General features: G+C 37.0%; 57 protein-coding genes, 2 pseudogenes and 2 riboswitches (1 of these 61 cut by a window edge). Of the genes and pseudogenes, 47 read left to right on the forward strand and 12 right to left on the reverse strand.

What is annotated here, in order from left to right; translation table 11 throughout:
- Positions 1–477 precede the first annotated feature (477 nt).
- Positions 478–813: a hypothetical protein gene (locus tag ACFQ3N_RS02225; protein WP_390359133.1), complete on the reverse strand. Its 336-nt coding sequence runs from the start codon at positions 811–813 to the stop codon at positions 478–480.
- 402 nt (positions 814–1,215) lie between these two features.
- Here ACFQ3N_RS02225 and ACFQ3N_RS02230 point away from each other — a divergent pair, with 402 nt between their 5' ends.
- The gene (locus ACFQ3N_RS02230) at positions 1,216–1,668 is read left to right on the forward strand and encodes a tyrosine-protein phosphatase (protein ID WP_390359135.1); all 453 of its coding nucleotides are present in this window, start codon (positions 1,216–1,218) and stop codon (positions 1,666–1,668) included.
- 25 nt (positions 1,669–1,693) lie between these two features.
- Positions 1,694–1,945 carry a hypothetical protein gene (locus tag ACFQ3N_RS02235; protein WP_390359137.1) on the forward strand — a complete coding sequence of 84 codons (252 nt, stop codon included), beginning with the start codon at positions 1,694–1,696 and terminating at the stop codon, positions 1,943–1,945.
- A gap of 40 nt (positions 1,946–1,985) precedes the next feature.
- Here ACFQ3N_RS02235 and ACFQ3N_RS02240 read toward each other — a convergent pair whose 3' ends face one another.
- On the reverse strand, positions 1,986–2,174 hold the full coding sequence (locus ACFQ3N_RS02240) for a hypothetical protein (RefSeq protein WP_390359139.1): 189 nt from the start codon (positions 2,172–2,174) through the stop codon (positions 1,986–1,988).
- A 129-nt stretch (positions 2,175–2,303) separates the two neighbouring features.
- A complete protein-coding gene (locus ACFQ3N_RS02245) occupies positions 2,304–3,353 on the reverse strand; it encodes a C40 family peptidase (protein ID WP_390359140.1) in 1,050 nt (349 codons plus the stop codon).
- A 786-nt stretch (positions 3,354–4,139) separates the two neighbouring features.
- Here ACFQ3N_RS02245 and ACFQ3N_RS02250 point away from each other — a divergent pair.
- Entirely contained in the window at positions 4,140–4,796 is a 657-nt protein-coding gene (locus tag ACFQ3N_RS02250; RefSeq protein ID WP_390359142.1) for a response regulator, read from the forward strand.
- Between the two features lie 166 nt (positions 4,797–4,962).
- Positions 4,963–5,601, forward strand: coding sequence for a response regulator transcription factor (locus ACFQ3N_RS02255; RefSeq protein ID WP_390359144.1), 639 nt, complete (start codon positions 4,963–4,965; stop codon positions 5,599–5,601).
- Between the two features lie 91 nt (positions 5,602–5,692).
- Here the strand turns inward: ACFQ3N_RS02255 and ACFQ3N_RS02260 are convergent, their stop codons facing one another.
- Positions 5,693–5,965 (reverse strand): hypothetical protein, encoded by a 273-nt coding sequence (locus ACFQ3N_RS02260; protein ID WP_390359145.1) that lies wholly within the window; start codon positions 5,963–5,965, stop codon positions 5,693–5,695.
- A 76-nt stretch (positions 5,966–6,041) separates the two neighbouring features.
- Here ACFQ3N_RS02260 and ACFQ3N_RS02265 point away from each other — a divergent pair, with 76 nt between their 5' ends.
- Complete coding sequence (locus tag ACFQ3N_RS02265) at positions 6,042–6,281, forward strand: hypothetical protein (protein ID WP_390359147.1); 240 nt, start codon at positions 6,042–6,044, stop codon at positions 6,279–6,281.
- Between the two features lie 337 nt (positions 6,282–6,618).
- On the opposite strand, the gene purF is transcribed toward ACFQ3N_RS02265, so the two are convergent.
- Both purF and ACFQ3N_RS02275 read right to left on the reverse strand, forming a co-directional pair.
- A complete protein-coding gene (gene purF, locus ACFQ3N_RS02270; RefSeq protein WP_390359149.1) occupies positions 6,619–8,073 on the reverse strand; it encodes an amidophosphoribosyltransferase in 1,455 nt (484 codons plus the stop codon).
- Positions 8,074–8,547: 474 nt separating this feature from the next.
- Entirely contained in the window at positions 8,548–8,748 is a 201-nt protein-coding gene (locus ACFQ3N_RS02275; RefSeq protein WP_390359151.1) for a cold-shock protein, read from the reverse strand.
- Between the two features lie 605 nt (positions 8,749–9,353).
- Here ACFQ3N_RS02275 and ACFQ3N_RS02280 point away from each other — a divergent pair.
- The 4 genes and pseudogenes from ACFQ3N_RS02280 to ACFQ3N_RS02295 all read left to right on the forward strand — a co-directional run bounded on the left by ACFQ3N_RS02280 (position 9,354) and on the right by ACFQ3N_RS02295 (position 11,260).
- On the forward strand, positions 9,354–9,494 hold the full coding sequence (locus ACFQ3N_RS02280; RefSeq protein ID WP_390359153.1) for a hypothetical protein: 141 nt from the start codon (positions 9,354–9,356) through the stop codon (positions 9,492–9,494).
- Positions 9,495–9,816: 322 nt separating this feature from the next.
- Entirely contained in the window at positions 9,817–10,083 is a 267-nt protein-coding gene (locus tag ACFQ3N_RS02285) for a hypothetical protein (protein WP_390359155.1), read from the forward strand.
- Positions 10,067–10,408 carry a hypothetical protein gene (locus ACFQ3N_RS02290; protein WP_390359157.1) on the forward strand — a complete coding sequence of 114 codons (342 nt, stop codon included), beginning with the start codon at positions 10,067–10,069 and terminating at the stop codon, positions 10,406–10,408. Before ACFQ3N_RS02285 ends, ACFQ3N_RS02290 begins: the two co-directional genes overlap by 17 nt.
- Positions 10,409–10,521: 113 nt before the next feature.
- Positions 10,522–11,260: pseudogene (locus ACFQ3N_RS02295) on the forward strand (PTS transporter subunit IIC).
- 187 nt (positions 11,261–11,447) lie between these two features.
- On the opposite strand, the gene tenA reads toward ACFQ3N_RS02295, so the two are convergent.
- Positions 11,448–12,143 (reverse strand): thiaminase II, encoded by a 696-nt coding sequence (gene tenA, locus ACFQ3N_RS02300; protein WP_390359159.1) that lies wholly within the window; start codon positions 12,141–12,143, stop codon positions 11,448–11,450.
- A gap of 144 nt (positions 12,144–12,287) precedes the next feature.
- Positions 12,288–12,383: riboswitch (TPP riboswitch) on the reverse strand.
- 135 nt (positions 12,384–12,518) lie between these two features.
- Positions 12,519–12,628: riboswitch (TPP riboswitch) on the forward strand.
- 108 nt (positions 12,629–12,736) lie between these two features.
- Between tenA and ACFQ3N_RS02305 the strand changes: the two genes are divergently transcribed.
- The 4 genes from ACFQ3N_RS02305 to ACFQ3N_RS02320 all read left to right on the forward strand — a co-directional run bounded on the left by ACFQ3N_RS02305 (position 12,737) and on the right by ACFQ3N_RS02320 (position 15,630).
- Positions 12,737–13,744 carry an ABC transporter substrate-binding protein gene (locus ACFQ3N_RS02305; RefSeq protein WP_390359160.1) on the forward strand — a complete coding sequence of 336 codons (1,008 nt, stop codon included), beginning with the start codon at positions 12,737–12,739 and terminating at the stop codon, positions 13,742–13,744.
- Positions 13,745–13,758: 14 nt separating this feature from the next.
- Complete coding sequence (locus tag ACFQ3N_RS02310) at positions 13,759–14,049, forward strand: thiamine-binding protein (RefSeq protein ID WP_390359162.1); 291 nt, start codon at positions 13,759–13,761, stop codon at positions 14,047–14,049.
- A gap of 82 nt (positions 14,050–14,131) precedes the next feature.
- Complete coding sequence (locus tag ACFQ3N_RS02315; RefSeq protein ID WP_390359763.1) at positions 14,132–14,896, forward strand: ABC transporter permease; 765 nt, start codon at positions 14,132–14,134, stop codon at positions 14,894–14,896.
- A complete protein-coding gene (locus tag ACFQ3N_RS02320) occupies positions 14,896–15,630 on the forward strand; it encodes an ABC transporter ATP-binding protein (RefSeq protein ID WP_390359164.1) in 735 nt (244 codons plus the stop codon). The genes ACFQ3N_RS02315 and ACFQ3N_RS02320 overlap by 1 nt, the downstream gene beginning before the upstream one ends.
- A 266-nt stretch (positions 15,631–15,896) precedes the next feature.
- On the opposite strand, the gene ACFQ3N_RS02325 is transcribed toward ACFQ3N_RS02320, so the two are convergent.
- Entirely contained in the window at positions 15,897–16,379 is a 483-nt protein-coding gene (locus tag ACFQ3N_RS02325) for a competence protein ComK (protein ID WP_390359764.1), read from the reverse strand.
- Between the two features lie 786 nt (positions 16,380–17,165).
- Between ACFQ3N_RS02325 and ACFQ3N_RS02330 the strand changes: the two genes are divergently transcribed.
- The 7 genes from ACFQ3N_RS02330 to ACFQ3N_RS02360 all read left to right on the forward strand — a co-directional run bounded on the left by ACFQ3N_RS02330 (position 17,166) and on the right by ACFQ3N_RS02360 (position 23,839).
- Positions 17,166–17,315 (forward strand): hypothetical protein, encoded by a 150-nt coding sequence (locus tag ACFQ3N_RS02330; RefSeq protein ID WP_390359166.1) that lies wholly within the window; start codon positions 17,166–17,168, stop codon positions 17,313–17,315.
- Between the two features lie 163 nt (positions 17,316–17,478).
- Complete coding sequence (locus ACFQ3N_RS02335; protein WP_390359168.1) at positions 17,479–17,607, forward strand: hypothetical protein; 129 nt, start codon at positions 17,479–17,481, stop codon at positions 17,605–17,607.
- A 25-nt stretch (positions 17,608–17,632) separates the two neighbouring features.
- A complete protein-coding gene (locus ACFQ3N_RS02340; RefSeq protein WP_390359169.1) occupies positions 17,633–17,851 on the forward strand; it encodes a hypothetical protein in 219 nt (72 codons plus the stop codon).
- Positions 17,852–18,540: 689 nt separating this feature from the next.
- Positions 18,541–19,674, forward strand: coding sequence for an NAD/NADP octopine/nopaline dehydrogenase family protein (locus ACFQ3N_RS02345; RefSeq protein WP_390359171.1), 1,134 nt, complete (start codon positions 18,541–18,543; stop codon positions 19,672–19,674).
- Between the two features lie 63 nt (positions 19,675–19,737).
- On the forward strand, positions 19,738–20,736 hold the full coding sequence (locus ACFQ3N_RS02350) for a TAXI family TRAP transporter solute-binding subunit (protein WP_390359173.1): 999 nt from the start codon (positions 19,738–19,740) through the stop codon (positions 20,734–20,736).
- A 109-nt stretch (positions 20,737–20,845) separates the two neighbouring features.
- A complete protein-coding gene (locus ACFQ3N_RS02355; protein ID WP_390359765.1) occupies positions 20,846–22,756 on the forward strand; it encodes a TRAP transporter permease in 1,911 nt (636 codons plus the stop codon).
- A 120-nt stretch (positions 22,757–22,876) separates the two neighbouring features.
- Complete coding sequence (locus tag ACFQ3N_RS02360; protein WP_390359175.1) at positions 22,877–23,839, forward strand: aminopeptidase; 963 nt, start codon at positions 22,877–22,879, stop codon at positions 23,837–23,839.
- 537 nt (positions 23,840–24,376) lie between these two features.
- Here ACFQ3N_RS02360 and ACFQ3N_RS02365 read toward each other — a convergent pair.
- Positions 24,377–25,366: pseudogene (locus tag ACFQ3N_RS02365) on the reverse strand (IS91 family transposase); the annotation flags it as partial.
- Between the two features lie 602 nt (positions 25,367–25,968).
- Between ACFQ3N_RS02365 and ACFQ3N_RS02370 the strand changes: the two are divergent.
- The 14 genes from ACFQ3N_RS02370 to ACFQ3N_RS02435 all read left to right on the forward strand — a co-directional run bounded on the left by ACFQ3N_RS02370 (position 25,969) and on the right by ACFQ3N_RS02435 (position 41,856).
- Positions 25,969–26,298, forward strand: a complete 330-nt coding sequence (locus ACFQ3N_RS02370; protein WP_390359179.1) for a DUF3870 domain-containing protein — start codon at positions 25,969–25,971, stop codon at positions 26,296–26,298.
- A gap of 141 nt (positions 26,299–26,439) precedes the next feature.
- Entirely contained in the window at positions 26,440–27,102 is a 663-nt protein-coding gene (locus ACFQ3N_RS02375; RefSeq protein WP_390359181.1) for a CoA transferase subunit A, read from the forward strand.
- A complete protein-coding gene (locus ACFQ3N_RS02380) occupies positions 27,099–27,746 on the forward strand; it encodes a 3-oxoacid CoA-transferase subunit B (protein ID WP_390359182.1) in 648 nt (215 codons plus the stop codon). The genes ACFQ3N_RS02375 and ACFQ3N_RS02380 overlap by 4 nt, the downstream gene beginning before the upstream one ends.
- 16 nt (positions 27,747–27,762) lie before the next feature.
- Entirely contained in the window at positions 27,763–28,953 is a 1,191-nt protein-coding gene (locus tag ACFQ3N_RS02385; RefSeq protein WP_390359184.1) for a thiolase family protein, read from the forward strand.
- Positions 28,946–30,313 (forward strand): aminotransferase family protein, encoded by a 1,368-nt coding sequence (locus ACFQ3N_RS02390; protein WP_390359186.1) that lies wholly within the window; start codon positions 28,946–28,948, stop codon positions 30,311–30,313. Before ACFQ3N_RS02385 ends, ACFQ3N_RS02390 begins: the two co-directional genes overlap by 8 nt.
- Before the next feature lie 84 nt (positions 30,314–30,397).
- Positions 30,398–31,408 carry a tripartite tricarboxylate transporter substrate binding protein gene (locus tag ACFQ3N_RS02395; protein ID WP_390359187.1) on the forward strand — a complete coding sequence of 337 codons (1,011 nt, stop codon included), beginning with the start codon at positions 30,398–30,400 and terminating at the stop codon, positions 31,406–31,408.
- Between the two features lie 29 nt (positions 31,409–31,437).
- Positions 31,438–31,908 (forward strand): tripartite tricarboxylate transporter TctB family protein, encoded by a 471-nt coding sequence (locus ACFQ3N_RS02400; protein ID WP_390359189.1) that lies wholly within the window; start codon positions 31,438–31,440, stop codon positions 31,906–31,908.
- Positions 31,909–31,926: 18 nt separating this feature from the next.
- Complete coding sequence (locus ACFQ3N_RS02405; protein WP_390359191.1) at positions 31,927–33,429, forward strand: tripartite tricarboxylate transporter permease; 1,503 nt, start codon at positions 31,927–31,929, stop codon at positions 33,427–33,429.
- Positions 33,430–33,433: 4 nt separating this feature from the next.
- Positions 33,434–34,945, forward strand: coding sequence for a M81 family metallopeptidase (locus ACFQ3N_RS02410; RefSeq protein ID WP_390359193.1), 1,512 nt, complete (start codon positions 33,434–33,436; stop codon positions 34,943–34,945).
- A 39-nt stretch (positions 34,946–34,984) separates the two neighbouring features.
- Positions 34,985–35,797, forward strand: coding sequence for a creatininase family protein (locus tag ACFQ3N_RS02415; RefSeq protein WP_390359195.1), 813 nt, complete (start codon positions 34,985–34,987; stop codon positions 35,795–35,797).
- Positions 35,798–36,499: 702 nt separating this feature from the next.
- A complete protein-coding gene (locus ACFQ3N_RS02420) occupies positions 36,500–38,101 on the forward strand; it encodes a PucR family transcriptional regulator (RefSeq protein WP_390359197.1) in 1,602 nt (533 codons plus the stop codon).
- Positions 38,102–38,279: 178 nt separating this feature from the next.
- The gene (gene speB, locus ACFQ3N_RS02425; RefSeq protein WP_390359199.1) at positions 38,280–39,260 is read left to right on the forward strand and encodes an agmatinase; all 981 of its coding nucleotides are present in this window, start codon (positions 38,280–38,282) and stop codon (positions 39,258–39,260) included.
- 11 nt (positions 39,261–39,271) lie between these two features.
- A complete protein-coding gene (speB, locus tag ACFQ3N_RS02430; protein ID WP_390359201.1) occupies positions 39,272–40,255 on the forward strand; it encodes an agmatinase in 984 nt (327 codons plus the stop codon).
- 140 nt (positions 40,256–40,395) lie between these two features.
- Positions 40,396–41,856, forward strand: coding sequence for a sodium:solute symporter family transporter (locus tag ACFQ3N_RS02435; protein ID WP_390359203.1), 1,461 nt, complete (start codon positions 40,396–40,398; stop codon positions 41,854–41,856).
- 309 nt (positions 41,857–42,165) lie between these two features.
- Here the strand turns inward: ACFQ3N_RS02435 and ACFQ3N_RS02440 are convergent, their stop codons facing one another.
- Positions 42,166–42,840 (reverse strand): GntR family transcriptional regulator, encoded by a 675-nt coding sequence (locus ACFQ3N_RS02440; protein ID WP_390359205.1) that lies wholly within the window; start codon positions 42,838–42,840, stop codon positions 42,166–42,168.
- Between the two features lie 195 nt (positions 42,841–43,035).
- Here ACFQ3N_RS02440 and ACFQ3N_RS02445 point away from each other — a divergent pair, with 195 nt between their 5' ends.
- From ACFQ3N_RS02445 to ACFQ3N_RS02470, 6 genes are all read left to right on the forward strand, one after another.
- Positions 43,036–43,830, forward strand: coding sequence for an ABC transporter substrate-binding protein (locus ACFQ3N_RS02445; protein ID WP_390359207.1), 795 nt, complete (start codon positions 43,036–43,038; stop codon positions 43,828–43,830).
- A 40-nt stretch (positions 43,831–43,870) separates the two neighbouring features.
- Positions 43,871–45,019 carry a saccharopine dehydrogenase family protein gene (locus tag ACFQ3N_RS02450; RefSeq protein WP_390359209.1) on the forward strand — a complete coding sequence of 383 codons (1,149 nt, stop codon included), beginning with the start codon at positions 43,871–43,873 and terminating at the stop codon, positions 45,017–45,019.
- Positions 45,020–45,062: 43 nt separating this feature from the next.
- Positions 45,063–45,716, forward strand: coding sequence for an amino acid ABC transporter permease (locus tag ACFQ3N_RS02455; protein ID WP_390359211.1), 654 nt, complete (start codon positions 45,063–45,065; stop codon positions 45,714–45,716).
- A gap of 24 nt (positions 45,717–45,740) precedes the next feature.
- Positions 45,741–46,499: an amino acid ABC transporter ATP-binding protein gene (locus ACFQ3N_RS02460; RefSeq protein ID WP_390359213.1), complete on the forward strand. Its 759-nt coding sequence runs from the start codon at positions 45,741–45,743 to the stop codon at positions 46,497–46,499.
- Between the two features lie 84 nt (positions 46,500–46,583).
- Positions 46,584–47,738 carry a diaminopropionate ammonia-lyase gene (locus ACFQ3N_RS02465; protein ID WP_390359215.1) on the forward strand — a complete coding sequence of 385 codons (1,155 nt, stop codon included), beginning with the start codon at positions 46,584–46,586 and terminating at the stop codon, positions 47,736–47,738.
- A 296-nt stretch (positions 47,739–48,034) separates the two neighbouring features.
- Positions 48,035–48,121 (forward strand): 4-hydroxythreonine-4-phosphate dehydrogenase PdxA, encoded by an 87-nt coding sequence (locus tag ACFQ3N_RS02470; RefSeq protein ID WP_390359767.1) that lies wholly within the window; start codon positions 48,035–48,037, stop codon positions 48,119–48,121.
- Between the two features lie 143 nt (positions 48,122–48,264).
- Here ACFQ3N_RS02470 and ACFQ3N_RS02475 read toward each other — a convergent pair whose 3' ends face one another.
- Positions 48,265–49,848: a glutathione ABC transporter substrate-binding protein gene (locus ACFQ3N_RS02475; RefSeq protein ID WP_390359217.1), complete on the reverse strand. Its 1,584-nt coding sequence runs from the start codon at positions 49,846–49,848 to the stop codon at positions 48,265–48,267.
- Positions 49,849–49,893: 45 nt separating this feature from the next.
- Complete coding sequence (locus ACFQ3N_RS02480; RefSeq protein WP_390359768.1) at positions 49,894–51,021, reverse strand: M24 family metallopeptidase; 1,128 nt, start codon at positions 51,019–51,021, stop codon at positions 49,894–49,896.
- A gap of 144 nt (positions 51,022–51,165) precedes the next feature.
- Between ACFQ3N_RS02480 and nikC the strand changes: the two genes are divergently transcribed.
- The 7 genes from nikC to ACFQ3N_RS02515 all read left to right on the forward strand — a co-directional run.
- Positions 51,166–52,071 carry a nickel transporter permease gene (nikC, locus tag ACFQ3N_RS02485; RefSeq protein ID WP_390359219.1) on the forward strand — a complete coding sequence of 302 codons (906 nt, stop codon included), beginning with the start codon at positions 51,166–51,168 and terminating at the stop codon, positions 52,069–52,071.
- Positions 52,072–52,169: 98 nt separating this feature from the next.
- Positions 52,170–53,090, forward strand: a complete 921-nt coding sequence (gene nikB, locus ACFQ3N_RS02490) for a nickel ABC transporter permease (protein ID WP_390359220.1) — start codon at positions 52,170–52,172, stop codon at positions 53,088–53,090.
- A 14-nt stretch (positions 53,091–53,104) separates the two neighbouring features.
- Positions 53,105–54,160, forward strand: coding sequence for an ABC transporter ATP-binding protein (locus ACFQ3N_RS02495; RefSeq protein WP_390359222.1), 1,056 nt, complete (start codon positions 53,105–53,107; stop codon positions 54,158–54,160).
- Positions 54,157–55,143, forward strand: a complete 987-nt coding sequence (locus tag ACFQ3N_RS02500) for an ABC transporter ATP-binding protein (RefSeq protein WP_390359224.1) — start codon at positions 54,157–54,159, stop codon at positions 55,141–55,143. Before ACFQ3N_RS02495 ends, ACFQ3N_RS02500 begins: the two co-directional genes overlap by 4 nt.
- Before the next feature lie 160 nt (positions 55,144–55,303).
- Positions 55,304–56,074: a sensor histidine kinase gene (locus ACFQ3N_RS02505; protein ID WP_390359226.1), complete on the forward strand. Its 771-nt coding sequence runs from the start codon at positions 55,304–55,306 to the stop codon at positions 56,072–56,074.
- Positions 56,071–56,769, forward strand: a complete 699-nt coding sequence (locus ACFQ3N_RS02510; RefSeq protein ID WP_390359228.1) for a response regulator transcription factor — start codon at positions 56,071–56,073, stop codon at positions 56,767–56,769. Before ACFQ3N_RS02505 ends, ACFQ3N_RS02510 begins: the two co-directional genes overlap by 4 nt.
- Positions 56,770–56,803: 34 nt before the next feature.
- Positions 56,804–57,671 carry the 5' portion of a hypothetical protein gene (locus tag ACFQ3N_RS02515; protein ID WP_390359230.1) on the forward strand. The gene runs 401 nt beyond the window's last position, so only the first 868 of its 1,269 coding nucleotides appear in the window; its start codon is at positions 56,804–56,806; the stop codon falls past the right edge of the window.

The following is a 57,671-nucleotide window of genomic DNA, read 5'->3' on the forward strand; positions in this document are numbered from 1 at the left end:
GGGGAAAGTAGCGCACCTGAGCAAGAAAGTCACTCGGCATCTGAGGAAAGAGGCGCACCCCGGCTCAAAAGTCACTCGCCATCGGGGGAAAGTAGCGCGCACCGGCTTAAAAGTCACTCGCCATCGGGGGAAAGTGGCGCGCACCGGCTTAAAAGTCACTCGGTATCTGGGGGAAGTAGCGCACCCCGGCTAAAAAGTCACTCGGCATCCGGGGAAAGAGGCGCACCCCAGTAAGAAAGTCGCTCGGCATCTAAGAAAAACGAATTCGGCAGAGAGGAAGGTGGGATCGCACTTATAATTATACGCAATTCCACAAATGTGGCTACTAAGTATGACTAGAAGCTGTGGAAGATGTCTATCTTTTTGATATAGGCATCTTTTCTGTTTTTCTAGTGATGGGGTGGTGTGCACTAAAGTAAAAAAGCTTACTAAATTAATTGATTTAGTAAGCGAAAATCAAATATATATATGTTGCTCTTATCGTATAAAGCCTCTCAACTCATTCTCATTTTCTTTACTAGTTTTCTTTTTAGATCTTTTTTGTTTCCTCTTTTTCTTCACATTCTCGGTCTTAAGAGGTGCACTGCTTTCAATGCTCTTCTCCTTTGCTTTACGTCTAAATAATCTGAAAAACCATCCTAAAAACTTAAATGGTAGTTTTATAATCCAGAGTATGCTAACTAAACACCATAAAATAATTGCGAGTATATCAGATACAAAACTCCAAATTATTAATAGAACACCCTTAAGATATAACCAGATAAAACTTAAAAAACCTAATACGAGCAAAATTCCAACTAGAGCTTCTAACATTTGTCCCTCTCCCCTATTTAATAATATGTAATGTTTCGTTTAGACAAATACTGTGATTCTTAGCTGGAATGCATTCATGAGATGTATAGTTAATATTTATCTAGTTTTTAGGTAATCTTTTTGTCGAATAGTGACTATTGTATCACTTTATTTCCAAAATGTGTAATGTATTTATTCTGGGTTGATTAGTGCTATGTAGCTAATGGTGTTTTTATATATCCGAATCAAGTGGTTCTGATTCAATATTTGGGTTTACCAGACCCATGCACTAACATCCCCAATAAAATTGGATAATATTAACGTTTCTCTATTCCCTGGATTGAAATACTAGTACATACTCTGTAACCTTATTTCATACCATTTATATAGACATGTTATTAGTCTACCTAATATAGGGGTGTTGTGGATGACGGTTCTCAGACGCTAACGGAGAGCTTAGCGATAGAACGAACTGCTGCAGAAAAGGGGATTCATAAAATTATTGCGACGCCGCATCATAATAATGGTGTGTATATAGATAAGGGTTCGAACATCTTAGGGTTGGTGGGATATCTTAATGTTAAGTTACAAGAGGAGGGTATTCCAATTGAAATATTACCGGGGCAGGAAACTCGTATATACGGAGGTTTTCTGGAAGGGTTAACAGATGGGAGTGTACTTCCTTTAAACATAGATAGTGGGTATGTTTTTATCGAATTACCAACCAGTCATGTGCCACAATATGCGATACAGCTACTATTTGATATTCAAATTCAAGGATACAAGCCGATTATCGTGCATCCGGAGCGGAATCAAGAGATAATGGAGAATCCGAATAAACTATATCTTATGGTGAAAAATGGTGCTTTAACTTAGGTGACCGTATCTAGACTTGTTGGGCATGCAGGTACGAAAGTTATCTTATCAGTTGTTAGATGCTAATCTTATTCATTTTGTAGCGTCTGGTGCACATACTCTAAAAAAAGGTGGACTTTTCCTGCGTGAAGCTTATAGAGAGATTGAAAAGCATTCCGGTCATGAGATAGCATGCCAACTCATGGAAAACAGTGAAGCGCTTCTAACTGGTCAACCAATTAGCAAAGAAATGCCAGAGAGAATTAAAGTGAAAAAATTATGGAGCATTGTGCTTTGAATGTCTAGAAGGTAGATTTTCTGCCTTCGCAGAAAATCATTCATCTAATAATGATAAACAGACAGTGCCAAAAGTAGCACGCCACGGCAAGGAAGTCGCTCAGGGTCAGTCGAAAGTGGCGCGCTCCATCAAGAAAATCGCTCAGCGCCAGCGGGAAGTAGCGCGCCTCGGCAAGGAAGTCACTCCGCACCAGTAAAAAGTAGCGCGCCTCAGCAATAAATTCACTCAACATCAATAAAAAGTAGCGCACCCACTCCACCCCACCCCAAGCACAAAACTCGCACAACTCATAAATTCAGAAATCCATAACACAAACAAAAGAACTCCAGCCCCCGCTGGAGTTCCTCCTCATGATCCACTAGTAAAATCGCTTAAACCCATCAAAATGCTTCTTCCAATATGAGTTACTTAAACTAGTAATCTGCACGCCACTTGAGCTGGAGTGGATAAACTCGTTATTTCCTAGATAGATTCCCATGTGGGAGATTCCTGCTTTGTAGGTGTTCTCGAAGAATACGAGGTCGCCTACTTGTGGTTTGTTTACATAGTGTGAACGGTCGTAGTAGCCTGTGCTGCTTAGACGTTTAATGTCCTTACCTGCTTGTTTGTACGTGTAAAAGATAAAGCCACTGCAGTCGAATCCGTTTGGTGTTGTGCCGCCCCATGCGTAGACTGTACCGTTCACGCTTTTGGCAACGTTGATTAACTTCGAAACATTATAGTCGACGTCAGCTGATGGCTTTTCGCTTGTGCTATCTGAACTAGAACTAGAATCTGATCCAGCAGTCCCGCCAATGTTTAACTTCTGTCCGATTAATATCAGGTCTGAGCTCAAGTTATTCCACTTCTTCAGGTTAGCGACTGAAACACTTTTACGAGATGCGATCGCTGATAGGGTGTCACCTGATTTAACGGTATATACACTTGATGAGCCTACTTGCTGATCGTTTGAATCTGTATTCGATGAACTCCCAGAACTAGAACTTCCAGGTCCAGCTGACTTCGATACGATAAACTCATTCCCTGGAAAAATCAGTGTAGAGTCTAACTTATTCCATTTCATTAAATCTGATAGAGATACTTTATAGTTGGAGGCGATGGCGCTTAATGTGTCACCACGCTTTACGGTATATGTAGTGTTGTTAGTAGTTTGATTGTTAGATTGTGTAGTAGATTTGGTTGTTTGTTGTTTATCTGTTTCTAAGACTTGGTTTGGGAAGATAATATCACTAGTTAGGCTGTTCCATGATTTTAATTGCGAAACGCTAGTATTATGCTTTTGTGCTATTAACCATAGTGAATCCCCACTCTTTACCTGATAAGATGCTGCTTCTGCGTCTGCTGCAAAAAATGCTGAGGCAATTACTGTGCTGGCTGTCACTGACATGACTATTTTCTTGTTGTTCAATTAGATAAGTCTCCCTTCATAATCCCCTGTATTCTATCCGTGAAGTAAACGGAAAGTAGTATAATTATAACTATTTATGTCGAACTATAATAGATTGATATAACATATTTAATATATTTGTAATAAAATTTAGTGAATTTATAGTCTATAGCTAATGTGACAAAACTAACATCCAACTGATCTTAGATATAGTATACTTACCATGAATGTGATAGTAAGAAAAATATTATTTCGGGAATCAAAGTTTCTGCTTGTAATAACTTGTCGAATTCTGATAGAGTGAAAATAGTAACATTATTCGAAAAAATTATCTATTATCACATAGGGATGCTACTTCTTGATAGATATATTATTCATATTTCTCTAGAGTACATAATACAACTAGCATGCACTTGAAGATTATACGAATGTTGCTTGAGAAGGTTGTACATTTTATTGCATAGCCTATATTGTATGATATTTATGAGAATTGGTTTACGACTCCTAAACACTTCAATGGAGGAAATCGATCATGCTGTAGGTAACACAGCCTAAGAAGATAGGATTCATTAGTGTGATGCCTGTGTTTTACTATTCTATTAATCTATAATCTGTACGTATGACAAAAAATAACTGAAGATTCTACAATTTTACCTAATAGATTTAAAAAGGCTTGCACACCTAGGTACTCCTATTCGTGTTGATGGTGTAATTTTTTTACATCTTAATTATTTTGGGGTGGATTAGGGAACTCTATAAAGACGAGGTGTATTTACTAAACCATCAATCTAGGAAGGGGATGGGAATATGATAAACGTAATGCTAGTAGAAGATCAACGATTGTTTCGTGAAGGCGTCGAAGCGTTAATTAACAAAACTGATGATATACAAGTGATCGGGATGGCAGAAAATGGGGAAACGGCTATCGAGCTAGTTGAAAGAAAAGTACCAGATGTTATTCTCATGGATATTCATATGCCTAACTTAGATGGTATAAAAACAACATCATATCTAAAAGAAAAATATCCCAATATAAAAATTGTTATGTTAACAACAGAAGCCGATGAGGACAACGTGATTCGGGGTATTAGTGTCGGAGCAGATGGATTTTTGTTAAAAGGTCTTTACTCAGATAATTTGATTCGGTCGATTCGCGATGCACAACGGGGGCAGATTGTATTCTCAGGTGAAGTTGCTAAAATCCTTGCTTATAAAATAAGAGAATTGACGATGAGTGAGAAGCAGATTTTAGCAAAACGTATAGAAAATAAAGGTTTTTCATTTACAAATAGAGAATTAGACATCGCTTATCTGATTATGGAAGGGAATACGAATAAAAGTATTGCACAAAAGCTTTTTCTAGGTGAGGGAACTGTGAAAAATTATATAAGCGAGCTATACCATAAGCTAGAATTAGGGAATCGAAAAGAAGCAGAAAATTACTTTCAAAAATTATTGAAATAACAAAATAACTTAATCATAAAAATGACTTTAGTTTCCAAAAGTCACTAAAATTCATGACTAGCACTTTAGTAGTATTAGATTGAATATCTGCGAAAAGTTCGACGAAATTCACATACTTCGCATAAAAATTTAATACAGGCAGGTTTTGTATATGGTGGAAATTTGTATGATAGGTAATAATAAAATGACATGGCGAGCTATGATTGATAATCAATCAGATATGAAATGTTTAGGGGAGTTTTCGTATACGAACAATTTAGCGAAAATCATTATGGTAACAGATCCCAACCTCTTAATTTTTGATATTGATGGTATACATAAGGCCGAATTGTTAGATGAATTTAATCAGTTAAAAAGAGTAAACCCTAACATAAAGGTAGTTGTTTTTGCCAGTTCAATGGAGGAAATGGATTTACTAAAATTCATAGAAGCCGGGGTTGATAGTTTTATTTTAAAAAAGAACAGCTTTGAACAATCTCTACCAGGTGTGATTCGATCCATAATGAATAATCAATTTATATTGCCGTATGAAATCACTCATTCCTTGATGTCAAGAATCATAGAGTTACAGATGACAAACAAAGATCTGTTTGTTCAAAAACTCTTTAAAAACAGCATTTTTCTAACAAGACGTGAAACTGATGTCGCTTATTTTATGAAGCAAGGTCTTAAAAATGGCGATATTGCCGATAGACTTCAAATAAATAAAAATACGGTGAAGGTCCATGTTAGCCATATATACAGCAAATTAAAAAACAAAAAGCGTAATGAAGTTGTTACATATTTTCAAGAAATGTTTTGTTAGGGACACATATAGTTTTTCACTTAAGTAGTGACACACACCTAATAAAAATAAGAAGGAGCAATTCAGAAACTAGGTGAATAGATTTTAAGGTTTATAATATATGCTTTTTGCTATTAGTAATGTGAATGTATTTCGCAAGTGAAAAGTGAGCCATTTCGCAATTTAATTTGGAAAAGGGGTCAGACCCTCCGGAAAGACAAAGTGTTGATTTACCCGTGGTGGAAGGGCTGTCCTTACGCTTCTGCTCTATAAACCAGTCTGGTACTACTTCCTTCACCCCTGCACTATACGAAGACTTCTGAGTCCGGCGAAACGCCACTTCATCTGCTTGCACTTCCTCAACACTGGAAATCTCCTTCTTCACCCATGCTTGCAGGATTCCCTTCACATAACCCCAGTATACTAGTTAAAGGAATTTCTAATGCAGAAGGAATATAGATATGCTGGTAAAGCAAGAGCAAGTGAAGGTACAGAGCGGGTTGCGCGATCAGGTTGCTGAACGGGATGAGGTGGCAAAGTTGAAGAAAATTCGAGCAAACTATTCAGAAACACGACAAAATATAGAACAAATCCAAATAGACGGGAAAGGCAAGGAAGAAAAGGGGGGTCTATTATTACATTGTACCCGAGGAAGAGCGGACAAAGCAATCGGAGACGCTAAAGAAGCACTTGAATATTGAGTAGTGGGACCTGGGGACAAAACCCCTCGAAAAAAAACAAAAAATAATAATGGGACATAGGGTACAGTTCACAGACACTGCGTCCAGGTCGTAACTACATAGCATGGTGAGCGGTTGACCATCTCTCCTGAAAAGGGAGGTGGTAGAATGATGACATATGAAACATTAAGCTTAGCAGCTCAATTTTGTTTAACATTATTAGCTGCACTTATACTCGTTGTAACTATTGTCGTCTTCCTAAACAAATAGAGATAACCGTCCCAAGATACAAAGATACAGGGAACAGCCCCTCCCTGTGGATAATTCAAAGTACTACTAATATTATTCAATAACTTGACTAGGACTCTTTATGCCTTTGAACGGTTATTTCTTTTTCTAATGATTTTAGATAGTCTGCTTCGTAGTCATATAATGGCGTTGGGTAATCTCCTGTGAAGTACGCCATGCATAAGCCGCCATAAGGAGCGTCAAAGTTTAATCCGATTGAATCTACAGTTCCAGCAACACTTAGGAATACCAAGCTATCGGCACCAATGATTTCTCTGACTTCTTCAACGGAATGATCCGCCGCAATCAACTCGTGACGATTTTGAATGTCAATTCCATAGAAAGATGGGAAACGCAGGGGTGGTGAAGAAATTCTTACATGCACCTCTGTTGCTCCAGCGTCACGTAGCAATTGAACGATGTGTTTGCTGGTTGTGCCTCGAACGATGGAATCATCGACCATGACGACTTTTTTACCTTTCACAACTCCTCTAACGGCTGATAGTTTCATACGTACGCCTAGCTCACGTAATTCTTGTGTTGGCTGAATAAATGTTCTAGCAATGTATTGGTTCTTCACTAATCCCATTTCATAGGGAAGACCACTTTTTTCAGCATAACCACTTCCAGCTGATAAGGAAGAGTTTGGTACACCGATAACGATATCCGCTGCTGTTGGTGCTTCCTCTGCTAAAGTACGTCCCATATTTTTACGTGCCGTATGTACGTTGACACCAGCAATATCAGAGTCTGGACGCGCAAAGTAGATGTATTCCATTGAGCAAATAGACATCATTGTATCTTCGGTATATTTTTCAATTTGGTAACCATCATCGTTTACAGTAACAATTTCTCCAGGTTCAACGGAACGAATAAACTCGGCGCCAACGACGTCCAATGCACAAGTTTCACTTGCTAGTACATACGCTCCGTTTGACATTTGTCCGATTGATAGTGGTCTAAAACCATTTGGATCCAGAGCGCCAATCATTTCGTTAGGCGTTAGAATTAAATAGGCAAAAGCTCCTTTGACCTTATTCAAACTTTCTTTAACGCGCTCTATTAAGGTTTCTCTTTCACTACGACGAATCAAATGTATCAAAATTTCAGTATCCGAATTCGAATGAAAAATTGCCCCTTCATCTTCTAATTGTTTTCGTAACGTAGTTGCATTAATAAGGTTTCCATTATGTGCTAAAGCTAATTCTTCATCATGAAATTCGAATAGGAAAGGTTGGGTATTTTGAATTCCATTGCTTCCTGCAGTATTGTAGCGAACATGACCAATTGCCGCTTCACCTTTTAAACGATCAAATTGACGATCGTCTTTAAACACATCTGTTAGAAGTCCTAAATCACGATGTCCTTTTAATTTCCCTTTATTACTCGCAACTATTCCGGCACCTTCTTGACCTCTATGTTGTAAGCTGTGCAATCCGAAATAGCTCAATCGTGCAGCGTCTGGAATACCCCAGACACCAAATACGCCACATTCTTCGTTTAAGCTTTTGACTTCAGTAACCAAGGAATAGCCCCCCTTTCAAAATGAATAACATCTATTTGTCTTTTTACCGTTATTCCCCCCACAATTAATTCTCTAACCTATTTTCATAGGAATGTTTTATATGCTTTTGATAAGTCGCGTTTGAGTTGGTCTAATTTTTGGCTGCAGCGTAGGGTATCCTAGCTATCTAAGCTAGTTGAAACAACAATTAGAATTAATTCTTGTTTCAACTGTTGAATCCTACCGTCTAGTCTATCCATCTCTTTTAACATCACACAAATTCACATAATTATTGTGCGTAATAAAACATTCTTTTATTCCATAAAACCAAAGAATTCAATCAATCCCTTTAAAGTAAACAAACGCATGTCTTTTAAGGAAGTACGCCCTTCAAAAAAAGGGTGGTTTGAATAATACACCATCTTGTTGTTTTACTTAAGCAAACTAAAAGTAAAAAAGCTCTTCTCATATGAGAAGAGCTTTCATAATGTTTATTTATACTTTTTCAACATTTGCTGCTTGTGGTCCGCGGTTACCTTCTTCAATGTTAAAAGAAACTGCTTGACCTTCATCTAATGATTTGAAACCGTCGCCTTGAATTGCTGAGAAATGTACGAATACATCATCTCCACCTTCAACCTCGATAAAACCGAAACCTTTGTCTGCCTTAAACCATTTTACTGTACCGTCACTCATAAGAAAATTCCTCCATGTACTATATAGCACGTCTATTACTTTTTGGTTCAAGATAATAATTCAAGACGATGATAATCACTAGAAAGCTATTACAAATATCTTGTTTTGCTAAAACGAACATCAATAAGTTAATCTTATTAAAACACTTAAAAGGAATATAGATAGCCTTTTTAAAATATTTATAAAAAAGGTTACGAGGCCAATGGTTTAGGCCCTTGGTGCTGGGCTCTTCTATTTTTGATTATTTAAAGCTGAAGGGTGGTGCTTATCGTTAAAAAGATGAAGTGCTATATATATAAGGGTTTATAACTTAATGGATAGGGTTTGTAAATAGTGTTGTTGTTGATTAGTTAGTGGGTTGTTGGAGATTAATTCCTCAATGAAACGCATCGGTGTCAGCTTTGTTGGGTATTACAACTAGAAATTCCAAACACCAGGCCATCTATTTCAAGATCGATTTAAAATGTAGAAACAGTGAAGTACTTAGTGACTGTCGTAAGATATATTCACCAAAATCCTGTCAAAGCAGGAATTGCCAAACGCGTTGATGAATGGAAATGGAGTAGCTGCCTTGGATACTACTTGATGGTGATTTTATTTTAAGGATGTTTTCTACGGATAAAATAACTACCAAAGAAAGATTCAAAGCATTTAATGAAAAAATAACTAATGACCAGTGTCTAGAAGATCATGCGAAAAGAAGATTAACAGATGAGGAAGCAAGAGAGATTAGGAGCATCTCCTAATTTAGTTTTCAAAGCATAGGAAGCGAGGTGCCGTTCTATTGCTTCGGTTGTATTTAGAAATAGCAGGAAGTACAAGAAGCGTCCCCATGCTGAAAAAGGGTAAAGAAGGACACAATGACAAGACTAGAGTAGGAGGGGATAAAAAAAGCAAAGTAAATATGTTAAAATGAAATAATACTAGGAAGGACGTATAGCAGAAATGGAAGAACTTTAAAATAGCTGATGATTGAAGGTCTGTAATGTAGGAACTCTTGTTTTATGTCTATATAATTATTGCTCAGCAGTTGGATCCAATAAACTAACTAATAAGGGAGTTGTTTATGTGTCTTTTTTTAGCAAAGATGTTGAAAATGAGCTTTTGGAAGCTTTAGATAGAAAAGACGAAGTGATGTTCATTGTAAATGGTAAATTAATTTCAATTGAAGCAGAAAACAAACCGCTAAAAAGTAAAAAAGCAGAGTCATTGGCTAATCAAATTGAAAAGAATCCAGAATTAAAAGCTTCATTGAATAGATATATCAAAAATCCAAATATGCAGAAATATACTAAAGACGAATTAAAAGGAATCAGACATGCGAGAAGGGAATAAGTTTAGGGTATTATTTACAGAAGAGTTTATTTTATGTTTAGATCATATTCAAGACTTCTTCGCTAACCAAAACCAGGAAGTATTGGAATGGTGGTATCAAAAGGAAGATGAAATAATCGATTATATCTCAGATTTACTTTCTATTTATCCTCTTACTGGTGTAGAACTAACTAGTGGTCCATTTAAAGGACTTCGACAATTAACTTACGGTAAAAGTAGACATAGGATGTTAAATTATGTGATTTATTATGCTGTGTATGTAGACGATTACCGTGCTGATGTTATTAACATGTTACCAACACGCTCAAAGAGAAAAAGAGTATAGTAGTTTTCATAAAAATTTTTCTTAGTTTTTCACGACTAGCTGAACGAAGTATCCCTTTAAGTATTCACCTTCATGCATAACGCCTCATAACTTAACCCTCTCATCTCGATTTAATCTCTTCCCGATTTTTTCAATGGCCAGTTGGTCTACTGGTTCAAAGAAAGAATACTGCAGATGTCGTATCAGGAACACTGAAAACGATAATGGGGTTTGTGATTCTTGGTGCCGGGGCAACGGTAATTGTTCAAGCGCTTGGGAAATTTAGCAGTATGTTTAATAAAGCTTTTGCTGTAGATGGGGTTATTCCAAACAATGAAGCAATTGTAGCCTTAGCACAGGAGGCTTTTGGAACAGAAACAGCAATGATTATGCTATTTGGTATGATCGTAAACATAATTTTAGCTAGATTCCGTCTGCTGGAAATGCGGTGATAATTGGCTTTCTATTTAGCTTTATTGCCGGATTGATTAGTATGTTCTTCCTACCTATTCTTGGCCTTAAGTTATAGTGCCAGGGTTAGTTCCTCACTTTTTCACAGGTGCAGCAGCTGGTGTGTTTGGTAATGCAACCGGAGGCCGTAAAGGTGCAATCTTTGGTGCAATGGCCAATGGTGTTCTATTTAGCTTTTTACCTGCATTACTGTTACCGGTCTTAGGGTCATTAGGCTTTGAAGGTACAACGTTTGGTGATGCAGACTTTGGTGCAGTCGGTATTGTACTTGGAAACTTGATCAACTTAATTGAATCAAACATGCTTGTATCTGCTTTGATCTTAATTATCCTGGCAGCATTATTCACCATTGGATGGAAAACCAGCGCCAATGGAGATAAGGATAACACTAAAGTAGCATAATTTGCCAAAAAACCCACTATTCTTTTGGATAGTGGGTTTTTGGCACTTTTAAAATATATAAAAGCTTAAAGGTTAAAAAAGTAAGTAAAAATAGGACTTTCGCCATTAAAAACATGGCAACAAGCATTACTAAGCAGGTAGAAAAGTTTAAAACTTGTCGACTGCATAAGTTATAATTTTTATTTTATTATTTTCTTGGAACTCCAGTACTACTTTTTCGTTCTGACATCCATACTTCTCTTGTGTACGCCATCTCCCAGAAAGCAAGCTCGTACTCTTTTGCAATAATAAATTGTTCTTTCATTTTTTCTTTTTCCTGTTCACTCGCATCTTTTGCTATGTTATTCAACAGGTCGATTTGATCCTGGGTGGATGTATGAAACCACTCACTGGCATACATACTAATCCAATTTTGGTAGATTTTTTCTGTTGGTTTTGCATCCTGATATGTTTTGCCAATATCTGCATACAGCCAGTAGCATGGAAGTAGTGCAGCAATCGTCTGCCCCAGGCTGCCTGAAAGGGCTGCCCGGTATAAGTGAGCTGTATAGGCATATGCAGTTGGTGCTGGTTTGAACTGCTTTATTTCTTCGTCTGTAATGTTCAAGATAGTTGCATGTTCTTTATGGACAGTCAGTTCTGCCTCTGCTGTAAGTTTCGCTTTTTCAGCAAGCATGGCAGTAATCTGGAAGTCTTCTGTCTGCGCTGCTGCCAGGGCATGTACTTTTCCAAAATGCTTTAAATAGTAAATATCCTGAAGAATAAAATACTTGAATGTTTCCAGTGGTAAATCTCCTTTTACCATACCTACAACAAAAGGATGGTTTAAGCTTTGTTCCCAACTGTTTTTGGTTACCTCTCGTAGTGTGTCTGTAAATTGCATACAAAATACCTCCTCTTTAGTTTGTTTCCGACTGATTGAGGAGGAAAGAAAAGTACTTAAAGATAAATTCATCTATTTTAAGGTTAATAAATTAATCCTATGATTCTATCGCTATCTAAAGAGATGGACAGATTGGATGAATGGTTAAGTGACTTTCCACTTCCCTCCGCTGGTATTGGCCAGATCAGGTTCTAAGGGTTTTATAGTCTCAGCCTTTAACAGGCTCCCCTAGCGGAAACGATTAATGAAATTATCTGTTCAGCATATCATATGAAAAAACAAAGTCAACTATATTTGGGAGCGCTTATTCTCATTAAACACTTGAATTTTAGCACTATCTGTGTCAAAGTTAATACTGTATTATTAGTTTAATAGTATTGAATGTAGGGGGACCAGTGTTGCTGGTTGAGATGGTATCCGTGAGATGCAGACCCTTGGAACCTGATCTGGTTTAAACCAGCGTAGGGAACATATATAATGTGAATGTGACTATATATGTGCTCTAGGCTTAGCCTGGGGCATATTTTACGTGCGCTAAGCAGTATGTTCCTCTAGCGAACCATTAAATAAAATAAGAAAGTAGGGGGATTTAATTGAAACGAATATTATTTTTCATCGTTATGTTAGTTATCGTGCTAGCTGGTTGTGTAAATGATCAAGAAACTAGTGGTGATAATTCTAATGCACAGGAGGAAGAAGAGTTAGAAAAAGTGACATTGGTATTGGATTGGACACCAAATACGAACCACACAGGGTTATATGTTGCACAGGCAGAAGAATATTTTAAACAGGAAGGCTTAAAGGTGGACATTACGTTACCTGGTGAATCCGGTGCTGATCAGGTAGTGGCATCTGGGCAAGCAGAGTTTGGGATTAGTGCACAAGAATCTATCACAGAAGCACGTATTCAGGATATACCGATTGTCTCCATTGCAGCAATCATTCAACATAATACGTCTGGGTTTGCTTCTCCTGTAGATAAAGGTATTACCTCACCAGCTGATTATGCTGGGAAAACCTACGGAGGTTGGGGTGCCCCAGTTGAAGCAGCGGTTATTGATTCTTTAATGAAACAAGAAAGCGCGGATGTTAATGATGTAAATATTATAAATATGGGAAATACTGATTTTTTTACGGCAGTCGAACGTGATGTTGACTTTGCTTGGATCTATTATGGATGGACTGGTGTGGAAGCAGAATTACGTGACGTTGAGCTTAACGTGCAATATCTAACCGATTATTCAGACGATCTCGACTATTATACGCCAGTTATCACAACGAATGAAAGCATGATCGATGAAAATCCAGATACAGTCGAAGCCTTTATGGCAGCTGTTTCTAAAGGTTATCAATATACGATTGAGAGTCCGGAAGAAGCTGCATCCATTTTAGTAGAGTCTGTACCGGATTTAGATGCTGAGTTAGTGGAAGCAAGTCAAGCATGGTTATCACCTCAATATCAGGATGATGCCGAACAATGGGGTATCCAGGATCAACAAACTTGGGAAAACTATTCGAAGTGGATGTATGAAAATGAGTTACTTGAAAAAGAACTGGATGCAGCGCAAGCATTTACGAATGAATTTTTACCAGAAAAATAATGAGGAGAAATAATATGACAAATGCACTTGTTAGTATTCAAATTATTCCCAAGACAAAGAATGGGGAAGATGTCATTCCATATGTGGATGCGGCGATTGAAGTTATTCAACAGGCTGGGATCAAGTATGAAGTACATCCACTTGAAACGACTATGGAAGGGGAGTTAACAGAGCTTTTGGCGGTTATCGAAAAAATGAATCAGAAAATGGTTGAACGAGGTAGTTCGAGTATAATTTCTCAGGTGAAGATTTACTATAACCCAGATGGCGCATCAATGGATGTATTGACAGAGAAGTACCGTTAAAAAGTATGTTTTTCTAGATAGTAGAGTGGAGCTAAGTTGAATGGAGGTGCGGGTGCGTTGGAAGTCAAAGCACCCTAATAGTATGAAAAAAATGCTAGCACAGGGATGGCGGCCGGTAACGGTCATCATCCTTTTACTTATCATATGGGAAATTAGCAGCAATTTGCTTTCAGTCCCGACATGGCTGCTACCAGCCCCATCAGAAATAGCACAAGAGGGGATAGCGAGTTGGGGGAACTTCCAACACCATTTCATTTCAACCATAAAATTATCGATTATCGGTTTTATCTGTGGTGTCAGTGGTGGGATTTTGATTGCGGTTATCCTTCATTTACTACCAAGTGTACGGCAGGCTTTTTATCCCTTGTTGATTCTATCGCAAAACGTTCCAATTATTGTGCTCGCACCATTACTTGTGATTTGGTTCGGATTTGGTGTGCTACCCAAAATACTAGTCATCACCCTCGTTTGCTTTTTCCCAATTTCAATAGCGGCATTGGATGGATTCCGACAGACAAGTACGGATTTGGTGCACTATATGCAGATGGCTGGTGCATCCAAACGGCAAATCTTTAGTAAGCTAGAGCTACCGCATGCCATGCCGGCGATTTTTTCCGGCTTGAAAATTTCAGCAACCTACAGTGTGATGGGTGCTGTAATTTCTGAATGGCTTGGTGCGAATCAAGGCATTGGGGTGTACATGACACTTGCACAATCATCATTTCGTACCGATCGTGTTTTTGTCGCTATCTTTTTTATTATGTTCTTATGCTTGCTGTTCTTTATACTAATTATTACATTGGAAAAGTTGCTTATTAAATGGCGTGCAACAGAGGAGGATAAGTGATGAGTGAACTGGTAGTCAAACAGGTAACGAAATCATTTGCTAATAAGAAGGTTTTGGATGACGTTTCATTTACAATAAAAGAGGGAGAGTTTGTCTCTTTACTTGGCCCATCCGGAAGTGGGAAAAGCACGCTTTTTCATTTGATCGGTGGTCTGTACCGTCCTGACACGGGTACTTTTTATTTAGATGGGGAAAGGATCAATGGCAAGCGGGGTGCGATAAGTTATACCCCGCAAAGTCCCTCGCTTTTTCCATGGCGCACTATCATTGACAATGTTGTATTAGGGGCAGAAATTTTTGCAAAACCTGATGTTGACCAGGCACGGGCAATGCTAAAAAAGGCAGGTTTAGCTGACTATGAAGATGCCTATCCTCATCACTTATCTGGTGGTATGCGTCAGCGGGTTGCCTTTGTAAGGTCGTTACTTAGTCCACAGTCATTTATCTGCTTGGATGAGCCATTTTCAGCATTGGATGAATTTACTCGATTAGAAATGCAAAAATGGTTGTTATCGATTTGGGAAGAAAATAGGAAATCAGTGCTATTCGTTACACATAACATTGAAGAAGCGATTTATTTATCGGATCGAATTATTATATTATCAAATAACCCAGCTACTGTGAAACGTGAAATTCAGGTTCCATTTGAGCGGCCACGACAAGAAGCCCTTCTGCTTACTGATGAGTTTCTTCAATGGAAAAGAGACATTTACCAGGAATTACGGGTGTTTTAAGAAGCATGGGGATGGTTCGAGACCAGTGAAAAAGTCTTTTTATAGAGAAGGAGGCATTCAAAACCTACCGTATGTAGGCTTCGGACATCAATTCTCATCTATATACAGATGAGAATTCGCAACGGTTTCAAAAATCATGCTTTTTTCACTGGTCTCGGATGGTTCTTGTGCTTCATTTGATTTTAATATCCTAATAAAACATTTGTTTTTATTCAAAATCTATGTAGTGTTAACTGTTTGAAAAGGAAAGGACCTTAAACCATTCTTTATTGCAAACACCAGAGCATATAGAATAGAACTGTTATACCAAGAGAAGTATTTCTCAATAGGGCTAACAGTTTTTTATTATATCGTTGTTGATTGAAATCTGCTTTTATATATAGTACCCCAACCATACATTCCAATGTTCGTTGCATTTGTTTTTCAAGACTATGCTTGGAGACGGCTATCGGAATTATTTTCCCGTTTTTAAAGATGACAAGTGAACCGTTACTTGAAGATGCGTCTTGTACGACTTGTAATATGTGATTATAGAAAATCCAATAACAATTTAAATCGTTCAGGGAATTGGTTAGGAAGGTGTAAATGTTCTTACTTTGGTTAATCGGAACCGGGACTTTTCGCTTGATTCCCAGATGGTGCATTACAGCAGTTCTTCTACCTTCAAAAGTAGACCAGTTGTCTAAACAGGATGATTTGATAATTTGGATAGGTGTTTTCCGAAGAACAATTGCTGATCTTTTTCCAATACAATCGTGTCATAATCGGGGTGCAGGTAATAGCGCTATGGTAGTTTATTTTGCGATATAGTCTGCTAGAATGGTTGTTACGTTTGCTTCTCTTTTGCTCTTGTTGTTTATCTTCTATTTCATTTATATAATCGAAAAAACGCTTAAAAAGGTGGCATTTAATCAAATATTTTTCTCGGTAAAGGATAGTGACCTTGTACAGGCGCTATCCTTTTTAAATTTATCCCTAACTTCGATAAACAACAATCAAAATGGTATTTTCCAGCTAGGGTTTTCAATTTTATGACACTTTTTTCATGGGAAATGGCATATTACGGCAAAATCCAGAAGTTTCGTATGATGACGATTTGTGGATCATAATCTATGATATTTAAAATAGATTAAAGGGGAGAAACAATGAACGAGGAAAGCAATAGGACGTTTGAAGAGATCTTTCAAACAAAATGAAATAAGAATTAACTACCATACAAGCTGAATATTAACGACCCACATCGGGAATTTTACGTGGAGGGTTTATATGCGATGTGAATAGCAATAAAAAATATCCAATCAGACAAAGAACTACTTGCAACCTATTTTAACTACACCATTCGCAATCGCCTCATTGACTGCTTCGAAAGAAAACAAGAGAAGGTCACAATCTGGAAAGGATTTGCCACGAGGAAGTATGTGAAATAGATAATGGCAAGCGTTTCGGATTATTGAAACTTCCTGTGGTTGATCCATCAGGTATCACCGTGTGATTTGAGTGAGAGTGAAGTCAAACCTAACCGGAAACAAATGAAAATGGATACAATTTTATATCATCGAAATAGGCCACTAAAAGACATTGCCCAGCAGGAAGGCGTAACAATTAATGCAGTGAAAAGCTGGGGAAGACAGGTCAATTTGAAATTGAAGGATGAGGCAGAATATCTGGCAATGCCTAACAAATAAATCAAAGAACTCTCTCTCCTAGCATGGAGAATGATTTATAGGTAAATGCACATATAGGAAAGGATTAGAAATAGTGAATTACATAAAAGAGATCAACTTCTTTTACGATCAAATTAAACGAAACCAACTATCAGCATCAGCTGTTACGTAATGGCACGCACAAATGCATATTTACAACAAAGCAATGTGGACGGATTCATTTACCGTAGAAGCACCAGTCTTACGGTTGAAGTCAGGATTAAAAGAAAGTTCATTTAAACGAGCAAGAACAGAGCTAAACGAAAAAGGCTAGTATATCGAATGATTGGGGCTGGGTTGTGGATCAGGAAGCGGGCCAAGGAACGGATCACTACAGGGACGGGCATGCGAACCACGGTATGGACCACCATACGGACCAAGACACGGACCGATTAATTAAACTAAATAAAGACGAAAGGAAACGAAATCAAACAAGACAAAATAATAATATAACTACAACAGATGCGTTCGTATTTTACCAAGAAAATTTTGAGGTATCAGTCCACAGTGTTGCATAGGGTTGACGATATGGTTGAGTAGAGGCCATGAGACTAGCATTAGAACAGGGCAAAGCGAATTGGGTTATGTGAAGGAAGTATGGGTGAATAAAGGGATTATTAGTGTCGAAGCAGTGGAAGCGGGTAGAAGTGTAAAGAGTTAATTCTGAAGAAACTTAGGAGACTTGGGATAGAAATGTAAAAAATCTGTTCTTAAATTAATCAAAATTAAATATAATGTTATTAAACAAGGCAGATCATTTAAAATTACCAAAAGAGTATTGACAATATTCTGAATTATTGTTATATTACAAATATAAAATAACTGTTTAATCTATTAGACTTCTCTGTGAAGGGGAGCTAATCATAGATAAAAGCCAGTTATATGGATAGAGGATGTGTTTTTTTGCGTATCCTCTGTTAATATAATTGGCTTTTTTAATACAAAATCTAATTATAATCTAATTATCTATTAGGAATATATTTACAATAATTTATATTAATAATTACTTAATAATATTAATAGAAATTGATCTCAAACTAATATTTCCGAACTTCTAAAGCTCTTATTTGGTATCTCCAAATGCGGAATTTTATACATTTTAATATACGTAATATGACAATGTTGTTAACTTTACCAAAATTTAAGTTCATAACTTTATTAGTTTAATAAAGGTCAATTTTTAAGGTTTTATGAGGGAGGTAGTATAGTGCTGAACAACTTAAATAATGGGTCAAAAATATGTGTTATAGGAGCTGGAAATGGAGGATTAGCAGCAGCAGCAGATTTAACTATAAGAGGAAATAAAGTTACACTTTTTGAATTACCTGAGTTTGAGCATACGCTTACAGATATAAAAAAAATTGGTGGACTATATTTAGAAACAATGGAAAGTTCAAATTTATTAGGTGGTTATGCAAACCTCTATAAAATCACAAATAAAATAGAAGATGCATTGGAAGAATCAGAAATTGTATTAATTATTGTACCAGCATTTGCGCATAGAAGAATTGCTGAGGTATGTGCAAAACATCTTAAAAGAGAACATATAGTGGTTTTAGCACCAAGTAATATGGGTGGAAGTATAGAATTTTATAACTCTATAATAGAGAACGGAGGTGAAAAAGATGTTATCATTTCTGAATTTGAATGTATGATGTATGCATGTCGAAAAATAAAATCAGATACTGTATATATTAGGGGTTATAAATATAATCTCGGTTTTTCTACATTCCCTTCATCACAAACAGACAAAGTCTTTAACAAAGTTAAAAATATATACCCAGAAATTATAAAAAGAAATAACGTTTTAGAAACAGGTATGTCTAACTGTAATCCAATTCTACATGTTCCCATTCTCTTATTTAATTTAAGTTTAATTGATAATAAAATTAATACACTCATGTATCATGAAGCATTCACTAACTCCATAGGCAATATTATAACTAGATTAGATGAAGAACGTTGTTCACTGAACAATACCACTAAAGATATCAACTTAGTTTCACTGAAAAATGTGATTAAATGTTGGTACTCTCATCAGGGTGCTAGAGGTACATCTTTTGTTGAAATAGTTGGAAAGAATCCTATTTATTATGCAAGTAAATTGCCCAGTAGTTTAAACCATAGGTACATTACAGAAGATGTACCTTTTGGATTGATTCCAATGCTATCATTTTTAAAAAAATTTGAGGGAAAATCTAGAAATATTCAATCTCTTGTGGATCTAGTATGTGTAACTACCGGTAATGATTATTACCAAAATGCTCGAACAATAGGTACTCTTAAATTAGAAGGAATGAGCAAGAAAGAGATAATAAGTTATGTTAAAAATCGTGCTTAATTATTAATTAGATAGATGTTGTATAGTGTTAACAATAAATTAAAATTTTAGGAGGTCATGGATTTGAAAAAACAAGGACTTTTTTGGATTTCTATGTTGGCCACTTTTTTTCTATTAGTGGGCTGTCAGTCTGATGAGGCTGGATCTGATGAAATTGGTGATGTAAAGATGGTTACAGGTGATCAAGCAGGGTCATGGATTACTATTGGTGCAGGAATTGCAGATGGAGCTAATGACTATTTTGAAGGTTTTCCAATTACAGCAACTCCGGGACCTGGATCTGTCGGAAATCCTGCAACTGTTTCAACTGGTGAAGCTGATATTGGAATGTCCTATCCACCATTTCTCTTAGAAGCCAAAGCTGGTAATGAACCATTTGAAGAGAAAATGACTAATCTTAGAGCTGTTGCGGCCTTGACTCAAACTGTTGTACATTTATATCAAAATGCAGACATGGATGCAAAATCTGTAGAAGGACTTATTTCTGATAAAACACAAATGACCCTAGGCGTTCCGCCAGCAGGGCAGGGAAGTAATTATATATCTCAAATTGTCTTTTCATCCTTAGGTATTGAAGATGCTGAAAAGGAATTGGAACAGTGGGGCGCAAGTATCTATTATGGAAGTGGAACTGACTTGGTAGGTGGGTGGAAAGACCGACATGTGGATGCAGTGATGAGTACATATAACATACCTGCTTCTGCAGTAGAAGAGTCATTAACTGCAAGAGAAGGAAAGATTATGGATATGGGGTCAAGCTTAGTAGATATATTGGTTGAAGAAAGGGGATTTACGGAATTTACTATTCCATCTGGGACTTATACAGGTCAAGATAATGAAGTTCATACTGTAAGTTTACCTATTGTTTTGTTTGCAAGAGAAGATACACCCGACGAAGTTATTTATAATTTAACGAAATCTATTTATGAAAATAAGGAGTCTTTGGAAGGGGTTCATAACTCATTCAGTAATTTTAATCCTGAAAATATGGCTACAGGTTTAGGAATTCAAGTTCACTCTGGTGCAGAGGAATTTTATACTGAAATGGGATTAATGGATTAATGGGTTAAGAGGATTGATTGAGTTAGGGGAAAGTATATCTATTACTTTCCCCTAAAAAATATAAAGTTTAGGAGGTAAATAGATGGCAAAAGGCACTGAAAATGGGAAAATGAGGAAATTACACGGTTTTACAAGAATTTATGCGTTCATCATAGGTGTTAGCCTCACTCTTATAACATTTTACACAGCTTTTGAAGGCGTCTTCCTCCCAATGATTCAAAGATCAATCCATTTAAACCTAATACTTGCTCTTGTATTCTTATGGTTTCCTGCTAGACAAAACAAATCACCTAGAGACAGACCATCAGTCTTAGATTATACATTATCAATATTATCAATCCTTAGTCTATTCTGGACTTTATTTAATCATCCACGTTTTTTAACACGAATTTTATTTTACTCAGACTTAAGTTTACTTGATATGATGTCTGGAATAATAATTATTGTTCTGACTATAGAAGCAGGAAGACGAACTATGGGATGGGTATTAACTAGCCTTTCATTAATTTTTATTTGTTACGGATTATTTGGTCAATATATGCCTTCAATACTTTCTCACTCTGGATTAGGTATTCAGGATCTTGTTGAAATCATGTACTATTCTGGAGATGGTTTATTTGGCTCTTTAATGGGTTTATCTGCAACTATTTTATTCTCATTTATTGCATTTGGTACATTCTTGCAGGGAACAAATACTGACCGATACTATATGGATATTAGTTTGGCAATAGCAGGGAATAAAGCTGGTGGTCCCGCAAAAGTATCAGTGCTTAGTAGTGCTGCAATGGGGAGTATTTCGGGTAGTACTATGGCAAATGTAGTTACTACTGGTACATTAACAATACCATTAATGAAAAAAACTGGTTATAAGCCTCATGAAGCAGGTGCAATAGAAACAGTAGCATCAGCTGCAGGACAAATAACACCTCCAATTATGGGAACAGGAGCTTTTTTGATGGCAGAAGTAATAGGTGTAAAATATCTAGACATTATGATGGTATCTATTATTCCAGCATTGATTTTTTTTACGACAATTTGGTTTTTTATAGATGCTAAGGCTAGAAAGAAGGGGATTTCTGGTTTAGATAAGAATGAAACGCCTGATCTGAAAAAAAGTATAATAAGAAGTTGGCATTTATTCTTACCTATAGTTATTCTAGTGATTATGCTTTTAAATAATTTCACACCATTTATTGCTGGTAGTGTAACGACAATATTAATATTTATAATGGCTATGCTACGAAAAGAAACAAGAATGGGGATTAAAAAATTATTTCTAATTATAGAGAAATGTTCTATAAATATGATGATGATTACAGGAATTATTGCGTGTGCTGCAATAATCGTAGCGGTTATAAACCAAACCGGTATGATGATGAAGTCAACTTCTATTATATTAAGTCTGTCCGGTGGCAGCTTAATTATAACCATATTACTATTAGCACTCCTGTCATACATTTTGGGGATGGGACTACCGGTTGTAACAGCTTATTTAATATTAGCAGCTCTAGGAGCACCAGCTTTAATTGAATTAGGAATTCCGGCATTAGCAGCTCATTTAACTATTTTCTGGTTTTCACAATTATCTACTATAACACCACCAGTTTGTATGACAGCCTTTGCAGCAGCAGCTATTGCAAAAGCAAATCCGATGAGAACAGGATTTAATGCATTAAAAATCGGAACACCATTTTACCTAGTACCAATATTATTTTTGTTCACAGATATATTAACTGGTAATTGGTTGACAGGTATAATTGTAGGAATTTCTGCAATGTCTGCATTATATATGTTTAGTGGCAGCACTGAAGGTTATTTATTTGGCCAAGCAAATAAATATGTTAGATCACTAGGAATGCTTGGATTTTTATGTATATTTTCGTCAACATTCAATTTATTTAGTTTAATAGAGTCTTTAATTATATTAAGTATTGGTATACTTATTTCCCTAGCAATTTGGGTTTATCAAGCAAAAAATAACAGTAGAACATCTAATCATAAAATTGAACATATAGGTTAAGTATAATCGTTAATAAGAGGATGTAATAGTTACATCAAGTACGTTGTTTAATAAAAAGTAGAATTGATTTTAGATAGAGTGATAAGAATCTAGATAATATTAGAGGGGAGACGATGAATTATGAAAATTATTGATGCGTTTGTTACTGCAGAGTCGATTGTGAAGAAACATTTGGCTATAAAGCCTAACGAAGAAGTTGTTCTAGTAGCTGACTCTGAAACTGATATGGAGATTGTTTATACCTTAGCTGGGGTTATTAAATCAGTAGGAGCAGATTATACAATAGCTATTATGCCTAATAGAGACCATTCTAATTCTGCAATGATGACTAAATTTATAGATAAAGGTCTAGAAGCAGCTGACGTTCTTATTGGGGTTACAAAAGCCTCGGGTGCTCCATGTTATTCAGCAGTAGCACAGCAAATGTTTTATGATGGTAAAATTCGAACAATGTCGATGGTTTTTAGGAACTTGAATCACTTTACAAAAGGTGGAGCTACTGCTGACTATGACGAAATAGTCAAAAATGCTGATAGGCTTGCTGATATATGGAGGAATGGAAAGGAGATTCATGTTACGAGTAAAAAAGGTACTGATTTAAGGGCTCCAATTGTAAAAGAAAGAGTCAGGATTGAAAATGGATTTGCAACCAAAGTAGGTGATGAATGTGCCTTTTCAGATGGTGAAGTTTTTATGTATCCTGTTGCTGGAGTCGACGGAATAGCTGTTATTGATGGACCAATTTATCGATTTGGTTTGCCAGAAGATATAATGAAAATAAAAGTAAATGAAGGAAAAGCAATATCTATAGAGGGAAATGGAGATGCTGTTAACCAACTAAAAGAGATTGTTTTTTCCGTAGAAAATGCAGAAAATTTTGCTGAACTTGCTATAGGATTAAACCCATGCTCTTTAATAAATGGAGATTTTGAAGAAGAGAAGAAAGCACTTGGAAATGTTCATTTTGCGTTAGGGAAAACACCTGTAGTATATAGTGCTATTCACATGGATTTAATCATGAGAGAAGGAACAGTGGAAATTGATAATAAATTAGTTCTGAAAGATGGAAAATTAATGATTTAATTATTCGTTATACAAGTTATGAGTAAAGCTTTGGTGACACAGGTTACAGTACTGAAATAGTGTTTATTTAGATGATAAGCATTTCGGGTTTTTCAAAGGATATGGAAAGTAATAAAACACATTTATAAATTGCAATGTAATAATAGGAGATGATTTAATGTCTGACTTAGAATTTTCTGTTGAAGGGTCTGTTGGAATTATCAAGTTAAAGAAGCATGGGGACGGTTCATAAAGGGGACAATCGGAAGTTTAGCGCGGAAGAAGGCACAATTAGCGGATATAATCTGCTAATTGTGCCTTCTTTAAATTATATGTATCTAATAACGCAAAATTTTTGATTGCCCTAGAAGAATAAAGTCACGGGAGTAGTGCGTCCCCCTTGGGGTTTCAATATTTTACTTTCCCTTTAAATTTCTTTTTTCTCTTTGTATCGTCTATAATAAAGCATTTCAACATCACTGAAAATAGTATTTTGGTTATACCTCCCAGCTCCCCACTGAAGAGGCTTTTAAAAAGAGATATGAAATTTCTTTTATATTAAGAGGAATCTTCTGATTTACATACAGTAAGATGTGTTTTTTTACAACCGGGACATAAGGTTACATCTTTTCCTAGTAGTATAGACAAAATTCCTATGTTGGTGAGACCTTCAAATTGTGGTTTATAGACAGGACTTCTCCTTAGCCTTCGGCAAATGACAAGTTTTGTTTTTCTATTACGATTAGCCAGTAATCCATAATGCCTAATCTTTATAAACCCTCTTGGGAGAACATGCATTAAAAACCGGCGAATAAATTCAATGGTCTTCAAGGTCACTTGCTTCTTTTTATTACTATCTTTATAATCCTTTACACCAATAGTAACGGTATCATTATCCACAGAAATAATTCTCTGATTCGAGATGGCAATACGATGGGTGTAACGACCAATGTATTTCATTACCGGTAAAGGACCTCCAAAAGTAGGTTTCGTGTAACTATACCAATCTAGTTTGTAACATTCATCTATTAATTTCTGAAATTGTTTTGGTTCTTTGTATTCCTCTAAGTCTTTATAAAATTCAAGTTGGTTTTCCTGATAATATTGCCTTAAATAATATAGGTATTTACCACAAAACTTCTTGGATAGAACTTTTATGGGGATAAAAAATTTTTGACTAGTGCTCTTCCATTGATTCTGTTTCGTAAGTCCTCCAGCTAATACGACCGTATGAATATGAGGATGATAATGTAAATTTTGTCGCCACGTATGTAAGACGAAAAAAAAGCCAATCCGCGCTCCTAAATACTTTTTATCTGCGGAAAGCTCCATTAAAGTTTCTACCACTGCTTTGTAGATTAAATCGTACAGTATTTTTTGGTTATGATAAATGACTCCAAGTAGTTGCTTCGGCATCGTAAATACCACATGGAAATAAGGGGCATTTAAAATATCTATTTTTCGTTGATCTACCCATATTTCTTTATTCACACCTTGGCAAGTAGGACAGTGCCGATTACGACAGGAATGATGTCTTATGACAGTGTGGTCTTCTGTCAAGAAAATGACACTCCACTTTAGCAAACCATTCATTCAAAACAACTACCGCGCTGCGCTTGCTGGGGCCGTAGAAGAGATAAATCCAAAACTGTTATTTATCTCTTCTACGGCCAAATGGTTAATTATTAGCTATTTTACAGTGTATTGGCCCGAAAGCTTCTTTCAACTTTATTTGGTGAGGAATTTCCCAACGAAGAATGCTTTCTCCTTTCATTGTAGCGAGAACTTATATAGTAATTTACCGCTTTAAGCCTTTGAAAGGATTGTTATTACGGAATAATTCTTTCATATAATCAAACTTCTTCCCTGTTGACGGGAACATTCCCTTTCTCATAATATTCAAGTTTATCAATTAGTAAATATTTCCTATTAACTTCTTCTATGAACCATGGCTCAGACCCTCTACTACGCAAAATCTATACCAATAAATTATAAGTTGTAGTAGTTAACGATAGGGTCTTAGTTTCTATAAAAAAATTTTTTGTAAAATGCATTTGAATTTTCTTAATATTTCTGTTACATTATATTTAGCATGTTGAATGATTCATCTCAATTCAGTTTGGAAATAACAGAAAAAAGTTGGAATTCTTATGCGAAAACTGAACACACTTTTAGTTACGGGTTATTCGCGTGCACCTCAAGGAACGTCGATGTATGAGGTTCATAAGCATGCAGGGATTGTTCTTGAAATTAATTTTGTAACGCATACAATTGAACGTGTAGACTTTACCTTTGTAGCGGATCTGACAAAAGACTTTTTTAAAAGGTTACTTGAAGGATACTGCTTGGAAAAAGGTTTGGATCCGTTAATTGAGCGTATTCAAAATCACTATTTTGCTCCTTCTCAACAAGCGGTTATTGTTGCTTTACAGGCGGCAGTTCAACGCTATTGGGATTGTGTGAAAGAGCAAAACGTATAATTTAGTTTGGTTTAAGTGTTGTAGAGAAATGACCTTTCTCTATTTACTCATTAGAGCCTAGCTAATTAACTACCTTCGCCTATAATGGGCATGTGTGGTTATTTTAGCTAGGTTCTTATTTGTTTCTGGGAGGCTAGATAAATGGAAAAAATCATGACATCTGAACAAGCAATCGCTAAGATCAAATCTGGGGATACTCTAATGGTTGGTGGTTTTGGTTTAGTTGGATGTCCGCTACATTTGGTTAAATCAGTCGAAGATACGGACCTTAACGAGTTGACGGTAATTAGTAATAATTTAGGTGAACCAGGAAATGGATTAGGTAAATGGGTAAATCAGAAACGGATCAAAAAAGGTGTTGGATCTTTTTTTACCTCTAACCCTGATGTTGTTAAAGCTTACCAAGAAGAAGAGCTGGAGATCGAATTAGTCCCTCAAGGTACACTAGCTGAATCAATGCGAGCAGGAGGGGCTGGAATAGGTGGCTTTTACGTTAGGACATCGGTAGGGACTAAATTGGCCGACAATCTTGAAGTGAAGGAAATTAAGGGTATACCGCATGTGTTTCGAGAGTCTTTTACAGCGGATGTTGCGTTAATAAAAGCGTATAAAGCAGATCGACTAGGGAATCTTGTGTATACTAAATCAGCTCGTAACTTCAATCCTGCCATGGCAACAGCTTCAACATATGTAATTGCGGAAGTCGACGAAATTGTTGAAGTTGGTGAGTTATCAGCAGAAGAAATTATAACACCACATTTATTTGTTGATGCGATTGTTTGGCCAGGGGGTGAAAGTAGATGAACATGAAAGAACGTATCGCTGCTCGAGTAGCGAAAGAATTTTTAGAAGGGGATATTATCAACTTAGGTATTGGGATCCCAACATTCATCCCAAATTATCTCCCAGAAGGTATTCAGGTATTCCTGCATTCTGAAAACGGGATTTTAGGAGTTGGCCATACACCAGAAGGGGATAAGGTTGATCCAAACATTGTCAATGCAGGCAAGAAATCTGTAACCGTAAATGAAGGCGCTTCCTTTTTTGATAGTGTAAATTCATTTGCGATGATACGAGGTGGACATATTGATGTTGCGGTTTTAGGTGCTTTAGAGGTTAATGCAAAAGGTCAAATTGCCAACTGGGCAGTTCCTGGAAAACCTGTTTTGGGTGTCGGAGGAGCTATGGATTTAATCGAAGGCTCACAAAAAGTGTTTGTGACAACTACACATATGACAAAAAATGGGAAACCTAAGATTGTTAACGAAAATAAATATCCGCTGACATCTCATCGAAGCATCGATATGATTGTGACGGATAAGGCAGTTTTTCATGTGCGAGATGAAACATTGTTCCTTACTGAAATTGCGCCCGAAAGCAGCTTAGAAGAAGTAAGGTTACTAACAGATGCCTCATTCCAAGTGAGTGAAAATATAAAAACGTTCTAATGAAAGGAGAGATGATATGGTAGTGGTTGTAAATGCTTATCGTACAGCGATTGGCAAATATGGCGGTTCGTTATCTGATCATACACCTGAAGCTTTGATGACGACATTAATGAAGAATAATTTAGCAAATGCAGGATTAACTTCTGATCTAGTTGATCAAGTGATCACTGGTCAAACGAAACAGAGTGCTCATGCTGCTAATATCGCCCGTATTGCAAGTTTGGCTGCAGGTATCCCGGAAACAACAACTGCATACACCGTACATATGCAATGTGGATCTGGCCTACAGGCTGTCTATGATGCGTGGATGTCTATTAAAACTGGGCAGGCAGACGTTGTGTTAGCTGGGGGGGTAGAAAATATGTCACGGGCACCATTTTATACAGCTGATAACCGTTTCAAACCGAAAACGGGAAACCAGACCATGTACGATAGCAATACAGAAAGTCAAAACAAATCTCAGCCAGAAGCTATTTATGGCAGTTTTAACATGGGTCAGACAGCTGAAAATTTGGCAAGGAAATACAACATTTCTTTTGAGGAACAAAATGAATTTGCTTACAACAGCCAAATGAAAGCAAAAAAAGCGATAGAATCTGATCGATTTTCAGATGAAATTATTCCTATTGAAGTAGCTGACGGTAAACGACGAACGCGGCTGTTCGCAAAAGACGAGCACCCAAGAAAGGTGACGCTAGAAAAATTAAATGATCTACCAGCTATTTTTAAAGAAGATGGAACAGTCACAGCAGGTAATTCATCCGGAAGAAATGATGGAGCTGCAAGTTTGTTGTTGATGAATGAAGAAAAGGCAAAATCGTTAGGACTTAAACCAATGGCTAAAATTAAATCATTAGCTGCAGTAGGCGTAAATCCTGCGGAAATGGGAGTTGGTCCTGTCCCGGCAACTAAAAAAGCTCTTAAGCGATCTTATTTAACCCTAGATGATATAAATCTCATTGAATTGAATGAAGCCTTTGCTTCTCAGTCATTAGCTGTCATGAAGGAGTGGGGTGAAGACCATCATCATAAGGTGAATGTCAACGGAGGAGCTATTGCTTTAGGTCACCCATTAGGTTCATCGGGTGCAAGAATATTAGTGACGCTTATCCATGAAATGCACAAACAAGAGTCTAAATATGGTTTAGCTACGTTATGTGTCGCGGGTGGACAGGGTATTTCTACAGTTGTTGAGAATTATGAATAGAAAATGGAATGACAACGTGGGCCAAGATCATGTGTTTCATCGAAATTTTAACCAATCATACCCACATATTGCAAAGGGAGAGGGGATCTATCTTTACGATACGCAGGGGAAACGTTACTTGGACGGAAGTTCAGGGGCTGTCGCAGTTAATATTGGCCATGGTGTTAAAGAAGTTGTAGAAGCCATGACTGAGCAAGCATCACAGATTGCCTATATCCATACATTACGCTTTGAAACGAAAGTCCAACAAGAATTAGCTTCTTTGATTGCTTCATTAGCTCCTAAAGAACTGGATACTGTATACTTCACATCTGGAGGAGCAGAGGCAAATGAAAGTGCTTTAAAGCTGTCAAGACAATATCATCTGGGGAATGATCATCAAGGAAAGTTTAAAGTCATCAGCCATAGCATAAGTTATCACGGTAACACCATGCGGACATTATCTATAGGAGGTGATCAGAAAAGAAAAAAATTATATGATAAAGAACTTCATGGTGGCGTGATTCAGATAGATCCCCCCTATGATAAAAGAAATGATTTTCAAGGACTTCATGAAGATGAATATGTCAGTTGCTGTTTGGATCAAATCGAAAAACAAATCATCAAAGAAGACCCTGAAACAATTAGTTGTTTTTTCATTGAACCCATTGTCGGTAGTCAAATAGCCGCATTTGTTATGCCTGATGGATATTTAGAAGGCATTCGTAAGCTTTGTGATCGGTATGACATGTTATTGATTGCAGATGAAGTGATGACAGGATTCGGCCGAACTGGAAAAGTATTTGCTGTTAACCATTGGGATATCACACCAGATATTATTACCTTTGCGAAAGGGGTATCTAGCGCATACGCTCCATTAGGTGGCATGATTGTTAAAAATCATATTATTCAAACTCTTAAAGGTAGTTGGGATGGGAAGTTTGCCCACGGTTATACCTTTAGTGGGCATCCAGTCGCATTAGCAGCAGGTAAAGCAAACATTGATTACTTATTAGACAATGACCTAATAAACCATGTGCAAGAGAAGGGCCGATACTTATACAGTAAATTAACTGAATTAATTGGTAATTTCTCATGTGTTGGAAGTTTAAGAGGCGAAGGGCTATTATTGGGTTTTGAATTATATAAAGACAAACAATCATTGGAACCCTTTAAACCCTCACAACAAGTGGCAGAAACTTTAAATCAAATATGTATTGAAAATGGAGTTCTATTTTATCCTGGTCAAGGTAGCATTGACCAACATCCATTTGATCATATGCTCGTAGCTCCTCCATTTGTTATTACTGAGGATGAAATTGACCTTATGATTGACTTGCTAGAGAAAAGTTTACGTACATTTAGAAACCATTTTTGTTAAGGTGGTTTTGTTGTTGGAGCGTATGTTACACGCCCTTCGTATAATGTATCTTATAAAAAAGTAGATATAAAAGGAGAGGTTAAGATGATGAAAAGAATTACATTATTTACATTTATGATAATAGTTGCTGTTTTATTTTTAACAGCATGTGGTTCTGATGTTGGAAGTGAAACAGGTGATAATGGAAGTGAAACAGATGTAGATATGGACAATTATCCAGATGGAACGGTTCGTTTAGTTGTACCTTACTCAGCTGGTGGAGGTACAGATACAGTAGGCCGTGCGATTGCGGAGTACATTGATGTAGACAATGAGTCAATGATTATTGCAAATATTGAAGGTAGTGGTGGTTCTATTGGGACCAAGGAGGTTGTCGATGAAAGTCCAGATGGTCAAACACTTTTAATTCACTCAGTAACAGCTGCTGTATCTGGTTATCATACAGGATTGTATGACGAAAGAGTATGGAAACAGTTAAAGCCTGTAGCAGCATTGGTTTCACAAAGTGGGGGTATTGTTGTGAGTGCTGACTCTGAATTTGAAACAGCAGAAGATTTAATTGAATTCGCAGAAAATAACCCAAATGAATTATCCGTCGGTGTACCAGGAATCGGAGGCGGTGGTCACATCATAAGTGCCATTTTTGCTGATTCAGCTGGTATAGATGTTAACTTCGTACCATTTGATGGTTCAGCTGATTCTCGTGCAGCTTTAGCAGGTGGTCATATTGATGTTATGTCAGGTTTCGTTTCAGAGTTCTACGACTTTATCCAAGATGGTGAATTTAGAATGCTAGCTTCCACAGGTAGTGAACGTGCTGAACAATTACCAGATGTACCGACATTTAGTGAGTTAGGTATTGATTTTGTCTTAAATCACAGAAATGGCATCTATGCTCCAGCTGACACACCTGATGAAGTGATTGACTACTTAAATAAACGATTACAAGAGGTCTCAGAAAATCAAGAATTTATTGATTTAATGAATAGTCTTGTGACAGAAGTGGACTATTTAAATGCTGAAGAGTTTGAAGCTGAAATGGAAAGTTTAGATTCAATAATTGAACCAGTTGGTCACTTAATCAGTGGTGAATAACTTGGACTAGACTGAAAGGTGGAGGATTTATGGTCATTAACTCTGAAAGGGCTTTAGCGATTGGGTTCTTTTGTTTTAGTCTATTTATGTTCGTAGCGAGTCTCAATATTACTTCCAGTATAACTACTGGCGCTGCAGGACCTTCATTCTTTCCAAGATTATGGTCAATCATTTTAGGAATATTAAGTATCTTATACTTTTTTGAAGCAGGTAAGAGAATTGATCCTGACTCTCACAAGGGTCTTAAACAGACCCTTCGTGAGAACAAAAAAGTATTTATTATGCTAGCAGCGGTTTTAGTTTATATTTTTTTATTAGACTATTTAGGTTATATAATATCGACTTTTTCTTTACTTACATTTGCTATTTACATTTTAGATATAAAAAAAGAAATTTCTAAACTTAAAATTTACATGATATCGCTCGTTGTTACACTTGGAACATACTTTGTATTTACTAACATACTTAATGTCTTTTTACCATCAGGAATTTTTTATTAGTAAGAGAGGAGGGATATTATGGATTTCATTATTATAGGTGTCCAAGAAGTTATTAATATTCAAACACTCTTACTAATTCTTGGTAGTGTGTTGATGGGGATATTATTTGGTGCAATACCAGGACTTACGGCTTCCCTCGGTATCGCTTTATTACTACCCTTTACATTTGCTTTAGGTCCAGTTAATGGATTATCTGCTCTTATTGGTGTTTATGTAGGAGCGACATCTGGTGGACTAATTTCTGCAACGTTAATTGGGATTCCGGGAACGGGTGCATCGATTGTTACGACCTTTGATGGGTATCCACTCGCACAAAAAGGAGGAGCTAATAAAGCGTTATCCATCGGTGTCTTTGCTTCATTAATCGGTGGAATAATCAGTATGATTCTCTTAACATCGATTTCACCATTATTAGCACAAGTAGCTTTACAATTTGGGCCATGGGAATACTTTGCGTTAGGAATTTTTGGTCTATCCATTGTTGTTAGTGTATCGAGTGACCATATGTTAAAAGGGTTGATTGCAGGTTGTCTAGGAGTAATGATTACATTAGTGGGTCTAGACCCCGTCTTGTCAGTCCCACGTTTTACATTTGATGTGTCTCAATTAATGTCTGGTTTTAGTTTATTACCAACATTATTAGGGTTCTTTGCTGTTTCATTATTTTTCAATGAGTTAAATGTTTTGAATGATAACCAAAAGCCAATTCAATTATCGCAGTCGTATTCAATTTTTCCACGTTTACAGGAAATTAAAAGTAATATTCGAAACCTCATTCGTTCATCTTTTATTGGTACGATGATTGGTATTTTACCAGGTGCTGGTGGAAGTATCGCCTCCTTTTTAGCCTATGATCGAGCTAAAAAAGCATCTAAAACTCCTGAAAAGTTTGGAACAGGCCACACAGAAGGTATATTTGCATCTGAATCATCCAATAACTCCATTACAGGGGGTTCATTGATACCATTAATAACACTAGGGATACCAGGCGATATGGTAACAGCTGTAATTTTAGGTGGATTACTTATCCATGGACTACAGCCAGGGCCTTTGTTATTTGATAACAATCCTGATGTTGTTGGTTCAATTTTTATTAGTTTATTACTTGCAACTATTGCAATGTTTATTATTCAAAGTAGTTTAATGCGTTATTTCGCTAGGGTCATTCAAGTACCTAAGCATATTTTATTACCAGTTATTATAATCATGTCTATGGTTGGAACATATTCTGCAAATAACCGAATCTTTGATCTATGGGTCCTTGTTATTTTTGGTTTCATTGGATATATTCTTTTACGAAATAAATTCAATTTAGCACCATTAATTTTAGGTTATATTCTAGGTCCAATTATTGAATCAAACTGGCGCCGGGGATTAATGGCATCTAATGGTGACTTTACACTCTTTTTCACCAGGCCCCTTTCATTATTATTATTGATTGCTACCGTTTTAGCAATAGTCTTACCACTTATTACATCAAGGCGAGAGAAAAAGAAAAAACTCGCTTCTGGAGGTAGTTAATTCTATGAAGAAGTATAGAATTGGTGTTGCTTTTTTCTATCATGAGTCTCACACGTTTAGTCCAAGTAAAACGACTATAAGTGATTTTGAAAAAGAAGCATATCTAAAAGGAAACGATATTCTTGAACATTACCAGGGAACAAAAACAGAAGTTGGAGGATTCATAGATGTTTTAAACCAACATGACCAAGTCGAAATTATTCCGCTTGTTTGTGCGGCTGCTATTCCTTCAGGGACCGTAACAGATGAAGCGTATCAAGATATTCGACATCAATTAATTGGAACAATTGAGCAAAGTGGTGAATTGGATGCCATTTTAATTGCCCTTCATGGCGCGATGGTTGTTGAAAGTATATCCGATCCTGAAACAGCCATGTTAAAGGAAATTCGTCAAGCTGTCCGCAATGATTTGCCAATTGCAACGACATTAGACCTCCATGGAAATATTGGGGCTGAAATGGTGAAGTTAACCCCCCTTCACTTTGGGTTTAAAACATATCCACATGTAGATATGTATGAACAAGGCTATAAAGCGGCCGAAACAATTATGGAACTTTTAATCAATCAAACCACTTATTACGCTTCCCTTGCTAAGTTGCCTGTTTTATTACCGAGTATAAACATGAGAACGGCGGAAGGCCCGATGCGTGAGTTAACCGAAAAGGCTAAAAGTATTGAGGAATCAGATATTAATATTTCAGCTGTAACGATTTTTGGAGGATTCCCTTATTCAGATATCCCTGAAGCTGGAACAAGTGCTTTAATCGTCGGAACCAATCAAAGAGTTGTAGATCGCGTCGCAGAAGAATTTACTCAGTATATTTGGGAATACAAAGAAAAGTTTATATATCACTTACCTACTATTGATGAGGCTGTTCAAGAAGCTATATCATTTCGTGGCAAGAAACCAATTGTATTAGCGGATATATCTGATAACCCTTTAAGTGGAGGCACTGGTGATACAACAGGGTTACTAAGTAAAATGGTTGACGCTAATATCGACAATTCATTATTTGGAGCACTCTACGATGAAGAATCTTTACAGATATGCCAGGAAAATGGAGCTGGATCAACGGTCCAATTATCCTTAGGCGGCAAGTGGTCTTCAGAGTTTGGTGAACCAATAGGAGTAAAAGCTGAAGTCATTCATGTGACAACGGGAAAATTTCGGAATAAAGGTCCAATGAATACGGGTGTTCTAGTAAACACAAATGGAGCCACACACATTCGAGTGGGCAATATGGATATCCTTATTACTGGTAGAGCACTTTCAGCAAACGATCCTGAATTATTTAGACATATTGGAATTGAGCCGACAGAAAAGAATGTCATAGCAATGAAAGTGAAAAACCATTTTCGTTCATCTTTTGAAGACCTAATGGAAAGAGTTCTTTATGTGGATGCTCCTGGTCTGGCTTCAAATGATTTGACAGTCTTCGATTTTAGGCATATTCCAAGGCCGATTTGGCCACTTGATAATATAGATTATGATTTTGAATTAACACGATCAAAATAATATATGTTTGACTATTAGTTTATACAAGGAGGGCTTTCTATGTCAGTCGATTATGCTCATTATAAATGGCCTGAGATTCCAAAGGTTATAGAGAATAAGGGAGTCGCAATTTTGCCATTAGGTGCAACTGAAGAACACGGACCACATTTACCATTAGATGTTGATACAGAAATTACGGTTAATATTTGTCGGGAAGCGGCTAAAATTACGAATAAAGATGTCGTTTTGCCGCCTATTCCATTTGGGTTTGAAACACATCACATGGGTATCCCAGGTACGATTGATATTCCATCAGATATACTGATCGATTTTGGGAAAGCTGTTACGAACAGTTTGGCACATCACGGGTTTAAACATATTTTACTCGTAAATGGCCATGGAAGTAACCGCCCTATTATCGAATTAATTGCCCGTAATACGATTATCGAAAACCCAGATACATTATGTGCATCCATTTCTTGGTGGGAATTGAAAGATGTTAGAGATGCAGCTGAAGGTATCGTTTCGGAAGAAGCAACCAGTCATGGGTGTGATCTTGAAACCTCGGTGTATATGCACCTACATCCAGACAAAGTTGATATGGATTTAGCTGTCGCAGATGGATTGGGAAAACCAACCCCTCATTTTTGGAGTGATTTATTGGGAAGACGACCAGAGGGCTTTAAGAATCCTGCAAAAATGATGGAAATTTGGGATACTTTTACCTCGACAGGTGTTAGAGGTAACGCAAAAGTCGCTTCAGAGGAAAAAGGAAAAGTACTTTTCGATGCAGCTAAACAAGAATTAGCAGATCTATTGGACGAATTTAGAGAGAAAAAACCAGGTAAGCCTATGGGGCCAAATAGTATATAATATAAGTTTTATTAAAACCAATACGACTATTTATGTTCGTGTTGGTTTTTAGTGTGCTCCACTGTTACACAGTCCAAGTGGTTCAAATTCACACGATAGCTTTACTCTATTGAGTGACGTAGCCGAAGTAGGATCCTCGCTCTAAAAGGACAGGATTGACAGGGTATCCTCTGTGAAGGGGGATCTGAAAGAAGCTCTAGGACGGTTCTTAAAGGGGACAATCGGAAGTTTTGCGTGAAAAAAGGCACAACGAGAGGTTTTACTCTGCTCGTTGTGCCTTTTTCTCGTTATATGTAATTACTCACTTTATTAAGAGGAATCCTCTACATTAATCCTTTAGATGTGCCTTTTTACAACCAGGACATAAAGTCACATCAGTGCCTAGAAGTTTAGACAAAATTTCCGTGTTACTGAGTTAGCCATCGCAGAGCGATTTAGTTTTACTTCTATTGCTTCATTTGCTTTCAGATGCCCTAATAAAGCATTTGTTTTACTCAAAAGCCAGTGTAGTGTTAACACTTGTTAAAAAAGTATTAAAGCCATTTAGTTTGTATAGAACACTAAATAAATAATTAATTAATAGAAGGAATTCGTATGAATTTCTAGAATATATACAGATATATTAGGCTATATTCGAACTATGAAAGAATAAGGTGTCTGAATTAAGAAGTTAAACCAAATAGACACGGAGGTGTTTGATTCATGAAAGACCCGTTAATTCATTCAAGCGATGTCGAGTTTTTAACGTCTATTAATCAACTGCTAATGAAAGATAAACCAATTGAAATTTTGCTACAAGAATTATTGGATTCAACTTGTCATCATTTATCCAATGAATTAGGTTTGTTCGTGATGACAGACAAAAATCAGGATCAGGCACGATATATTTTTCCTACTTTTCTACAAAATGGGAAGACTGAGCCAACTTCTTCAATTAATCAGAATATATTAACGGATGCTGTAAAACTAGGGGATCAAGCTACCATTCAAAAATTATTTAAAGTGACTTCAAAAGAGTTCTATTGTAAAACACTAATCGAAAACGAAAAAATGCAGCTGGTATTCATCATAGGAGTATCTAAAACGCAATACGAATTACTCGATCATGTATCCTCACAGGTTCAACTCGTTCTTCACAAACACGAAGAAACAAATAAGCAACAGCAAACAATAGTCATGCAAAATTATACATTCGCATCGAATCGTAAACTATCACAAGGTGCGTTAGAAGGGAAAAACATTCGAGAAATTTGTGAGTTATTAAGTGAAATAATTCAACTTCCAGTTTGTTTAGTTGATAGCTTTTTATATGAAAGGTATACATCAAATGTTTTTAGTGAGTTAAGTCAATTTCTCGATTCAACCTATTTCTATGATACTCTTTTTACGCATTGCGAACTGACAATAGAAGAAAATATCGGAATTTTCCCGATCAAAAAAAAGCGGGAGATTCTCGGTTTTTTTCTAGTTCAATTAGACGGGGAACACATTTCAGATTTTACTCAAATTAACATTGAGCACGGGTTAAACCTTATTGCACTTCAACTTATTAAGGAACATGAATTAATTGATACGAAAAAACAACTTGCCGGAGAGATTTTAAAAGAATATATGTCTAGCAAAAAGAAAAGAGAATTTGCGAAAAAACTTGATGCGTTAGGGGTTAATAATAATATACCTTGTTATCACATTTCCCTAACAAAAGTCGAAGAAGAATCACTTGATAAAGCATTAAACATTATTTATATAGAATCAACATCCCTGACATATATGCCAATGCTCACTCCTACAGGAGTTGTTTTTTTTACTAAGTTTGGTCGTGAAGAAATGGAGCGTTTCGTAAAAAATATTGTAAGGTTATTGGTTCAGTATGAAATTGCCCCTTCCATTATGGTTGGGAGAAAAGTGAACAACATTTTCGACATTGATACATCATTTAAAGATACAGAAAATATGGTTAACCGTGTTATCAATAAAGATGCAAGAATTCAATTTTTCGATGATATGTTTATTGAAAATTTACTAATTGATATACCAATCGATAAAGCCAATGATTACATCTATAAGAAATTGGGTACTTTAACAAAAAAAGATTCTCGTGAACAAATCCTATTTAAAACATTAATTGTTTATTTAAACAGCGATCTAAATCATAAGGAATCTTGTAAAAAGTTAAACATTCACATTAACACCCTTTATTATCGATTAAACACATTAAAAAATGAGTATGATATCGACCTATCAAATTACGAGGAGGTATTCGCCATTCAACTTGCCCTTAGATTAAAAGATTTAATAAAATAGTAATTCTAAAAAGCTGTTTCGATTTCTATCTGAAGCAGTTTTTTTATAGATTGTAAAAATTTCTAATAAATAATTATTTTTTTCGTATATTTATCCATAGTATATTGTTGGCTAATAATTTAGAATATTAATAATTAACAGTATATTTATAATTCAATAATCGGAAAGGGTGTAAAAGATGAGAGATGAAAAAGAGGTATTAAATCTTCCGTTTGTAGGAATCACATCATTCGGGAAGTATCCTATTCAAACTGATTTTGAACATTTGGAGGCTGATATTGCAATTCTAGGTGTACCATACGATCTAGGAACACAATGGCGATCTGGCACAAAAATGGGACCAAGAGGGATTAGAGATGCTTCAACACTTTATAGTTTCGGTCTAAAAGGATCATATGACTATGAACGTGATGATTTTTACTTAGCACAACCAGCAAAAATCGTTGACTGTGGTGATGTTGATATGGTTCATGGAGATCTACATCAGTGTTTTGAGAATATTGAAGAAGCGGTTAAAAAGGTCGTAAGTAAAAAAGCTGTCCCTGTCTTACTCGGTGGTGATCATTCAATTACGATTCCACACGCTAGAGGTTTAGCAGAATCAGGTCCTTTTCATGTTGTGCAGATTGATGCGCACTTAGATTGGGCGGATCATCGATCAGGGCAACGTTTTGGACAAGGAAGTCCGATACGTAGAATGTCGGAAATGGATCATGTGAAAGAGATACTTTCGTTAGGTATAAGAGGCATTGGGTCAAGTCGCAAAGAGGATTTTGAGGATGCAGAAGCTTATGGCAATCAAATTTTTTCTCCGCAAAAGGTAAGAGAAATAACAATTGAGAAAATAATTGAATCCCTTCCTAAAGGAGAAAAAATTTTCGTAACTCTTGATATTGATGCATTAGATCCTGCGGTTGCTCATGGAACGGGTACACCTTCACCAGGAGGTTTTTCATACGATGAAGTGAAATGGATGCTAGAAAAGATTGCAGATCACGGAGAAGTTGTAGGTTTTGATCTTGTTGAGGTATCACCACCTTATGACCCGACAGGTGTAACAAGCTTAACTGCTGCAAGGCTTATTTTGGACTTTATGGGTTATATCTTAAAGAAAAAGGAACAAAACGGCCAACTCATTGGTCAACAAACTGTAAAGTAAGGAGTTTTTATATGAGTAGATATGCAAAACGAGAAGGTTGGGTTAAGGAAGAGCTAGACATGCCGTTTACAGGTATTACCTCTTTTCGAAAATATCCAATTTGTAATAACCTTGATGAATTAGACGCAGACGTTGCTATTATCGGTGTACCCAATGACATGTCGACTGCATGGCGTTCCGGCTGTCGGATGGGTCCACGATCTATACGTGAAATGTCATCATTATACGCTTTTGGGCCAGGCTATGACCCAGAGCGAGATGAAGATTACTTAGGTGATCAGTGGAAAATCGTTGATTGTGGGGATGTACCGATGGTAAACGGAGACCTCGAGCAATGCCATGAAAACACAGAAGAAATGATTAAAAAAATTATTGAAAAAGGCGCAATTCCAGTTGTAATGGGTGGGGATCATGCAATTACTATTCCAGTTGCATATGCACTAATGCCACATAAAAAAGTAAACGTTGTCCAAATTGATGCACATCTTGACTGGTTAGGAGAGGTATCAGGGCAACGGTTCACACTTAGTCATCCAATGCGCAGAATGTCTGAAATGGATCATATCAACCAAATGGCACAACTAGGTATACGAGGTGTTGGGAGTAGTCAACGCAAGGATTTTGAAGATGCAAGAAATTACGGCAGTATTATTTTATCTCCGAAACAAATTAGAAAGATTGGTATTGAAAATGTGTTGAAAGACCTACCAGATGGAGAGCAATATTACATCACGATTGATATTGATGGATTAGATGCTTCCGTTGCACCAGGGGCAGGATCACCATCTCCAGGGGGCTTCTATTACAACGAAGTTAATGAATTATTGGAAGCTGTTGCAAAAAAAGGGGATGTTATTGGATTTGATCTTGTTGAAGTGAACCCCTTGTATGATCCAACAGGTGTCACATCACAAATTGCAGCCCGCCTGATGATCGATTTTATGGGTTTCATTTTAAAGGAAAAGGAAAACAACAGATTAAATCATGATACTTAATTAACATGAAAAGGAGTGAATGGTTTGGAGACATATCAAATATTCTTAACGTTGTGGCTAGGTCATATTGGGTTAAGTATAGCTGTCATATTTATCTATATTTCTAGGTTTGTAGAAGAATAAAATAGAGGAGGATTTATATGGAACCTTTAATCATGTGGGGCTATATTGTACTCGTTGTATACCTTATAATCTTATTAGTAATTGGTTATATTTCTAGCAAAAAGGCAAAACTCAACGTTGAACAACATTATTTGGGTGGAAGATCAATGCCAGCAATTGTCGTTGCTATCACCTTTGTCACGGCTTCAACAAGTGCTGGTGCGTTTATGGGAGAACCTGGTTTAGGATATTCGGTCGGAATGCCTTCTTTGTGGACATCGATCACAATTATTCCAGGTCTTATATTTGCAACACTTATTTTTTCAAAAAAATTACATGCCTTTTCAGTAGTTACAAACAGTGTAACTATTCCGAGCTATCTTGGAAAAAGATATGATAGTAATGTATTACGTGTTGCCTTAGCGGTAGTATTAGTCCTATTTTATGGTGTCACTATGGTCGGTCTCTTTAAGGGGGCAGCCATTTTGTTCAATGCAGTAATGGGTATCCCAATGAACACAGCACTTATTGTTTTTGGGATTATCGTTGCCATATATGTTAGCTTTGGAGGATTCCGAGCTATTGCATGGACAGATGTTGTACAGAGTGTTCCCATGGTGTTATTTTCACTAATACTTATTACGTATTCATTTTTAAAAGTTGGAGGACTCTCCGGATTAGGTGAAAGACTAGCGGATATAGATCCAAGTCTGACAAATATGTTTGAGCCTACTCTGTATTCACCATTAGGCGTAATTGGGCTTTATGTGTTTTGGATGATTGTCTTTTCATCAAACCCTTATTTGTCTACAAAATTTATGGCTTTAAAAGATTCGCGAAAGAAAACAATGAGGACTTTTTTAATAACAGTTCTTATATTCACTGCCATTTTAAACTTAAACTTTATTATTGGACTAGCAGCGCGCCCATTGTTACCGAATCTTGGGGAACCTGACTTTGCTACAATTGAAATGGCAATTCTACTTTTACCACCAATTATTGCAGCAATCTTAATGATAGGGATTTTATCTGCTGTTCTTTCAACAATAGATGCGATACTGTTAGTAATTGGAACATCAGTCGGTGAAGATATTTATAAACACTCTATTAATCCTAACGCAACAGATCAACAGGTAATAAATGTTACGAGAATTGCTATTGTTTTAGTAACCTTTGTTGTAGTAATCTTCTCCCTTTGGAAAACACCCGATTTACTCGCTTTACTCATGTATGTTGGTTTGTCTGGTGTAGGGATTGCGATAGCTCCTTCATTACTAACTGGTTTATTTTGGAGGAAGGCGTCTAAAACAGGGGCACTCGCTTCATTGTTTATTGCTGTACCTTTCTACGGTTATATTAATATGGCAACAAGTATAAATCCTTATGTAGGAATTCTATATGGTACAGTTGTTGCGTTTGGCATCATGATTGTGGTCAGCGCATTTACGAAACCACCAAATGATCAAGTCGTTGGTCAATTTATGAAGAAGGCAAGTTAAAGATGAGTTAGTATATAAATGATTCAAAGATAGTGAAGAGTTTTCTTAGACGAAGGCTCTTTGCTATTTTTATTACATTGTGATATCGTTATGATCATTTTGGGAAGAAGGCCATTAGTTGTAGCCTTCGATATGCCCATTTTATAAGGGTGTTCGGGAAAGAGTGAGCCATCTAAAGTGAAACATAATGTTTGGGATAATGCTCAGATGACTACCTCAATCGATCTCGAAAACTCATTTCCTCCGCATTTGCTTGTTCAACAGTATTAATTAACTGTAAATTAATCGTCACTGGTATTTAATGGAAAATTATTTAAACAATCCATCCAGTCCTCTATATTCTTTCCGAACATCTAAACTGTTAACAGCGTGATCAAAATGATTATGGAAGCATTCTCGTAACTGCGTTAGATCCTTTTGTTTTAATAATTCTATTATTTCGAGGTGTTCTTTGTACCCATAGGGTTGTGGAGACGATTCCTCAAGAAATATGTCAAAGAGAATTAAATAAATGGAAGTTTGCTGAATGAGTTTTTCGATAAACTCAACTAAAAACTTATTGCCGCTCTTTTTTGCTATTGCCATGTGGAAGTTTTGGTTTGCTTTTAAATACCAGCTTACATCCGTGTTAAAGATTGCTTCTTTTTCCTCTTTTATAATCGTTTCCATTTCTAAAAAATCATCTTGATTGAAAGAATTTATGGATTTTTCAATAGCCATTATTTCTAAGTCTTTTCGTAAATTATAGGCTTGAATAATTTCGTCAATAGTAGGATTTATGACGTAAGCGCCCTTATTTGGAATGATTTCTACTAAACCTTCTGTCGCCAGTTGATTGATTGCACTTCTAATGGGTGTGCGACTTACGTTTAAACGACTAGATATGGTATTTTCCACTAATTGATTCCCTGGGGGAAGTTTTCTATTTAGTATAGACTCTTTCAACGTGTTATAGACAACCTGTTTAATCGATTGTTTTTCCATTGCCAAAACGCCTCCTAAAATTATTCACAAGTAAAGCAGTTAAAAAATATTGACAATTCATAATATTCAAGGTTAAACTACATATAATTGTACTACAATATCGTTCAACATTAAATTAATTTAATAAAAATGTAAGGAGGTAGTAATTAAAATAAAATGAAAGCGTTATCAAAAACTAAACTTGGAGGTTTGAAAATGAAACGTTTTTCTATGCTTGCCATATTTTTATTATTGTTAATCGTTGCGGTTGCCTGCGGAGATAGCGAGGAAACTAGTGGAGGTCAGGATTCTTTGAGTAAAGTGGAAGATTCTGGTGTTTTGCGTGTCGGTTTTGAGGGGACGTATAGACCTTTTAACTTTTTAGATGACGACAATGAATATACTGGTTTTGATGTTGATTTTGCCAATGAATTAGCTGATAGATTGGGAGTTGAGACAGAGTTTATCGCAACATCATGGGACAGTCTAATTGGAGGGGTTAAGTCCGATAAGTTTGACATCATTATTGCTCAAATGTCAGTAACAGAGGAAAGGAAAGAAAGTGTTGACTTTACAAACCCATATGTTGTTACAGGATCGGTGCTAATTACAAAAGAGGATACGGAGGGTATTTCTGAACTAGAAGATATTTCAGGGAAAAAAGTTGGTACTGGTACGGGAACGACTTTTGCGGATGTAGCCAACAGTGTAGATGGTGCAGATGTTACGTTATATAAATCGGTAAATGAATATCTTCAGGATTTACTTAATGGGAGATTAGATGTAATTATTAATGACCAATTACTAATGAGTCATAACATACAAGAAGAAGGTATACCTGTGAAAATTGTAAGCGAAATTTTAAATAAAGATGAAATTGGAATGGCTGTGAAAAAAGATAGCCCAGATTTTGTTAATAAGTTAAATGAAGAGTTAGCAGCAATGCTAGAAGATGGAACGTATGAAGAAATTTATCGAAAATGGTTTGATTCGGAGCCATTAATTAAATAGATTCTTAGATTAAATCACCTGCTAGAGGAGGACATATTGTATGCATGTAGTTGTATTAGGAACTGGGATGATAGGGACGACAGTTGTAAGAGAACTTGTGGCATATCCCGGAATTAGTAAAGTGACAGCCGTAGATGGATATAGTGAAAATGTAGATAGATGTCTAGAAATAGCTGCAAGTGCGAAGGTAGAAGGTCAGTTTACTAATTTACAATCAGAAAAAGATATTTTTGACGTAATCAAGGGTGCAGATATAGCGATTGCATGTTTACCTCACTCCTTAAGTTTACCTGCTATCCACGCTGCGATTGCTGCAAAGTGTCATTTAGTAGATTTAGTTGGCTCTAAATATGAAGAAAAAAGTAAGCTGGATGATAGAGCGAAGGAAGCAGGAATTATTGTTATTCCTGGATGTGGTGTAGCTCCTGGTATTACTAACTTTCTGGCAGCTCAAGGTATTAACCTGCTAGATGAAGCAGAAGAGACTATTATGATTTGTGGAGGTATACCACGATTCCCAGTACCTCCACTATGGTATCAAGTCGTATTTCGTTTAGAAAGCGTTATGGGATTATATACCAGACCGGCTTTGGCTGCCGAAAATGGAGAGCTTATTCAGTTAGCTCCTTTATCGGGTTTAGAAAAAATAACCTTTCCTGATCCGGTTGGAGAATGTGAAGCAGTAGTTACAGATGCACACAGTGCTGCATATACCTTGAAAGATAAAGTAAATAAAATATATGAAAAAACGGTTCGGTATGCAGGTCATTGGAGTAAAATGGCTGTGCTTTCAGAATTAGGTTTCTTAGATGATAAGGAAGTAGAAATTGATGGAGTTCAATTAACACCAAAGCGATTTACCGAAAGAATATTAGAACCACAATTACAAGGGAAATCAAAAGAAGATATTACCGTTGTACGGGTTACGACTAGAGGAAAAAAGGATGGGATAAAAACAACGCATACATGGGAAATGGTAGACTTCTATGATCACGAGAGAGGCATTACATCAATGGCTAAAACAACTGCTATTCCAGCGATGCTTTTGGCAAACTGGATTTTAACAGGAAAGGTTAAGGAAACGGGAGTTGTGCCTGTTGAGGATATCATTATAGGTGATCGATTCCATTTATTCTTAGCCGAGTTAGAATCGAAAGGAATCGAAATTAAGTATGAGCAAATGAAATGACACAATTAATTATCAGTAAATGGAAAGAGGAGGTCCATACCATATGAACTTTACAATCGTAATTGACTCATTGCCGCCTCTAATGAATGCTGCACTCATGACAATCGCTCTTGCTGTCATTTCAATCATCTTTGCTTTAATTATAGGCTTTTTTACAGCTTTAGCGAAAATATCCAAAATTAAAATTTTAAAGATAATAGCTACTATCTATGTATCCATGTTTCGTGGAACTCCTCTATTGGTACAAATCTTTGTGATCTATTATGGTTTACCACAAATTAACATTGAATTAGATCCGATACCTTCTGGAATATTAGCGCTTACTTTAAATGCTGGTTCCTATTTATCCGAGTCATTCCGTGCTTCTATATTAGCGGTTGATAAGGGACAAATGGAAGCAGCCGTGTCCATGGGTATGTCGTATGGGCAAGCTATGCGAAGAATAATTCTGCCACAAAGTATCCGAATAGCAATTCCAACTCTGTCTAACACATACATTATATTAATTAAAGACACATCATTGGTTTCTGTAATAACGGTTACTGAGCTATTGCAAATGTCGACATTAATCATTGCTAAAACCTTTGAACCGTTAACCATATACCTTTTAGCCGCAGCCATATATTGGATAATTATTACGTTTTTCACGGTACTGCTGGATCGGTTTGAAAAGAGAACATCAAGACATGTCAGTTAATTAGTACATTTAGGGGGTGAGCTTATGGAAGAGGTAATTAAGTTACAAGATATAAAGAAAAGCTTTGATCAGATTACAGTTCTTAAAGATATAAATTTGACGGTAAATAAACGTGAAGTAGTAGTGATCATGGGGCCTAGTGGTTCAGGTAAATCAACACTGCTTCGCTGTATGACATTTCTAGAAGAACCCAATGGTGGTATAGTAAAGGTGGGTACAAAAGAAGTGAAATCTGGACTTCCGTTAAATAAGAAACGTAAGACCACCATTAGAGAATTACGTCAGAATACAGGTTTTGTGTTCCAGCAATTTAATTTATTTCCACATAAGACAGCCCTTGAAAACGTTATGGAAGGTCCAATTGTTATTAAAAAGATGGAACGGGATAAAGCAAAAGAAAAAGCAATAGCTTTACTAACAAAAGTGGGGTTAGTTGATCGCATGGATCACTATCCTGCAAAATTATCCGGGGGACAGCAACAACGTGTAGCTATTGCAAGAGCACTGTCTATGGAACCAATGGTAATGCTTTATGACGAACCGACTTCTGCTTTAGATCCTGAACTTGTCCGTGAAGTGCTTCAAGTAATGAAAGACCTAGCTAAAGAGGGGATGACCATGATCGTTGTCACCCATGAAATGAGCTTTGCAAGAGACGTTGCGGATCGAATCATATTTATGGATGAGGGTGTCATTGTAGAAGAAGGAAGTTCTAAGCAAATCTTCAACAACCCCAGAGAAGAACGAACGCAACGCTTTCTGCAAGATGTTAACGAGCAATAAGAGGTAATGAGCTTTTTGGGTGATCTAGTGCGTTCATGAGGTAAACTATCATCATTTAGTTTTACGAAAGAGTGGTGAATACTCTTGATTGAGTACCAGTATAATTATATGAAAGAAAGTACGTATGATAAGGTTTTTTTAACAGATTTCTCATTAGATAAAATAGCTGAAGTACAAAATTTTCAGAGCAGCCATAGGTCCTATTCCATGACACCTTTAATTCGATTGGATAACTTTGCGTCTCATGTTGGTTTTAACAACGTTTTTATCAAAGATGAGTCACAACGTTTTGGCTTATCTGCTTTCAAGGTGTTAGGTGGTATTTATGCAATGGGTCGTTATGTAGCGGAACACTTGGACATAGGGATTGAGTCTTTTACTTTTGATCAGTTAAGGTCTACTGAAAATAGAGAAAGAATTGGTGATATTACGTTCACTACGGCAACTGACGGAAATCATGGCAGAGGGGTTGCTTGGACAGCAAGGGAATTAGGAGCTAAGGCCGTTATTTATTTACCAAAAGGCAGTTCTAAAAAACGAGTAAACGCCATTTGTAATGAAGGTGCAGAAGCCATTGTAACAGAATTAAATTATGATGATTCTGTACGTTATGCTGCTAAGAAGGCTAAAGAGAACGGATGGATCGTTGTCCAGGATACATCATGGAACGGTTATGAGGATATTCCGCTATGGATTATGCAAGGTTATGCTTCGCTAGCAAAAGAAATGATGGAGCAAGTGAGGGAATATACGCCTCGGATCCCTACACATATATTCTTGCAAGCAGGTGTGGGGTCGTTCGCAAGTGCAATAGCTGCATACCTAGTCAACTATTATCGTGAAAAGCATCCGAAAATTATACTAGTTGAACCACATCAATCCAATTGCTATTTTCGATCCTTTGTAGCAAATGACCAAACATATAAAGTAGTTGATGGAGAATTGGATACCATTATGGATGGACTTGCCTGTGGAGAACCGAACCCAAAAGCTTGGGAAATTTTGAAAAGCTATACAGAAGCTTCTTTTTCTTGTGATGATTACATTTCTACACTCGGCATGGATATTTTATCTCGACCAATAAGAAATGATAAAGTTGTAAACTCTGGAGCATCTGGGGCCGTTTCTATAGGTCTGCTCCATCGTCTAGCAACAGAAGACGCGTTTAAAAATGTTAGAAAAGAACTAGGTTTAGATAAAGATTCTGAGGTCGTGTTAGTAAATACGGAGGGTAGTTAGGGGAAGTTCCTTGTCTCGTGGAGGGAAGCATCCCCGTGCTATAGCAAGCGCACCCCGCGCGACAATCCCTAATATAGATACACGACTATTTAGATTATAATAAAAAGAACTCCAGTTCGCTGGAGTTCTTCCTTCTTATCCGGATTGTGAGCGGCTTACATAGCTGGAGTGCGCGCGACTTTAAGCGTGTGCCGAGTGACAATCTCCTGGTGGTGAGCGTGTTGACAGGTATATCGAGCGACAATCAAGTAAGTACGAGCGAGTTTTCTAGTAGCGTGCGCGATAAAATATAACTTATTAGAACTAGCGTTGTTCACGGAACGGCGTTTGATATTGGTGGTACAGGTATAGCAGGTGACAGAAGTATGTTAGAAGTTCTATGACAAGCAATTGAACTAGCTTCGGAAAGTCGCTGATCCTTCTGCTTTATTCTTAAGGCTGGGTAAGAGACTGCCTTGTATAAAGAAAGTAAAAGAGACTGTATCAAAAGGTGCCTTTTGATACAGTCTCTTTCAAATATTGCTGGTTACTTAATTGACACTTCGTTAATCATTAACAAACCAGCCGGGTGCATCCAAAATCCTTCAACGTCGTTATTTAATGCAATAAGGTCTTCGTCGTTACGCAACAAGAGTAACGGTGCATCTTCCATTTCTATCTTTTGAGCTTCCCCGTAAATCTTTTTACGCTCTTCAGGGTCGCCTTCCATTCGCCCAGCATTAATGAGCTCATCGACTTTAGGATTGCTATAGAAGCTGCGGTTCCCAGGTGCACCTTTTGCATCTGAGTGGAACAAGAAGTATTGGTTGTAGTCAGCATCACCTGTCATGTTAGACCAACCGAGGACGAACATATCGTGCTCACCTTTACTAGTTTCATCTAAATACGCGCCCCATTCCATTACTTCGATTTCAACTTCAATACCTACACCTTTAAGTTGTGACTGAACGACTTCTGAAACGTCAACACGTGCTTGGTTGTCATTCGTCCAGATAGTTGTTTTGAAGCCATCAGGATAACCTGCTTCTTTTAAAAGTTCTTTTGCTTTTTCTGGATCATAACCATAACCTTCAAGGTCTGGGTTATGTCCCCATACTGCAGGCCCCATAGGAGCTGTGGCTTCAGTTCCGACATTATTATAAACACCTTCGAGAATTGTATCAGTGTCTACTGCGTAGTTAATGGCTTGACGTACAAGAACATCATCAAATGGCTCTTTTTGAGTGTTAAAACCAATGTAATCGATACCTAAACCGGGTGTGCGAGAAAGTTTCATTGATTGGCTTTGCTCTACACGGTCAAGTTGAGTGATTTGAACTGGTTCAGCGATGTGAGCTTCTCCTGTTTCAACCATTCCGAGTCGAGTTGAGTCTTCCGGGATAACTTTAAAGATAACGTTGTCTACCTTTGCTTTATCACCCCAATAATTTTCGTTTTTAGCTATAGCAATTTCCTGACCAGGTGTCCAAGACTCAAAATTGAATGGTCCTGTACCTACTGGATTTTGACCAAGCTCATCACCATGTTCTTCGATTGCACTTGGACTAATAATGCCGCCTGAATAGTGAGACAAATTAGCTAAAAGTGGAGCAAACGGATATTCCGTTTTAAGCTGAATAGTATGCTCATCGATAATATTGAATTCAGTAATCATTTCAAACAATTTAGCGCGAGAAGATGCTAATTCAGGGTCTAGAATACGCTTGAATGTTGCTTTAACAGCTTCAGCGTTGAATGGCGTACCATCATGGAATTTAACATCTTTACGAAGTGAAAATTCCCAAGTCAATTCATCAATGCGTTTCCAGTCTGTGGCCAATGCTGGTTGAACATCCATGTTTTTATCCTGTTTAACTAATCCTTCATATATTTTTCCGTGATAAACATTTGCAGAAGGGATGTCTGTCCCCATATGTGGATCCAATTGTGTCGCATCTGATAATTCAGCTATAATGAGTGTCCCACTGTCGCTGTTTTCAGAATTTCCACTTGAATCATTATCTCCGTTATCTTCTGTTGTTGTTGAATCATTACCGCTGCATCCTGCAATTGCCATTGTTAACACAAAAACGATTGCAAAAAGAAGAGACAAGGTTTTTCTGTTTTTCATATCTTTCACTCCTCATTTTTTATATGGACAGAATAACTTAAGGCTTTAAACCGGAATAACTTGTAAATCCTTAGTAGCATGTGCAAAGTTCTCATACCCGTCTTCGGTGATAACAATTAAATCCTCAATGCGAACCCCGCCAAATTCGGAAATGTAAATACCTGGTTCAACAGTTATGATCATTCCTGGTTGAAGCATAGTGTAATCTGTTTTTCTCATTGCAGGTTTTTCATGGACAGCTAAACCAATTGAGTGGCCTAAACTGTGTCCAAAATTTTCTCCATAACCTGCCTCACGTATTATCGAACGTCCAATTTCATCCATTTCAGAGCACGTTTTCCCAGGACCAATCGCTTTAAGTGAAGCCTCTTGGGCAGTTCTGACGATATCGTAGATTTTACGCTGCTTTTCAGAAGGCTCTCCTAAAACAACTGTTCGTGTGAAATCAGAATAATAGCCGTTGACACGAGCTCCAAAGTCCATCTTTACAAAGTCACCAACTTTAACAATTCTATCGGTTGCTTGTCCGTGCGGTAAGCTTGCCCGCTCTCCGGATGCGATAACATGATTGGTTTTTATTGCTTCAGCACCTGCACGTCTCATCGCAAATTCTAATTCCATTCCGATATCCTTTTCAGACACGCCTGGACGAATGTAGTTCAAAATGTGTTCGAAAGCCTTATCACATATTGCCACTGCTTTTCTTAGGTAGCCAATCTCTTCTTCATCTTTTATCATGCGAAGGTCAAATATTGAATCGTCTATTGAAGAAAACTCAACATCTGATAAGTGTTCTTTGATTTCCATATAGTCATTTACAGGCAAAGTGACTTGTTCGATCCCAACCTCATTAATAGAATGGTCTTTAATATACGTTGAAATCGTTTGATACATTTCTCTATTATGATTAACAATTTCATATAAAGGTGATTCGTCAGATGCCTGGTCTGTGTATCGGAAATCTGTAAAAAGCCAGGCATTTTCTTTTGTTATAAGAAGAGCGCCGCTAGATCCTCTGAAATCTGAAAAATAATATCTGTTTTCGGGAGAGGTAATAATTGCAGCGCTGATACCTGCTGTTTCCATTTTCATTCGAAATTTAGCAATTCTTGTTTCTGTTGCGATAAGCTGATACCTCCTTTTGGTTTGAATTGATGAAAAATTAGGACTTATTTAAATTATAGGGGAGATTCTCTCATGTGTTTTTCGAATTTATTACCTTTATTTAAGATTTAATGACTTAATGTTAAAAAAACAACAATTATTGACCATTTTCTGATAATTTGTCTATAAAGAAGTTGGGAGGGGGAATCAACAATGAATCAACAACCATTAGCACACGATGAAAGTTCAAATCAAGCTTTTAGCACCTTAAAACCAAAGCTGGAACAGTGGCGTAAATTTAATAAAAAATTAATAAGTAACAAAATGGCGGTATTTGGTGGCGTGATTGTTATCTTCTATGTCATTGTGGCATTATTCGGTCAGCAAATTGCCCCTTATGATCCGCTAGCAATTGACCTTGCTAATAAATTACAAGGACCTTCAGCACAGCATTGGATGGGGACAGATGATAAAGGGCGGGACATGTTAAGCCGGGTTATATTTGGCACGAAGTTATCACTTGGGGTTGGTATTGTATCAGTAACAATCGGTGCCTTTTTTGGAATTATACTCGGCTTGATTTCTGGTTATTATGGCAAATGGATAGACACAATCATTATGCGTTTTATTGACATATTACTAGCATTCCCTGGTATTTTGTTAGCCTTGGCTATTGTGAGTGCGCTTGGGGCGAGTCTCGTAAACGTGATGATTGCGATCGGTATTTTCTCAATTCCTACATTTGCTCGTATAGTACGTGGTTCAACACTTGGAGCAAAGAAAATGGAATATATTGATGCAATTCGAGCACTAGGTGCAAGCGATATGAAAATCATTTTTGTTCATATACTGCCGAATATTTTATCACCGATTATTGTGCAGGGTACCTTACGATTGGCAACTGCCATTCTATCTGCGGCCGCACTGTCATTCTTGGGAATGGGTGCACAGCCACCATCTCCTGAATGGGGTGCAATGTTAAGTGGAGGGCGCGATTTCTTATGGAGCGCACCACATGTAGCGACATTTCCAGGTCTAGCGATTTGTTTTGCCGTTTTAGGTTTTAACTTACTTGGTGATGGATTGCGTGACGCATTAGACCCACGTTTCCAAAAATAACAAATAATTAAAAGGATATAAAGTCACTCAGAAAAGATAAAATTAAATCAATATACAGCAGTTTTATAGAATAGCATTATTATAGGGAGGACTCATATATGGTAGTATTTATCATGCGACGTTTGTTACAGCTGATACCGGTATTGCTTGGCGTCATTTTTGTGGTTTTTTTAATCATGTACATGGTACCGGGAGATCCAGCTGTACTGCTTGCTGGCGAGAGTGCATCACCGAAACAAGTTGAACAATTGCGACAGAACTTGGGGCTGGACAAGCCGCTTTTCTCACAATATATAACGTATGTTAAAGATGTTTTACAAGGAGATTTGGGGACATCTTATCGATCTAATCGACCTGTTTTAGATGAAATATTGGTTCGTTTACCGACCACAATTGAACTGGCAGTAGCTAGTATTTTTGTAACAATCGTTTTAGGCTTGTTAGCGGGTATTATTTCTGCAACAAAGCAGTTTTCGATTACAGATATTTCAATAATGGTTGTTGCTCTTCTGGGTGTTTCGTTGCCGAACTTCTGGCTCGGACTGATGCTAATATTGTATTTTTCAGTTCAAATACAAATTTTCCCGGTTTCTGGTTGGGGGACGTTTATGCACGTCATTTTACCAGCAATCACTTTAGGGACTGCTGGTGCAGGCATTGTAGCGCGGATGACCCGTTCAAGTATGCTTGAAGTAATTAATCAAGATTATATCCGTACTGCAAAGGCGAAAGGCGTTAAGCATCAAGTTGTTACGTATAAACATGCTTTGAAAAATGCACTTATCCCAGTTGTTACTGTAGTTGGACTGCAATTCGGTGCTTTATTAGGAGGCACTGTGTTGACTGAAACCGTATTTGCGATAAACGGAGTTGGTCGCTTGATGATTGATGCGATTCGGATGCGAGATTTTCCAGTTGTCCAAGGGTCTATTCTTGTCGTTTCAGTTATATTTGTACTTGTAAATTTGGTTGTGGACATCAGTTATCGATTCCTGAATAAACGAATTGACTTGAATTAGGAGGAGTAGAGTCTATGACAAAACAAAATGATGTTGTTTTAAAAGTAAAAGATTTGCAGACCCACTTTTTTACTGAGAATCATGTTGTCAAGGCTGTTGACGGCGTTGATTTTGAAGTGAAACGTGGGGAAACACTTGGTATTGTCGGTGAATCTGGGTCGGGGAAAAGTATTACTTCGCTATCTGTGATGCAGCTTGTCCCTGATCCACCTGGAAAGATTATTGGTGGCGAGATTAATTTTAAAGGAGAAAACCTTTTAAATAAAAAAGAAGAGCAAATGAGAAAAATTCGTGGAAACGAGATTTCAATGATATTCCAAGAACCAATGACATCGCTTAATCCTGTCTATACTGTTGGTGAACAAATAGCTGAAGCGATTCGGATTCACCAAAAGTTAAAGAAAAAGGATGCGTTCAATAAAGCAGTAGAAATGCTTGAACTTGTTGGCATTCCATCACCAAGGGAACGTGCTAAACAGGAGCCCCACCAATTAAGCGGGGGCATGAGGCAACGTGTGATGATTGCGATGGCACTTGCTTGTGAACCGGAGCTGTTAATTGCGGACGAGCCGACGACAGCACTTGATGTCACGATTCAAGCCCAAATTTTGGACTTGCTGAATAAACTGCAGGATGAGTTTGGAACGGCGGTTGTTATGATTACCCACGATTTAGGGGTTGTCGCAGAAACATGTGATAAGGTTGCTGTCATGTACGCAGGGAAAGTCGTTGAATATACGGATGCGGATTCATTATTTGAAGCCCCAAAACACCCATATACCCAGGGGTTACTTCGTTCTATTCCGCGTCTTGATATCGAGCAGGATGAACTAGAACCAATTAAGGGCAGTGTGCCAAATCCAAAAGATCAGTTAAATGGCTGTCGTTTTGCACCACGCTGTCCAGTCGCGAGAGATATTTGTCACAATAAACTGCCGGAATTAAAAGATTTAGAAGGTGAAACACGCGTAAGATGTTGGCAGTATACAGATGAATGGGATGAGTCTGACAATGCTTCATCTCCGAAAGCGGGAGATACAACAGAAGGAAAGGATGTCGTTGCAAAATGACACAAACACTGGCTGATACAAAACAACCTTTGTTACAAGTGAAAGACCTTAAACAACATTTTCCGATTAAAGGTGGTGTGTTAGGGCGTACAGTCAATCACGTCAAGGCAGTAGATGGCGTTTCTTTTGATATTTACCCAGGGGAAACAGTAAGTATTGTCGGTGAATCAGGATGTGGGAAATCTACAACCGGGAGATCAATTCTTCGATTGGATGAACCGACATCAGGTGATGTTCTCTTTGAGGGAAAGAATATATTGAACATAAATAAACAACAAATGAAAAAGGTACGCGGGGATCTTCAGGTTATCTTTCAGGATCCGTACGCGTCACTAAACCCGCGACAAACTGTCGGACAGATTTTGAATGAATCAATGGCGACCTTAGATGTTGTTCCGAAGAAGAAGCGCCCTGCCCGTATTGTTGAGTTATTAAGACAGGTTGGCTTGCCGTCAGATATCGTTAACCGTTATCCGCATGAATTCAGTGGTGGTCAAAGACAAAGAATAGGAATTGCCCGAGCATTGGCCGTCGAGCCCAAGCTTATCATATGTGACGAAGCTGTTTCAGCATTGGATGTCTCTGTACAAGCTCAAGTGTTAAACTTGTTGAATAATCTCAAAAAAGAGTATGATTTAACGTATCTTTTCATTGCTCACGATTTAGGTGTTGTCCGTCACTTTTCAGACAGAGTGATTGTAATGTATTTAGGAAGAATCGTTGAGATTGCAGACAAAAAATCATTATTTGCAAATCCACAACATCCTTATACAAAAGCGCTGTTATCTGCCATTCCAGTACCATCTAGAAGGAATAAAACAGACCGCGTTATTTTAAAGGGAGATGTACCGTCACCAATTGACCCGCCATCTGGCTGCAGCTTCCATACTCGCTGTCCGATTGCCACGGAAGCTTGCAAAGAAAATATTCCGAAATTCAAGAAGGTGGGGGAAAACCACTATGTTGCTTGTGACCTCGTATAATAGCATGTATTTAAAATTAGGTTGATAGAAGCCTCTTTAACGTAGATAGAAAACATACTTCATCAATTGTGAAGTATTTCCATTTGCTTGGATGAAAATGTCAAGTTATAATAAATACACTTATTAGCGGAACTCAAAATGAATAATGAAGTGATAAAATATGCTAACCTATAATCTTTTTGCTGCTTTAATTTTAATATCGGTGCTAGCCCCAATTGCAGGGGCTATTGCGCTGTTATTTACACTGTCATTTGAGCGTGAAATGGATATATTAAAGATTGAAAACAAGAAAGTAAAGCTGGAAAAAGAACTCCAGCAAAGTGAGTATATGCAATTAAACCAACAAATACAGCCACATTTTTTATTTAATAGTATGAATGTATTGTTGAGCTTAGCCCGTTTACAAAAAATTGATTATCTTATCGAGACAATGGAGCACTTAACAATGTTTCTTAGATTTAAATATCAAATTCACGAACAGTTAATCCCTGTCAAAATGGAGTTAGATTATACAAAGCATTATTTAGCTATTCAACGTGTCCGTTTTGGGGAACGGCTTTCTGTCTCCATTAATGTTGCACATCAAGAAGCGGGAACAGCTTTGATTCCCCCATATCTTGTTCAAACACTTGTCGAAAATGCTTTTAAGCACGGTATAGAAAAAAAGGTTGGTCCAGTTCATTTGAACATATCTGTCTCGATAATTTATGAGGATAAAATATTACTCGAGGTCATTGATAATGGAATTGGTTTAAAGGATAGAACTTTGGACATGAAAAAATCAAAGGGCCATGGTTTGAAAAATATTGACAGAAGATTAGACCTTTTATTTGAAGGGAAGTATCAATTTTTAATAGAATCCCACAAAATCGGTGGAACAAAGGTTAAAGTTATTTGGCCATTAACTCGGGAAGTTGAGGTGAATACATGAATATTTTAATGGTTGATGATGAGCCAATTGAATTGGAACAATTGGAATTTTTAATTAAACCCATGATTCCCTTATGGAATTTGTACACCGCAATAGACAGTATTCAAGCGCTCGAATTAAGTAAAAGTATTGATTTTCAGCTTGCATTTGTGGATATTGAACTTCCTGGAAAGTCAGGCTTAGAACTTGCCAAGGAATTAAAAAAGGTAAATGAACAATTGGTAATTATCATCCTTACGGCTCATCAGGACTTTGAATACGCAAAACAGTCAATTAAAATTGGCGTATCAGAGTATTTAACTAAGCCAATTATAAAGGACGAATTGAAAAATGTTTTGGAGCACCATACCAATGATATACAAACAAAGGAATATTCACCAATGATATTGAAGACGTTGAACATGATCCACAAAAGCTATAAAGATAAAATCAACCTAGAAGACGTCGCAAATCACATCCATGTTAATATATCCTATTTAAGTAGAAAGTTTAAAGCAGAAACTGATACATCATTCTCTGAATACTTGACGAAATTCCGTATTGAAATGGCTAAAACTTTATTGCTATCCCATAATAGGTATTCAATATCCGATGTGGCAGAAAAAACTGGATTTAACAGTTTGCATTATTTCAGCTCTAGCTTTAGGAAGCAAGTAGGAATGTCACCAAAGCAATATCAAGAGATGAAATTATGAAAAGTTAAAAGTTACTGTTTTGGAGGCTACTCCTATGAAAAAACAAAAATTAGGTACAGGGCTAAGCTCTGTCTTTTTAATAGCAAGGTGGATAACTGGTGCATTGCTTTTAGTGAGTGTAGAGGCAATGATTCGTATTGGCGTTTTGTCTGGATTAGGCTTTGCGCTTGCCGGTATGTCTGCTTTTTTAATATTTGGCTTACTGTTGCGAGCATTAAGGAAGCGCCTTTATGGGGATGTAAGTTATCAGGACTTGCTAGACCTCACCTATGACCCAGTTAGCAAAATATGGATGATTCGTTTATTTTGTCTGTCTTGCATTTTAATTTTATATATTCATATCCTTGCGGGAGCAATTTTTCTGTACGCGGTCGTTGGGCTGAATATCGTTATCGGATTTTTACTTTTTTCTTTGGTAGCCTTCTTTATTGTATATATAGACCGTAAGGGACTGATGACTAAATATAATGTTTATGCAGTATCGTTATTACAGTTTGCATTGATAATATTTTTAGTCAATTCTTTTATGATAAATGGTGTTGAACCAATTTACAAAGGTATCAAGCTTTACCACCCTTATTTGTTAGTATATGAAAATAAATCGCTATATATTTTTATAATAGCGTCCTTCACTGTGATGCTTGGAAAAATGTTGCTTGATCCTTATATGTGGCAAAGTCTATTTCGCACAGATAACACTAAAGTGATGACTGCATTTTCATTAAGCGGAGTGATATGGGCTACATTCCCCATTGCTTTTTCTACCCTGATATTAACCATCATTCACACTGGCGGCTTCGAAAATATTAATACTGTATTGTATAGGCTTTTCCATCGAATTGACATACCTGGTTTAAAAGTGATTTTTATTGGGTTGTTTTTATTTATTATGCTTTCATCTT

The organism is Virgibacillus byunsanensis, from assembly GCF_042675965.1.
Taxonomy (GTDB): Bacteria; Bacillota; Bacilli; order Bacillales; family Amphibacillaceae; genus Virgibacillus_R; species Virgibacillus_R byunsanensis.

What these genes read in the sequence shown, in the direction of transcription:
- ACFQ3N_RS02225 (WP_390359133.1), bottom strand. Translation starts at nt 813, where the DNA reads ATGTTAGAAGCTCTAGTTGGAATTTTGCTCGTATTAGGTTTTTTAAGT.
- ACFQ3N_RS02235 (WP_390359137.1), top strand. Translation starts at nt 1,694, where the DNA reads ATGCAGGTACGAAAGTTATCTTATCAGTTGTTAGATGCTAATCTTATT.
- ACFQ3N_RS02250 (WP_390359142.1), top strand. Translation starts at nt 4,140, where the DNA reads ATGATAAACGTAATGCTAGTAGAAGATCAACGATTGTTTCGTGAAGGC.
- ACFQ3N_RS02255 (WP_390359144.1), top strand. Translation starts at nt 4,963, where the DNA reads ATGATAGGTAATAATAAAATGACATGGCGAGCTATGATTGATAATCAA.
- ACFQ3N_RS02265 (WP_390359147.1), top strand. Translation starts at nt 6,042, where the DNA reads ATGCTGGTAAAGCAAGAGCAAGTGAAGGTACAGAGCGGGTTGCGCGAT.
- ACFQ3N_RS02275 (WP_390359151.1), bottom strand. Translation starts at nt 8,748, where the DNA reads ATGAGTGACGGTACAGTAAAATGGTTTAAGGCAGACAAAGGTTTCGGT.
- ACFQ3N_RS02280 (WP_390359153.1), top strand. Translation starts at nt 9,354, where the DNA reads ATGTTTTCTACGGATAAAATAACTACCAAAGAAAGATTCAAAGCATTT.
- ACFQ3N_RS02290 (WP_390359157.1), top strand. Translation starts at nt 10,067, where the DNA reads ATGCGAGAAGGGAATAAGTTTAGGGTATTATTTACAGAAGAGTTTATT.
- tenA (WP_390359159.1), bottom strand. Translation starts at nt 12,143, where the DNA reads ATGCAATTTACAGACACACTACGAGAGGTAACCAAAAACAGTTGGGAA.
- ACFQ3N_RS02310 (WP_390359162.1), top strand. Translation starts at nt 13,759, where the DNA reads ATGACAAATGCACTTGTTAGTATTCAAATTATTCCCAAGACAAAGAAT.
- ACFQ3N_RS02315 (WP_390359763.1), top strand. Translation starts at nt 14,132, where the DNA reads ATGAAAAAAATGCTAGCACAGGGATGGCGGCCGGTAACGGTCATCATC.
- ACFQ3N_RS02320 (WP_390359164.1), top strand. Translation starts at nt 14,896, where the DNA reads ATGAGTGAACTGGTAGTCAAACAGGTAACGAAATCATTTGCTAATAAG.
- ACFQ3N_RS02330 (WP_390359166.1), top strand. Translation starts at nt 17,166, where the DNA reads ATGGATACAATTTTATATCATCGAAATAGGCCACTAAAAGACATTGCC.
- ACFQ3N_RS02335 (WP_390359168.1), top strand. Translation starts at nt 17,479, where the DNA reads ATGCATATTTACAACAAAGCAATGTGGACGGATTCATTTACCGTAGAA.
- ACFQ3N_RS02355 (WP_390359765.1), top strand. Translation starts at nt 20,846, where the DNA reads ATGAGGAAATTACACGGTTTTACAAGAATTTATGCGTTCATCATAGGT.
- ACFQ3N_RS02360 (WP_390359175.1), top strand. Translation starts at nt 22,877, where the DNA reads ATGAAAATTATTGATGCGTTTGTTACTGCAGAGTCGATTGTGAAGAAA.
- ACFQ3N_RS02370 (WP_390359179.1), top strand. Translation starts at nt 25,969, where the DNA reads ATGCGAAAACTGAACACACTTTTAGTTACGGGTTATTCGCGTGCACCT.
- ACFQ3N_RS02375 (WP_390359181.1), top strand. Translation starts at nt 26,440, where the DNA reads ATGGAAAAAATCATGACATCTGAACAAGCAATCGCTAAGATCAAATCT.
- ACFQ3N_RS02380 (WP_390359182.1), top strand. Translation starts at nt 27,099, where the DNA reads ATGAACATGAAAGAACGTATCGCTGCTCGAGTAGCGAAAGAATTTTTA.
- ACFQ3N_RS02385 (WP_390359184.1), top strand. Translation starts at nt 27,763, where the DNA reads ATGGTAGTGGTTGTAAATGCTTATCGTACAGCGATTGGCAAATATGGC.
- ACFQ3N_RS02390 (WP_390359186.1), top strand. Translation starts at nt 28,946, where the DNA reads ATGAATAGAAAATGGAATGACAACGTGGGCCAAGATCATGTGTTTCAT.
- ACFQ3N_RS02395 (WP_390359187.1), top strand. Translation starts at nt 30,398, where the DNA reads ATGATGAAAAGAATTACATTATTTACATTTATGATAATAGTTGCTGTT.
- ACFQ3N_RS02400 (WP_390359189.1), top strand. Translation starts at nt 31,438, where the DNA reads ATGGTCATTAACTCTGAAAGGGCTTTAGCGATTGGGTTCTTTTGTTTT.
- ACFQ3N_RS02405 (WP_390359191.1), top strand. Translation starts at nt 31,927, where the DNA reads ATGGATTTCATTATTATAGGTGTCCAAGAAGTTATTAATATTCAAACA.
- ACFQ3N_RS02410 (WP_390359193.1), top strand. Translation starts at nt 33,434, where the DNA reads ATGAAGAAGTATAGAATTGGTGTTGCTTTTTTCTATCATGAGTCTCAC.
- ACFQ3N_RS02415 (WP_390359195.1), top strand. Translation starts at nt 34,985, where the DNA reads ATGTCAGTCGATTATGCTCATTATAAATGGCCTGAGATTCCAAAGGTT.
- ACFQ3N_RS02420 (WP_390359197.1), top strand. Translation starts at nt 36,500, where the DNA reads ATGAAAGACCCGTTAATTCATTCAAGCGATGTCGAGTTTTTAACGTCT.
- speB (WP_390359199.1), top strand. Translation starts at nt 38,280, where the DNA reads ATGAGAGATGAAAAAGAGGTATTAAATCTTCCGTTTGTAGGAATCACA.
- speB (WP_390359201.1), top strand. Translation starts at nt 39,272, where the DNA reads ATGAGTAGATATGCAAAACGAGAAGGTTGGGTTAAGGAAGAGCTAGAC.
- ACFQ3N_RS02435 (WP_390359203.1), top strand. Translation starts at nt 40,396, where the DNA reads ATGGAACCTTTAATCATGTGGGGCTATATTGTACTCGTTGTATACCTT.
- ACFQ3N_RS02440 (WP_390359205.1), bottom strand. Translation starts at nt 42,840, where the DNA reads ATGGAAAAACAATCGATTAAACAGGTTGTCTATAACACGTTGAAAGAG.
- ACFQ3N_RS02445 (WP_390359207.1), top strand. Translation starts at nt 43,036, where the DNA reads ATGAAACGTTTTTCTATGCTTGCCATATTTTTATTATTGTTAATCGTT.
- ACFQ3N_RS02450 (WP_390359209.1), top strand. Translation starts at nt 43,871, where the DNA reads ATGCATGTAGTTGTATTAGGAACTGGGATGATAGGGACGACAGTTGTA.
- ACFQ3N_RS02455 (WP_390359211.1), top strand. Translation starts at nt 45,063, where the DNA reads ATGAACTTTACAATCGTAATTGACTCATTGCCGCCTCTAATGAATGCT.
- ACFQ3N_RS02460 (WP_390359213.1), top strand. Translation starts at nt 45,741, where the DNA reads ATGGAAGAGGTAATTAAGTTACAAGATATAAAGAAAAGCTTTGATCAG.
- ACFQ3N_RS02475 (WP_390359217.1), bottom strand. Translation starts at nt 49,848, where the DNA reads ATGAAAAACAGAAAAACCTTGTCTCTTCTTTTTGCAATCGTTTTTGTG.
- nikC (WP_390359219.1), top strand. Translation starts at nt 51,166, where the DNA reads ATGAATCAACAACCATTAGCACACGATGAAAGTTCAAATCAAGCTTTT.
- nikB (WP_390359220.1), top strand. Translation starts at nt 52,170, where the DNA reads ATGGTAGTATTTATCATGCGACGTTTGTTACAGCTGATACCGGTATTG.
- ACFQ3N_RS02495 (WP_390359222.1), top strand. Translation starts at nt 53,105, where the DNA reads ATGACAAAACAAAATGATGTTGTTTTAAAAGTAAAAGATTTGCAGACC.
- ACFQ3N_RS02500 (WP_390359224.1), top strand. Translation starts at nt 54,157, where the DNA reads ATGACACAAACACTGGCTGATACAAAACAACCTTTGTTACAAGTGAAA.
- ACFQ3N_RS02505 (WP_390359226.1), top strand. Translation starts at nt 55,304, where the DNA reads ATGCTAACCTATAATCTTTTTGCTGCTTTAATTTTAATATCGGTGCTA.
- ACFQ3N_RS02510 (WP_390359228.1), top strand. Translation starts at nt 56,071, where the DNA reads ATGAATATTTTAATGGTTGATGATGAGCCAATTGAATTGGAACAATTG.